Origin of the sequence: Micromonospora sp. NPDC093243 (assembly GCF_044753725.1) — a bacterium.
Taxonomy (GTDB): Bacteria; Actinomycetota; Actinomycetes; order Mycobacteriales; family Micromonosporaceae; genus Micromonospora.
Map to the genome: position 1 here is coordinate 301,429 of NZ_JBIVNT010000002.1, position 54,771 is coordinate 356,199.

56 protein-coding genes and 1 tRNA gene (1 of these 57 only partly in view) are annotated in these 54,771 nt (G+C 72.6%); 25 read left to right on the forward strand and 32 right to left on the reverse strand.

What is annotated here, in order from left to right:
- Positions 1–237: 237 nt before the first annotated feature.
- The gene (locus tag ACIP9D_RS06165; RefSeq protein WP_350868293.1) at positions 238–3,087 is read left to right on the forward strand and encodes a discoidin domain-containing protein; all 2,850 of its coding nucleotides are present in this window, start codon (positions 238–240) and stop codon (positions 3,085–3,087) included.
- Positions 3,088–3,211: 124 nt separating this feature from the next.
- Positions 3,212–7,501, forward strand: a complete 4,290-nt coding sequence (locus ACIP9D_RS06170; protein WP_350868291.1) for a discoidin domain-containing protein — start codon at positions 3,212–3,214, stop codon at positions 7,499–7,501.
- Positions 7,502–7,602: 101 nt separating this feature from the next.
- Here the strand turns inward: ACIP9D_RS06170 and ACIP9D_RS06175 are convergent, their stop codons facing one another.
- Positions 7,603–8,367, reverse strand: coding sequence for a crotonase/enoyl-CoA hydratase family protein (locus ACIP9D_RS06175; RefSeq protein ID WP_350868289.1), 765 nt, complete (start codon positions 8,365–8,367; stop codon positions 7,603–7,605).
- A gap of 287 nt (positions 8,368–8,654) precedes the next feature.
- On the opposite strand from ACIP9D_RS06175, the gene ACIP9D_RS06180 reads away from it, so the two are divergent.
- Positions 8,655–9,506, forward strand: a complete 852-nt coding sequence (locus tag ACIP9D_RS06180; RefSeq protein WP_350868287.1) for a Rieske 2Fe-2S domain-containing protein — start codon at positions 8,655–8,657, stop codon at positions 9,504–9,506.
- Positions 9,507–9,529: 23 nt separating this feature from the next.
- Here ACIP9D_RS06180 and ACIP9D_RS06185 read toward each other — a convergent pair whose 3' ends face one another.
- The 12 genes from ACIP9D_RS06185 to ACIP9D_RS06240 are packed head-to-tail and all read right to left on the reverse strand — an operon-like array spanning position 9,530 to position 18,726.
- Positions 9,530–10,762, reverse strand: a complete 1,233-nt coding sequence (locus ACIP9D_RS06185; RefSeq protein ID WP_400449426.1) for a LysM peptidoglycan-binding domain-containing protein — start codon at positions 10,760–10,762, stop codon at positions 9,530–9,532.
- Positions 10,763–10,776: 14 nt separating this feature from the next.
- Complete coding sequence (locus ACIP9D_RS06190; RefSeq protein ID WP_350868285.1) at positions 10,777–11,211, reverse strand: hypothetical protein; 435 nt, start codon at positions 11,209–11,211, stop codon at positions 10,777–10,779.
- Complete coding sequence (locus tag ACIP9D_RS06195) at positions 11,208–11,687, reverse strand: TadE/TadG family type IV pilus assembly protein (RefSeq protein ID WP_350868283.1); 480 nt, start codon at positions 11,685–11,687, stop codon at positions 11,208–11,210. The genes ACIP9D_RS06190 and ACIP9D_RS06195 overlap by 4 nt, the downstream gene beginning before the upstream one ends.
- A complete protein-coding gene (locus tag ACIP9D_RS06200; protein WP_350868282.1) occupies positions 11,672–12,148 on the reverse strand; it encodes a TadE family protein in 477 nt (158 codons plus the stop codon). The genes ACIP9D_RS06195 and ACIP9D_RS06200 overlap by 16 nt, the downstream gene beginning before the upstream one ends.
- A gap of 6 nt (positions 12,149–12,154) precedes the next feature.
- Positions 12,155–12,358: a hypothetical protein gene (locus ACIP9D_RS06205; protein WP_350868280.1), complete on the reverse strand. Its 204-nt coding sequence runs from the start codon at positions 12,356–12,358 to the stop codon at positions 12,155–12,157.
- A 26-nt stretch (positions 12,359–12,384) separates the two neighbouring features.
- Positions 12,385–13,254 carry a type II secretion system F family protein gene (locus ACIP9D_RS06210; RefSeq protein WP_350868818.1) on the reverse strand — a complete coding sequence of 290 codons (870 nt, stop codon included), beginning with the start codon at positions 13,252–13,254 and terminating at the stop codon, positions 12,385–12,387.
- A complete protein-coding gene (locus ACIP9D_RS06215) occupies positions 13,254–14,156 on the reverse strand; it encodes a type II secretion system F family protein (protein WP_350868278.1) in 903 nt (300 codons plus the stop codon). Before ACIP9D_RS06215 ends, ACIP9D_RS06210 begins: the two co-directional genes overlap by 1 nt.
- Positions 14,157–14,160: 4 nt before the next feature.
- Positions 14,161–15,702, reverse strand: coding sequence for an ATPase, T2SS/T4P/T4SS family (locus ACIP9D_RS06220; RefSeq protein ID WP_350868276.1), 1,542 nt, complete (start codon positions 15,700–15,702; stop codon positions 14,161–14,163).
- Positions 15,692–16,492 carry a ParA family protein gene (locus ACIP9D_RS06225; protein WP_350868274.1) on the reverse strand — a complete coding sequence of 267 codons (801 nt, stop codon included), beginning with the start codon at positions 16,490–16,492 and terminating at the stop codon, positions 15,692–15,694. Before ACIP9D_RS06225 ends, ACIP9D_RS06220 begins: the two co-directional genes overlap by 11 nt.
- A 2-nt stretch (positions 16,493–16,494) precedes the next feature.
- Positions 16,495–17,154 (reverse strand): SAF domain-containing protein, encoded by a 660-nt coding sequence (locus tag ACIP9D_RS06230; RefSeq protein WP_350868272.1) that lies wholly within the window; start codon positions 17,152–17,154, stop codon positions 16,495–16,497.
- 37 nt (positions 17,155–17,191) lie between these two features.
- A complete protein-coding gene (locus ACIP9D_RS06235) occupies positions 17,192–18,166 on the reverse strand; it encodes a hypothetical protein (RefSeq protein WP_400449429.1) in 975 nt (324 codons plus the stop codon).
- Positions 18,160–18,726 (reverse strand): hypothetical protein, encoded by a 567-nt coding sequence (locus ACIP9D_RS06240; RefSeq protein WP_350868270.1) that lies wholly within the window; start codon positions 18,724–18,726, stop codon positions 18,160–18,162. Before ACIP9D_RS06240 ends, ACIP9D_RS06235 begins: the two co-directional genes overlap by 7 nt.
- A gap of 591 nt (positions 18,727–19,317) precedes the next feature.
- On the opposite strand from ACIP9D_RS06240, the gene ACIP9D_RS06245 reads away from it, so the two are divergent.
- Positions 19,318–20,133: an A24 family peptidase gene (locus tag ACIP9D_RS06245; RefSeq protein WP_350868268.1), complete on the forward strand. Its 816-nt coding sequence runs from the start codon at positions 19,318–19,320 to the stop codon at positions 20,131–20,133.
- Positions 20,134–20,160: 27 nt separating this feature from the next.
- On the opposite strand, the gene ACIP9D_RS06250 is transcribed toward ACIP9D_RS06245, so the two are convergent.
- Complete coding sequence (locus ACIP9D_RS06250) at positions 20,161–20,808, reverse strand: phosphatase PAP2 family protein (protein ID WP_350868266.1); 648 nt, start codon at positions 20,806–20,808, stop codon at positions 20,161–20,163.
- A 156-nt stretch (positions 20,809–20,964) separates the two neighbouring features.
- Between ACIP9D_RS06250 and ACIP9D_RS06255 the strand changes: the two genes are divergently transcribed.
- Positions 20,965–23,361, forward strand: a complete 2,397-nt coding sequence (locus tag ACIP9D_RS06255; RefSeq protein ID WP_350868264.1) for a glycosyl hydrolase family 65 protein — start codon at positions 20,965–20,967, stop codon at positions 23,359–23,361.
- A gap of 3 nt (positions 23,362–23,364) precedes the next feature.
- Here the strand turns inward: ACIP9D_RS06255 and ACIP9D_RS06260 are convergent, their stop codons facing one another.
- Positions 23,365–23,829, reverse strand: a complete 465-nt coding sequence (locus ACIP9D_RS06260) for a hypothetical protein (protein WP_350868262.1) — start codon at positions 23,827–23,829, stop codon at positions 23,365–23,367.
- A 164-nt stretch (positions 23,830–23,993) separates the two neighbouring features.
- Here ACIP9D_RS06260 and ACIP9D_RS06265 point away from each other — a divergent pair, with 164 nt between their 5' ends.
- Positions 23,994–25,142, forward strand: a complete 1,149-nt coding sequence (locus ACIP9D_RS06265) for a low temperature requirement protein A (RefSeq protein WP_350868260.1) — start codon at positions 23,994–23,996, stop codon at positions 25,140–25,142.
- 40 nt (positions 25,143–25,182) lie between these two features.
- Here the strand turns inward: ACIP9D_RS06265 and ACIP9D_RS06270 are convergent, their stop codons facing one another.
- The 3 genes from ACIP9D_RS06270 to ACIP9D_RS06280 are packed head-to-tail and all read right to left on the reverse strand — an operon-like array spanning position 25,183 to position 26,778.
- Positions 25,183–25,761 carry a helix-turn-helix domain-containing protein gene (locus ACIP9D_RS06270; RefSeq protein WP_350868258.1) on the reverse strand — a complete coding sequence of 193 codons (579 nt, stop codon included), beginning with the start codon at positions 25,759–25,761 and terminating at the stop codon, positions 25,183–25,185.
- Positions 25,762–25,765: 4 nt separating this feature from the next.
- A complete protein-coding gene (locus ACIP9D_RS06275) occupies positions 25,766–26,362 on the reverse strand; it encodes a carboxymuconolactone decarboxylase family protein (protein ID WP_350868257.1) in 597 nt (198 codons plus the stop codon).
- A 44-nt stretch (positions 26,363–26,406) separates the two neighbouring features.
- The gene (locus ACIP9D_RS06280; protein ID WP_350868255.1) at positions 26,407–26,778 is read right to left on the reverse strand and encodes a hypothetical protein; all 372 of its coding nucleotides are present in this window, start codon (positions 26,776–26,778) and stop codon (positions 26,407–26,409) included.
- A 171-nt stretch (positions 26,779–26,949) separates the two neighbouring features.
- On the opposite strand from ACIP9D_RS06280, the gene ACIP9D_RS06285 reads away from it, so the two are divergent.
- Complete coding sequence (locus tag ACIP9D_RS06285; RefSeq protein WP_350868253.1) at positions 26,950–27,624, forward strand: SUMF1/EgtB/PvdO family nonheme iron enzyme; 675 nt, start codon at positions 26,950–26,952, stop codon at positions 27,622–27,624.
- 110 nt (positions 27,625–27,734) lie between these two features.
- Here ACIP9D_RS06285 and ACIP9D_RS06290 read toward each other — a convergent pair whose 3' ends face one another.
- The gene (locus tag ACIP9D_RS06290; RefSeq protein ID WP_350868251.1) at positions 27,735–28,571 is read right to left on the reverse strand and encodes a hypothetical protein; all 837 of its coding nucleotides are present in this window, start codon (positions 28,569–28,571) and stop codon (positions 27,735–27,737) included.
- 218 nt (positions 28,572–28,789) lie between these two features.
- Between ACIP9D_RS06290 and ACIP9D_RS06295 the strand changes: the two genes are divergently transcribed.
- From ACIP9D_RS06295 to ACIP9D_RS06325, 7 genes are all read left to right on the forward strand, one after another.
- Positions 28,790–29,119, forward strand: a complete 330-nt coding sequence (locus ACIP9D_RS06295) for a hypothetical protein (protein ID WP_350868249.1) — start codon at positions 28,790–28,792, stop codon at positions 29,117–29,119.
- A 180-nt stretch (positions 29,120–29,299) separates the two neighbouring features.
- Complete coding sequence (locus ACIP9D_RS06300; protein ID WP_350868247.1) at positions 29,300–30,496, forward strand: epoxide hydrolase family protein; 1,197 nt, start codon at positions 29,300–29,302, stop codon at positions 30,494–30,496.
- 493 nt (positions 30,497–30,989) lie between these two features.
- Positions 30,990–32,033: a hypothetical protein gene (locus ACIP9D_RS06305; RefSeq protein ID WP_350868245.1), complete on the forward strand. Its 1,044-nt coding sequence runs from the start codon at positions 30,990–30,992 to the stop codon at positions 32,031–32,033.
- 158 nt (positions 32,034–32,191) lie between these two features.
- Positions 32,192–32,917, forward strand: coding sequence for an ATP-binding cassette domain-containing protein (locus ACIP9D_RS06310; RefSeq protein ID WP_350868243.1), 726 nt, complete (start codon positions 32,192–32,194; stop codon positions 32,915–32,917).
- On the forward strand, positions 32,914–33,684 hold the full coding sequence (locus ACIP9D_RS06315) for an ABC transporter permease (RefSeq protein WP_350868241.1): 771 nt from the start codon (positions 32,914–32,916) through the stop codon (positions 33,682–33,684). The genes ACIP9D_RS06310 and ACIP9D_RS06315 overlap by 4 nt, the downstream gene beginning before the upstream one ends.
- A 17-nt stretch (positions 33,685–33,701) precedes the next feature.
- Positions 33,702–35,027: a sensor domain-containing protein gene (locus tag ACIP9D_RS06320; protein WP_350868239.1), complete on the forward strand. Its 1,326-nt coding sequence runs from the start codon at positions 33,702–33,704 to the stop codon at positions 35,025–35,027.
- A gap of 14 nt (positions 35,028–35,041) precedes the next feature.
- Positions 35,042–35,689: a response regulator transcription factor gene (locus ACIP9D_RS06325; RefSeq protein ID WP_350868237.1), complete on the forward strand. Its 648-nt coding sequence runs from the start codon at positions 35,042–35,044 to the stop codon at positions 35,687–35,689.
- 269 nt (positions 35,690–35,958) lie between these two features.
- Here the strand turns inward: ACIP9D_RS06325 and ACIP9D_RS06330 are convergent.
- Positions 35,959–36,030 (reverse strand) — tRNA-Lys (locus ACIP9D_RS06330).
- 96 nt (positions 36,031–36,126) lie between these two features.
- Here ACIP9D_RS06330 and ACIP9D_RS06335 point away from each other — a divergent pair.
- Both ACIP9D_RS06335 and ACIP9D_RS06340 read left to right on the forward strand, forming a co-directional pair.
- Entirely contained in the window at positions 36,127–36,429 is a 303-nt protein-coding gene (locus tag ACIP9D_RS06335) for a hypothetical protein (RefSeq protein ID WP_350868235.1), read from the forward strand.
- 124 nt (positions 36,430–36,553) lie between these two features.
- Positions 36,554–37,636 (forward strand): NAD-dependent epimerase/dehydratase family protein, encoded by a 1,083-nt coding sequence (locus tag ACIP9D_RS06340; RefSeq protein WP_350868233.1) that lies wholly within the window; start codon positions 36,554–36,556, stop codon positions 37,634–37,636.
- 115 nt (positions 37,637–37,751) lie between these two features.
- Here the strand turns inward: ACIP9D_RS06340 and ACIP9D_RS06345 are convergent, their stop codons facing one another.
- Genes ACIP9D_RS06345 through ACIP9D_RS06355 form a run of 3 tightly spaced genes read right to left on the reverse strand, consistent with a single transcriptional unit; the run spans position 37,752 to position 40,919 of the window.
- On the reverse strand, positions 37,752–38,945 hold the full coding sequence (locus ACIP9D_RS06345; RefSeq protein ID WP_350868231.1) for a hypothetical protein: 1,194 nt from the start codon (positions 38,943–38,945) through the stop codon (positions 37,752–37,754).
- Between the two features lie 53 nt (positions 38,946–38,998).
- Complete coding sequence (eis, locus tag ACIP9D_RS06350; protein ID WP_400449436.1) at positions 38,999–40,180, reverse strand: enhanced intracellular survival protein Eis; 1,182 nt, start codon at positions 40,178–40,180, stop codon at positions 38,999–39,001.
- Between the two features lie 16 nt (positions 40,181–40,196).
- Positions 40,197–40,919 (reverse strand): protein phosphatase 2C domain-containing protein, encoded by a 723-nt coding sequence (locus tag ACIP9D_RS06355; RefSeq protein ID WP_350868227.1) that lies wholly within the window; start codon positions 40,917–40,919, stop codon positions 40,197–40,199.
- 63 nt (positions 40,920–40,982) lie between these two features.
- Between ACIP9D_RS06355 and ACIP9D_RS06360 the strand changes: the two genes are divergently transcribed.
- The gene (locus ACIP9D_RS06360; RefSeq protein WP_350868226.1) at positions 40,983–42,041 is read left to right on the forward strand and encodes an AAA family ATPase; all 1,059 of its coding nucleotides are present in this window, start codon (positions 40,983–40,985) and stop codon (positions 42,039–42,041) included.
- Here ACIP9D_RS06360 and ACIP9D_RS06365 read toward each other — a convergent pair whose 3' ends face one another.
- On the reverse strand, positions 42,042–42,602 hold the full coding sequence (locus ACIP9D_RS06365) for a helix-turn-helix domain-containing protein (protein WP_350868224.1): 561 nt from the start codon (positions 42,600–42,602) through the stop codon (positions 42,042–42,044). It lies immediately after the preceding gene.
- 62 nt (positions 42,603–42,664) lie between these two features.
- Here ACIP9D_RS06365 and ACIP9D_RS06370 point away from each other — a divergent pair, with 62 nt between their 5' ends.
- On the forward strand, positions 42,665–43,948 hold the full coding sequence (locus ACIP9D_RS06370) for a benzoate/H(+) symporter BenE family transporter (RefSeq protein WP_350868222.1): 1,284 nt from the start codon (positions 42,665–42,667) through the stop codon (positions 43,946–43,948).
- Between the two features lie 99 nt (positions 43,949–44,047).
- On the opposite strand, the gene ACIP9D_RS06375 is transcribed toward ACIP9D_RS06370, so the two are convergent.
- From ACIP9D_RS06375 to ACIP9D_RS06400, 6 genes are all read right to left on the reverse strand, one after another.
- On the reverse strand, positions 44,048–44,320 hold the full coding sequence (locus ACIP9D_RS06375; protein WP_350868220.1) for a hypothetical protein: 273 nt from the start codon (positions 44,318–44,320) through the stop codon (positions 44,048–44,050).
- Positions 44,321–44,410: 90 nt separating this feature from the next.
- A complete protein-coding gene (locus tag ACIP9D_RS06380; RefSeq protein ID WP_350868219.1) occupies positions 44,411–44,533 on the reverse strand; it encodes a hypothetical protein in 123 nt (40 codons plus the stop codon).
- Positions 44,530–44,889, reverse strand: a complete 360-nt coding sequence (locus tag ACIP9D_RS06385) for a hypothetical protein (RefSeq protein ID WP_350868217.1) — start codon at positions 44,887–44,889, stop codon at positions 44,530–44,532. Before ACIP9D_RS06385 ends, ACIP9D_RS06380 begins: the two co-directional genes overlap by 4 nt.
- 59 nt (positions 44,890–44,948) lie before the next feature.
- Positions 44,949–45,200 carry a hypothetical protein gene (locus ACIP9D_RS06390; RefSeq protein ID WP_350868216.1) on the reverse strand — a complete coding sequence of 84 codons (252 nt, stop codon included), beginning with the start codon at positions 45,198–45,200 and terminating at the stop codon, positions 44,949–44,951.
- Positions 45,201–45,281: 81 nt separating this feature from the next.
- On the reverse strand, positions 45,282–45,755 hold the full coding sequence (gene mscL / locus ACIP9D_RS06395; protein WP_350868214.1) for a large conductance mechanosensitive channel protein MscL: 474 nt from the start codon (positions 45,753–45,755) through the stop codon (positions 45,282–45,284).
- Positions 45,756–45,794: 39 nt separating this feature from the next.
- A complete protein-coding gene (locus ACIP9D_RS06400; protein ID WP_350868213.1) occupies positions 45,795–46,478 on the reverse strand; it encodes an FCD domain-containing protein in 684 nt (227 codons plus the stop codon).
- A 50-nt stretch (positions 46,479–46,528) separates the two neighbouring features.
- Between ACIP9D_RS06400 and ACIP9D_RS06405 the strand changes: the two genes are divergently transcribed.
- A complete protein-coding gene (locus ACIP9D_RS06405; RefSeq protein WP_350868212.1) occupies positions 46,529–47,821 on the forward strand; it encodes an MFS transporter in 1,293 nt (430 codons plus the stop codon).
- Between the two features lie 10 nt (positions 47,822–47,831).
- Here ACIP9D_RS06405 and ACIP9D_RS06410 read toward each other — a convergent pair whose 3' ends face one another.
- On the reverse strand, positions 47,832–48,188 hold the full coding sequence (locus ACIP9D_RS06410; RefSeq protein WP_350868210.1) for an STAS domain-containing protein: 357 nt from the start codon (positions 48,186–48,188) through the stop codon (positions 47,832–47,834).
- A 164-nt stretch (positions 48,189–48,352) separates the two neighbouring features.
- Between ACIP9D_RS06410 and ACIP9D_RS06415 the strand changes: the two genes are divergently transcribed.
- The 6 genes from ACIP9D_RS06415 to ACIP9D_RS06440 are packed head-to-tail and all read left to right on the forward strand — an operon-like array spanning position 48,353 to position 53,950.
- A complete protein-coding gene (locus tag ACIP9D_RS06415; RefSeq protein ID WP_350868208.1) occupies positions 48,353–49,213 on the forward strand; it encodes an STAS domain-containing protein in 861 nt (286 codons plus the stop codon).
- The gene (locus ACIP9D_RS06420) at positions 49,213–49,629 is read left to right on the forward strand and encodes an STAS domain-containing protein (protein ID WP_350868206.1); all 417 of its coding nucleotides are present in this window, start codon (positions 49,213–49,215) and stop codon (positions 49,627–49,629) included. The genes ACIP9D_RS06415 and ACIP9D_RS06420 overlap by 1 nt, the downstream gene beginning before the upstream one ends.
- Positions 49,626–50,045 (forward strand): ATP-binding protein, encoded by a 420-nt coding sequence (locus tag ACIP9D_RS06425; RefSeq protein ID WP_350868205.1) that lies wholly within the window; start codon positions 49,626–49,628, stop codon positions 50,043–50,045. The genes ACIP9D_RS06420 and ACIP9D_RS06425 overlap by 4 nt, the downstream gene beginning before the upstream one ends.
- Entirely contained in the window at positions 50,042–51,055 is a 1,014-nt protein-coding gene (locus tag ACIP9D_RS06430) for a SpoIIE family protein phosphatase (RefSeq protein ID WP_350868203.1), read from the forward strand. The genes ACIP9D_RS06425 and ACIP9D_RS06430 overlap by 4 nt, the downstream gene beginning before the upstream one ends.
- Complete coding sequence (locus ACIP9D_RS06435; protein ID WP_350868201.1) at positions 51,052–52,413, forward strand: sensor histidine kinase; 1,362 nt, start codon at positions 51,052–51,054, stop codon at positions 52,411–52,413. The genes ACIP9D_RS06430 and ACIP9D_RS06435 overlap by 4 nt, the downstream gene beginning before the upstream one ends.
- 1 nt (position 52,414) lies before the next feature.
- Positions 52,415–53,950 carry a SpoIIE family protein phosphatase gene (locus ACIP9D_RS06440; protein WP_350868199.1) on the forward strand — a complete coding sequence of 512 codons (1,536 nt, stop codon included), beginning with the start codon at positions 52,415–52,417 and terminating at the stop codon, positions 53,948–53,950.
- Positions 53,951–54,090: 140 nt separating this feature from the next.
- On the opposite strand, the gene ACIP9D_RS06445 is transcribed toward ACIP9D_RS06440, so the two are convergent.
- Positions 54,091–54,771, reverse strand: the 3' portion of a protein-coding gene (locus ACIP9D_RS06445) for an AraC family transcriptional regulator (RefSeq protein WP_350868197.1). The gene runs 135 nt beyond the window's last position; 681 of the gene's 816 nt are visible here — the last part of the coding sequence; the start codon falls outside the window, past its right edge — the gene reads right to left on this strand; it ends in the stop codon at positions 54,091–54,093.

The window sequence follows — 54,771 nt, forward strand, 5'->3', positions numbered from 1 at the left end:
ATTGCCGGTGGGGCGCGCCCCGCCGGGGTGGGGCGTAACCCCCCCCCCCCCCCCGGGGGGGGCCCCCCCCCCGGCGGGCCCCCCCCCGGGGGGGGGGGGCCCCCCCCCCCCCCCCCCCCCCCCCCCGCCACCCCGCCGGCCCCCGCCGGCCCCGAGCCTGAGAGGAGGTGTCCACCCCAAGCGCAGCCGCAACGCACGGGGGGACCTGCACGACCCATGAAAGGGAGAGCGCCGCTCATGCCCGACCACACCACCGCCGCCCCGCACCCACCCCGAAGAGCCCGCACCCGCGCGGGCGTCGCCGCCCTCGCCGGCGCCGCGCTCGCCGCCACCTCGCTCACCGTCATCGCGTTGACCAGCACCGCCACCCCGGCCCAGGCGGCCGGGCTCTCCCCGTTCGACATCCCCGGCCGGGGTGCGACCGTCCCCTTCGTCGAGCACGAGGCGGAGGAGGTCGCGCACAACGGCACGAAGATCGGCCCGGACCGGTACTACGGCACGCTCCCGTCGGAGGCGTCCGGCCGGGAGGCCGTCACCCTCGACGCCGTCGGCGAGTACGTCGAGTTCACCCTGACCGCGCCCGCCAACGCGGTGACCTTCCGCTACAGCCTGCCGGACAACGCCGCCGGCACCGGCCGGGACGCCGCCATCGACCTGCGGGCCAACGGAACCCTGCTGAAGTCGGTCCCGGTCACCTCGAGGTACGGCTGGTACTACGGCGGCTACCCGTTCAACAACAACCCGGGCGACACCAACCCGCACCACTTCTACGACGAGACCCGGGCGCTGTTCGGCACCACCTACCCGGCCGGTACGAAGATCCGCTTGCAGGTCGCCTCGACCGCCCAGTCGCCCACCTTCACCATCGACCTGGCCGATTTCGAGCTGGTCGCGCCGATCGCCAAGCCGGCCGGTGTCCTCGACGTGGTCACCGACTTCGGCGCCGACCCGAGCGGCGGCACCGACTCGACCGCCAAGTTCCAGGCGGCGGTGGATGCCGGGAAGGCCCAGGGGAAGGCGGTCTGGATCCCGACCGGCACCTTCACCCTCTGGGACCACGTCGTGGTCGACGGAGTGACGCTGCGTGGCGCCGGCCCGTGGTACTCGGTGCTCGGCGGCCGGCACCCCACCGACCGCAAGCGCGCCGCCGGCATCTACGGCAAGTACGTCCCGGGTGGCGGCTACAGCGGCGGAATCCGGCCGCACGAGGCCGGCGGCCCGAGCCGCAACGTCACCCTGCGGGACTTCGCCATCATCGGCGACATCCGCGAGCGGGTGGACGAGGACCAGGTGAACGCGCTGGGCGGGGCGATGTCCAACTCGGTGGTGGACAACCTCTGGCTGGAGAACACCAAGGTCGGCGCCTGGATGGACGGCCCGATGGACAACTTCACCATCCGCAACAGCCGGATCCTGGACCAGACGGCCGACGGGGTGAACTTCCACTGGGGCGTCACCAACTCGACGGTGACCAACACCTTCGTCCGCAACACCGGCGACGACGCGCTGGCCATGTGGGCGCAGAGCGTGCCGAACGTCAACAACTCCTTCACGCACAACACCATCGGCGTGACCCTGCTGGCGAACCACCTGGTGAGTTACGGCGGCCGGGACATCAAGATCACCGACAACGTGACAGCCGACTCGCTGACCAACGGCGGCGGCATCCACGTCGCCAACCGCTACCCCGGAGTGCAGGGCGCCACGGGCGTCCAGGGCACCTGGACGATCGCCCGGAACACCCTGATCCGCAACGGCAACTCCGACTACAACTGGCGCTTCGGGGTCGGCGCGATCTGGTTCTCCGCGCTCAACGAGCCGTTCCAGAACCCGACCATCAACATCACCGACACCGACATCCTGGACAGCTCCTACGCGGCGCTGCACTGGATCGAGGGTCAGACCAACGGGATCAACCTCAACAACGTCCGCATCGACGGCGCGGGCACGTACGCCCTCCAGGTGCAGGCCCCCAGCCAGGTCTCGTTCACCAACGTGCGGGCCACCGGCATCGCCCAGTCCAACCCGATGCACAACTGCGTCGGCGGCGGCTTCCAGATCACGCAGGGCGTCGGCAACTCCGGCTGGTACACGCCCACGCCGTACTGCGGGCCGTGGCCGGAGCCGCAGTGGGGCGGCGGCCCGACCAACCCGCCGCCCACCACGCCACCGCCCACCACCCCGCCGCCGACCGGCGGCAACCTGGCCCAGGGGCGGCCGGTCACCGCGACCAGCGTCAACCAGAACTACGTCCCGGCCAACGCGGTGGACGGCAACGCCGCCAGCTACTGGGAGAGCGCGAACAACGCCTTCCCGCAGTCGCTCACCGTCGACCTGGGCGCGGCGCGCGCGGTCGGCCGGGTGGTGTTGAAGCTGCCGGCCGGCTGGGAACGGCGTACCCAGACGATCTCGGTGCTCGGCTCGACCGACGGATCGTCCTGGTCGACGCTCGCCGGCGCGGCCGGCCGGGTCTTCGACCCGGGCAGCGGCAACACGGTGTCGATCGCGCTGCCGGCCGGTGACCGCCGGTTCGTCCGGCTCACGCTCACCGGCAACACCGGCTGGCCGGCCGGCCAGCTCTCCGAGTTCGAGGTGTACGGCGACGGCGGCACCCCGCCACCGACCACGCCGCCCCCGACGACCCCGCCACCCACCACGCCGCCACCCACCGGCAACCTGGCGGCCGGGCGGCCGATCGCGGAGACCAGCCACGCCGACGTGTACGTCGCCGGCAACGCGGTGGACGGCAACCCGAACACCTACTGGGAGAGCACCAACAACGCCTTCCCCCAGTCGGTGACCGTCGACCTGGGCAGCAACCGGCCGGTGTCCCGGGTGGTGCTCAAGTTGCCGCCGGCCTCGGCCTGGCAGACCCGCACCCAGACGGTGACCGTGCTCGGCTCGACCGACGGCTCGACGTTCAGCACGTTGAAGGCCGCCGCCGGCTACACCTTCAACCCGGCGAGCGGCAACACCGTGTCGATCGCGTTGCCTGCCGGTGACCGCCGGTTCGTCCGGCTCACCGTCACCGGCAACAGCGGCTGGCCCGCCGGCCAGCTCTCCGAGTTCGAGGTCTACGCCACCTGAGACGTGTGCGGCGGGGCTCCGTACGCCGATCGGGGTCCCGCCGCACACCCGCTCCACCCGCACCGCCCCCGCACCACCGCACACGCCCTCTCCACGTCCCCCGGGAAGAAGGTGTACCCCCGCCATGTCCAGATTCCGTACCCGAATGATCGCGGTGCTCGCCGCGGTCGGCTTGGTCGTCACCGTGGCCCCGGCCCTACCGGCCGTCGCCGCCGGTGGGCCGAACCTCGCCGCCGGACGCAGCACCTCGGCCAGCAGCACCAACGGATCGTTCGTCACCGCCAACCTGACCGACGGCAACCAGGGCAGCTACTGGGAGAGCAGCGGCGCTCTCCCGCAGTGGGCCCAGGTCGACCTCGGCGCCAGCACCTCCATCGACCAGGTGATCCTCAAGCTGCCCAGCGCCTGGGAGGCGCGCACCCAGACCCTGTCCGTGCAGGGCAGCCTGGACGGCAGCGGCTTCAGCACCATCGTCGCCTCCGCGGGCCGGTCGTTCAGCCCGGGCGCCGGCAACGCCGTGACCATCAACTTCCCGGCCACCAGCACGCGCTTCGTCCGGATCGCGATCACCGCGAACACCGGCTGGAGCGCAGCCCAGCTCGCCGAGCTGGAGGTGTACGGCGCGGCCACCTCGTCGACCAACCTGGCCCTCGGCAAGGCGATGGCGGAGAGCAGCCACTCCGACGTCTACGGGGCCGGCAACGCCAACGACGGCAACGCCGCCAGCTACTGGGAGAGCGCCAACAACGCCTTCCCGCAGTGGATCCAGGCCGACCTGGCGGCCACGGTGAACGTCAACCGGCTGGTGCTCAAGTTGCCGGCCGGTTGGGGCGCCCGCAGCCAGACGCTGACCGTGCAGGGCAGCACCAACGGGTCGACGTTCAGCACCCTGGTCGCCTCGGCGTCGTACGGCTTCAACCCGGCCACCGGCAACACGGTCACCGTGACCGTGCCCACCGCGGCCACCCGGTACGTCCGGGTGCTCATCACCGCGAACAGCGGCTGGCCCGCCGGGCAGCTGTCGGAGCTGGAGATCTACGGCCCGGCCACCGGGGACACCCAGGCGCCGTCGGCGCCCGGCAACCTCGCCTTCACCGAGCCGGCGACCAACCAGATCCGGCTGACCTGGTCCGCGTCCACCGACAACGTCGGGGTGACCGGCTACGACGTGTACGCCAACGGCGTGCTGCGGACCAGCCTCGGCGGCTCCACCCTGACCTACACCGACACCCAGCCGGCCGGGTCGACCGTCTCGTACTACGTCCGGGCCAGGGACGCCGCCGGCAACCAGTCGGCGAACAGCAACACGGTGACCCGCACCGGCAACACCGGTGACACGGTGGCGCCGACCGCGCCGGGGAACCTCGCGTACACCCAGCCGGCCAGCGGCCAGGTCCGGCTGACCTGGTCCGCGTCCACCGACAACGTCGGGGTGACCGGCTACGACGTCTACGCCAACGGCGCGCTGCGCGGCAGCGTGAACGGCTCGACGCTCACCTACACCGACAACCAGCCGGACACCGCGACAGTCTCCTACTACGTCCGCGCCAAGGACGCCGCCGGGAACGTGTCGTCGAACAGCAACACGGTCACCCGCAACGGCAGCACGCCGCCGGGCGGCACCAACCTGGCGGTCGGCAAGCCGATCACCGCGTCGTCGGTGGTGCACGTCTTCAACGCGGTGAACGCCAACGACAACGACGTCGCCACCTACTGGGAGGGCGCGCCCGGGGCGTACCCGAGCACGCTGACCGTGGCGCTGGGCGCGAACGCGAGCATCAGCTCCCTGGTGGTGAAGCTCAACCCCGATCCGTCCTGGGGCCCCCGTACCCAGACCTTCCAGGTGCTCGGCCGGGAGCAGTCCGCGTCCGGGTTCAGCACGCTGGTCGGCTCGGCGACGTACTCGTTCAGCCCGGGCAGCAGCAACACGGTGACCATCCCGGTCTCGGCGACGGCCGCCGACGTCCGGCTGCAGTTCACCGCGAACTCCGGCTCCTCCAACGGGCAGGTGGCGGAGTTCCAGGTGATCGGGGTCGCGGCACCGAACCCGGACCTGACCGTCACGGGGCTCACCGCGTCGCCCGCCGCGCCGGTGGAGACCGACGCGATCACCCTCTCCGCCACGGTCCGCAACGCCGGCACCGCGGCCTCCGCCGCCACCGCCGTCGGCCTCTACCTGGGTACGACGAAGGTCGGCACGGCCAACGTGGGCGCCCTGGCCGCCGGCGCGTCGACCACCGTCTCGGCGAACATCGGCCCGCGCAACGCCGGCAGCTACCAGCTGATCGGCAAGGTCGACGAGGCGAACACCGTGATCGAGCAGAACGAGGCGAACAACACCTACACCAACCCGACCGCGCTGACCGTCAGCCCGGTGGCCAGCTCCGACCTGGTCGCCTCGGCGGTGACCTGGTCGCCCGGCACGCCGACCGCGGGCGCCACGGTCACCTTCTCGGTGACCATCCGCAACCAGGGCACCGTAGCCTCGGCGAGCGGCGCGCACGGCATCACGCTGACCGTGCTCAACGACTCGGGCAGCGTGGTCCGCACGTTGACCGGCTCGTACAGCGGCGCCATCGCGGCCGGGGCCACCGCCGGCCCGGTCAACCTCGGCACCTGGACCGCGGCGAACGGCCGGTACACGGTCCGGGTGGTGCTCGCCGACGACGCCAACGAGCTGCCGGTGAAGCGGCAGAACAACACCAGCGACCGGTCGCTCTTCGTCGGTCGTGGGGCGAACCTGCCGTACGACATGTACGAGGCCGAGGAGGGCTCGGTCGGCGGCGGGGCGCAGGTGCTCGCGCCGAACCGGGACATCGGCGACCTGGCCGGTGAGGCCTCCGGCCGGCGGGCGGTGACCCTCAACAGCAACGGCGCGTACGTCGAGTGGACCACCAAGGCAGCGGCGAACGCCCTGGTGACCCGCTTCTCCATCCCGGACGCCCCAGGCGGTGGCGGGATCAACTCGACGCTGAACATCTACGTCAACGGGGTGCTGCACAAGCCGATCAACCTCACCTCGAAGCACATCTGGCTCTACGGCGCGGAGGCCAGCCCGAGCGACTCGCCCAGCGCGGGCCCGCCGCGGCACCTCTACGACGAGGCGAACGTGCTGCTGAACTCGACCATCCCGGCGGGCAGCCGGATCCGGTTGCAGAAGGATCCGGCGAACAGCACCACGTACGCGATCGACTTCATCAACCTGGAGCAGGTCGCGCCGCGGGCCAACCCGGACCCGGCGCGGTACCGGGTGCCGACCGGGTTCAGCCACCAGGACGTGCAGAACGCCCTGGACGCGGTCCGGATGGACACCACCGGCAACCTGGTCGGGGTCTACCTGCCGGCCGGCACGTACGAGACCGCGCAGAAGTTCCAGGTCTACGGCAAGGCGGTCAAGGTGGTGGGCGCCGGCATCTGGTACACCCGGTTCCAGACGCCGACCTCGCAGCAGAACACCGACGCCGGCTTCCGGGTGGAGTCCTCGGCGAGCGGGTCCTCGTTCGAGCACCTCGCCTTCTTCGGCAACTACACCAACCGGATCGACGGGCCGGGGAAGGTCTGGGGTGAGCTGAAGGACGTCGACAACATGACCCTGGACAACGTCTGGGTCGAGCACACCGTCTGCGCGTACTGGGGGGTCAGCGTCAGCGGCCTCAAGATCACGAACAGCCGGTTCCGGAACACCTTCGCCGACGCGGTGAACATGACCAACGGCAGCACCAACAACCTGGTCGCCAACTCGGAGGGCCGGTCCAACGGGGACGACGCGTTCGCGCTCTTCTCCGCGACCGACCAGGGCGCGTCCACCGGCAACCACGGCAACGTCTTCGAGAACCTGAGCGCCACGCTGACCTGGCGAGCGGCCGGCATCGCGGTGTACGGCGGCTACGACAATGTGTTCCGCAACCTCTACATCGCGGACATGCTGACCTACTCCGGCATCACGATCAGTTCGCTGGACTTCGGCTACCCGTTCATCGGGTTCGGGGCCAGCCCACCCACCCGGTTCGAGAACATCTCCCTGATCCGGGCCGGTGGCCACTTCTGGGGCTCGCAGACCTTCCCGGCGATCTGGGTGTTCTCGGCGTCGAAGGAGTTCCGCGGCATCCGCGTCACGGACGTGGACATCGTGGATCCGACGTACTCCGGGATCATGTTCCAGACCAAGTACAACGGCAGCCAGCCGGAGAACCCGGTCACCGACACCGTCTTCACCAACGTCTCGATCTCCGGGGCGCGGCGCAGCGGTGACGCGTTCGACGCCAAGTCCGGCTTCGGCATCTGGGTCAACGAGATGCCGGAACCCGGTCAGGGCCCGGCGGTCGGCTCGGCCACCTTCAACAACCTGCGGCTGTCCGACAACTACCAGGACATCAAGAACACCACGTCGACCTTCACCATCGTCCGCAACTGACCACCTCGGATCCGGACGCCGTCGGGAGGACCCACCCTCCCGGCGGCGTCCGCCGTCGTCCGGCCGAGTGGATCCGGCCGGAGGGTGGCGCGGCGGACGGGTCAGGACGCCGGGGCGCCGTGCCGGCCGGCGCCGGCGGCGAACCGGGCCGCGCCGGCCGCCGCGTCCGTCGCCAGCGACTCCATTCCGTACGCCAGCTCGGTCGCCATCGCCGCCGGCTCGGGCAATCCACCGCCGGTCAGGACCGCGGCCCGGTCGTTGCGCAGGCAGGTCTGCGGATGCCGGGCGATCTCCGCGGCCAGCTCCTCGGCCGCCGCCCGGGCCGTCCCCGGCGCGACGAGCCGGTTGACCAACCCCATCGCGTACGCCTCCTCGGCCGGCACCGGCCGGCCGGTGAGGATCAGGTCCATCGCCCGGCTCTCGCCGATCAGCCGGGGCAGCCGGACGGTGCCGCCGTCGATCAGCGGAACTCCCCAGCGACGGCAGAACACTCCGAGCACCGAATCGGTCTCGGCGATCCGCAGGTCACACCAGAGCGCCAGCTCCAGGCCGCCGGCCACCGCGTAGCCGGAGACCGCCGCGAGCACCGGCTTGCCGAGGACCATCCGGGTCGGGCCCATCGGGCCGTCCCCGTCCGGCTCGACCCGGTTGCCGCTCGGCGTGCCGATCGCCTTGAGGTCGGCACCGGCGCAGAACGTCCCGCCGGCGCCCCAGAGCACGGCCACCGCCGCGTCCGGGTCGGCGTCGAAGGCGCGGAACGCGTCGGCGAGGGCCCGGGCGGTCGGCCCGTCGACCGCGTTGCGCGCCACCGGCCGATCCAGGATCACCGTGGTCACCGGTCCGTCGCGTTCGACCCGTACGCCCATCGGCACAGCATGCCCGCGGCCCCGCCGGCACGCCAGGGCCCCGGCCGCGCTCGCGCGGAAGATCCCTCGACTCACCTTGCTCTGCTCCCCATGCCCCCGCCCCTGCCCTCCCGCCCTGACGCCCGTGCTGGCCGCTGGCTGGCCGCAGCCGCCGGCCCGTCGCTCGCCGTGCCTGCCGGGCTGGCTGGGGTGTCGGGTTCCGGGGCTGCTGAGGCGTCGTCACGGCGCGCTGTGGATTCGTCACCGAAGGTCGGTTTGGCGGCGCGAATGCCGGGAAGTCGGTACTCGTGCGAGCACTCTTGACGAAGATCGAGCAGGCATCCGGCCTCGACCGGGTGGGTAACCGTTTGCAACGTGTCGTGCTGGCGACCCTGCGCCCGCAGCGGGTCAAGGACCTGCTGCACGGCGTGCCGCTGGGCCATCCGCTGCACCCGGCGATGGTGCAGGTGCCGGTGGGCGCCTGGATCAGCGCGGCGATCCTGGACCTGATGCCCGGGCAGCGCCGGGCCGCCACCACGCTGACCGCAGTGGGTACGGTGAGCGCCGTGCCGGCGGCGGTCGCCGGGCTCAACGACTGGGCGGCGCTCGCCCCCGACCAGCGGCGGGTGGGCCTGGTGCACGCCGCCGCCAACTCCGTCGGGCTGGCTTTCTACACGAGCTCGCTGGCGGCGCGCGTCAGCGGCCGGCACGGCCTCGGTCGGGCGCTGAGCATGGTGGGGCTCGGCGCGGTGAGCATGGGCGCCTACATCGGTGGACACCTGGCGTACAAGCAGGGTGCGCAGGTCAACCAGAGCATCTCCGAGCTGCACCTGATGAGCGAGGGGTGGCACGAGCTGGGTGACATGGCGGCGCTGCCGCAGCGCCAGCTGATCACCCGGGAGATCGACGACGTGTCGGTCATCCTCTACCGGCACGGCGAGGACGTCACCGTGATGCTGGAGCGCTGCCCGCACCAGAGCGGACCGCTCGGCCAGGGCCAGGTGCAGGAGATCAACGGGCATGACTGCGTAGTCTGCCCGTGGCACGGCAGCACCTTCCGGCTCAACGGCGGCGAGGTCGTGCACGGCCCGTCCGGCAACGACCAGCAGGTCCTGCCCACCCGGGTCCGCAACGGCGTACTCGAGGCCCGGATGCCCTGACGGCCGCGGGCGGGGACCAGCGGTCAGTCGCGTCGGTGCCGGCCGGTCGACGGCTCATCGGCGGCGCTCGCGTGGGCCCGGGCCTGGCTGGCCGCCGCCGCGCCACCCCGACCTCGCGTCACCCCGCCGCCGGCCGGGCCGCCGCGCACCGTCGTACTCCGCGTGGCGCCGCGTCCGGTCAGGCCGCCGCGCGCTGTCGTACCCGGCCGAACTCGGCCGGGGACACCGAGCCGCGCGCCGGCGGCGGCCGGCCGACGGCGCAGCCCGAGCACCGCGCCGATCTGCGCGCCCACGATGCTGGCCACGGCGAGCACGGCGGAGACCGCGAGCGGGCGATTCACCCGGTCCGGCTCGCCCACTCGGGCCGCGCCCACCGTCACGGCCGGGGCCTCGCCGCGGGGCGCCTCGGCCGCGGGCGGGGCCGGCGCCGCGGATGACGTCTCCTGGCCCGGGGTGGCCTGACTCGGCGCGGCGGGCGGTGCCGGCCGGGCCGGCGCGGGGCGGGCGACGAGGTGGCCGGTGGCGTGTGGTCGGGCACCCCGATCGGTGGCCTGTTCGGGAAGCTTCAGCAGCTGGCCGGGCCGGATCCGGTCTGGGTCGCCGAGCCGGTTCAGCCGGGCCAGCTCCCGGTAGTCGGCGAACTCGTCGAGGTAGCGCTCGGCGACCGCGCCCAGATAGTCGCCCTTCGCCACCCGGTAGACGGGAACCTCGGCGGACCGGGTGGCCCGGACCGGGGCGGGCACGGCCGCCGCGACCGACCCGGTGACCAGCGAGAGTGGCGGCGGGACCGCCGCCGTCGCCCCGGGGGACGACTGGGCGACCGCGGCCGACGCCGCCGGCGTGGCGTACGACGGGGCGCCGGCCACCGCGGCGGCGCTGGCGGCCGGCGACGCGGCGACGATCAACGCGACCGAGCCGACCAGGGCGGCGGCGGCGCGCTGCTGCCGGCTCATCCCGGGCAGTCGGGGCGCCGGCCGGCGCACCGCCTGGGCGCCCAGCTCGACCAGCACCGAGAAGGCGAAGGTGGCCCAGCCGAACCAGCCGGCCAACGCCAGCGCCCGCAGGAAGAGCTGCCCGTCGTCGCGGCTGGTCAACACTGCGCCGACCTCGGTGATGGTGGGTACGTGGTCGGGAAGCGGATTGCCGGCGAAGGCGAGCAGCGCGACCGGGGCGCCGACCAGCACCGCGCAGAGCACGACGAGCGCGCCGAACCCGGTGAGGACCCGTCCGGTCCGGCGAACGGCGGAGCGAACCATGGCTGCCTTCCTTCCTACGGCGCCCCGGTGAGGGCCCGAGCGGTCGCCTCACCGGTGACGCTGACGGTGTCGTCGAAACCGAAGAGCCCGAGCATCGACCGGCGGTAGGTGACGGTCACCCGGACGCTGATCAGCGTCTCCCCGCCGACCACCGGAAAGCTGACCGAGTGCCCGGCGGTGCCGGCGGCGGCGAGGTAGTCCGCCACGGCGGCACGGGCCTGCTGCTGGTCGATGCGCTTCGGCCCGCCGGCGATCGCGGTGGCCCGGTCGATGGCCTGCCCACCGGTACGGGCCGCCTCGGCGGCGAGGTTGTCGGCGCGCTGCAGGGTGCGCAGCTGGCCGGCCCCGTCGAAGGAGAGCCCGATGACAGCGAGCACCCCGACCATCGCCACCGCGAGGAAGATGCTCACCCGGCCCGCGTCCCGCTGCCGGGCGGCCACGGCGGTCATCCGCGGCTCCGGTAGCGGTCGAGGGGCGAGGTGAAACTCGCCGAGATCCGGTTGCCGTCCGGCATCCCGGGCAGCGCGGAGAGCCGCAGGTCCCGGTAGGAGACCGTGCAGCCGACCTGGACGGTGACCGCGGCCTCCTGCCCGACCGGGCTGCGGAAGGCCGCGGCGAAGCTGGTCGCCCGGCCGCGCACCGAGCCGCTGAAGGTGAGCGTCGGAGCGCCGTCGCAGGCAAGCCCGCGCCAGTCCAGCTGGCGGACGGCCGCCTGCCGGGCCGCCTCCCGGGCGGTGTCGGCGTTCCGGGAGATCGAGGCGGCCCGCGCCGCGTCGTGCGCGGCGGCGTCGATCGCCTCGGTCGCCACCGCCGTACGCCCGGTCACCCCGGCGAGCACCATCAGCGCGATGAACGCCGGGGCGAGCACCGCCACCTCGATGGAGACCGAGCCACGCCCGGCATCGCGACTCACGGCGTGGTCCACCGTTCCACCGTCCCGTGCGCGGTCTGTCGCACCGGGAAGCTCACCAGGGGTACGACCGAGAGCGACCTACCCTGCACCGTGCAGGTCACCTCGGTGGCGGTGGTCTGGCAGCTCGGCCCCGGCCGGTCCCAGCCGACCAGCCAGTCACCGGAGGCGGCGAGGAAGCGGTTGGCCCGTTGCGCGCCGGCCCCGTCCGGGGCCTGGTGCACCCGCTGCGCGTTCACCGCGCTCTGCGCGGCGTTCAGCGCGGTCGACCGGGCCACGAACCAGACGGCGACCTGGATGGAGCCGAAGAGCAGCAGCAGGATCAGCGGCATCACCACCGCCAGCTCGACCGGGTTCGCGCCCAGGTCCGTACCGCCCGCGCCGAGCCGCCGGCGCACCGCGGCGGTGAGGGGCGCGCGGCGGCGCCGGGCGGCGGATGCCGTCCGGCGCCCCCACCGGTGAGCGGTCCGGCGCATGGCGCCTTACTTCGGGTTGGTGTGGTTCGGGATGGCGTTCATCCAGTCCCTCGACTTGGTCAGGGCCAGGCCGGTGACGATCGTCGCCACGAAGACCAGACCGAAGATGATCACGGCGGTGGGCACCGGGCTGTCACCGCGCTCGCCGTGGCGGCGCAGCTCGGCCAGGCGCGCGGTCAGCGCGACGTGCAGGTAGGTGACGAGGGACATGACGTGCTCCTTCTCTTGAAGCGGGGTCACACACGGGCGATGAACGGATAGAGGACGAAGCCGAGCAGCACGAACACCAGCAGCGCACCCGGGATGTCCAGGCGACTGGTCACCCCCTCGGCACGGGCCAGGTTGTCGGTACGGATCTGGTCGCGCAGCGAGTCGGCGCGACTGCGCAGGGTCTCGTGCACCTGCGCGCCCTCGCTGCCGGAGGAGCGCATGATCGCCCCGACATCGCCCAGCTCGGGGATGCCGATCCGGTCGGCCAGCTCGCGCAGCTCGTCCCAGGGCGAGTGCATCTGCATCTGGGCGATGCGCAGCGCCTCGGAGATCCGGTCGAAGACCCAGCCGTCGCAGACCGCGGCGGCCCGCTCCAGCGACTGCACCGGACCGTGCGCGGCAGAGAGCTGCAACGCCACCAGGTCCAGGTAGGTGCAGACGGCCAGCCGGAACTCGTCGCGGGCGGCGGCGGCCTTGGTCAGCACCGACCGGTGTGCGAGCAGCGCGGCGAGCAGGGCCAGCCCGAGGCTGCCCACCACCGGCACCACCAGCGGCAGCGGGATGCCGAGCACGAAGCACGCGACGGTGAGCAGGGTCGGCGTGGCCAGCCCGATCAGCGCGGAGAGCAGCACCGACAGGGCGTACTGCTCAGGAGTCTGGTTGATCAGCGCGAGCTGCCGGTGCGGCGGGCGCAGCCACCGGGACAGCCCGGTGAGCCACTCCAGTCGGCGGCCGCCGGGCCCGGCGCTCGAGCTGGTACCGGCCGGCTGATGCAGTCGCCGCAGCGCCGGCCCGAGCGCCGGGGTCGCCGGCACCAGCTCGCGGAGCACCAGGAACACGCCGAACCCGACGGCCGCGCCGCTGCCCACCGCGATCCCGAGCTGCCAGTTGAGGATCACGCGATCACTTCCTGCGGGTCGGGGGCCGGCAGGAAGCGGGCCGGGCGCTGCGGCTGGCTCATCGAGCGCACCCAGGCCAGCAGGCCGATGAACGCCGCGCCGAGCGCCGCCATCACCAGCTGCCCGGTCGGCGTGCCGTACGGGCGGACGTACTCGGTGTTCAGCAGCCCGTAGACGAGCGTGGCCAGGGTCATCCCGGTGAGGAAGCGGACCGCGAACCGGGGTTGGGTGCGCTTGGCCTCGACCTCCCGACGGGTCGCGACCTCGGCGGCGGCGGCACCGGCGATCGAGCCGAGCACGTCGCCGAGCCGCTCACCCCGGTCGGTGAGGTGCAGGATCAACGCGGCCACCACCTGGTCGCAGACCGGGTCGCCGATCTCGTCGGCGAAGGCGAGCAGGGCGGTACGGGCCAGCCAACCGGCTTGGAGCCGGGCGGCGAGCAGCCGTACCTCCTCCTCGATCTCCTCCGGTGCGGTGCCGACCGTGCCGATGATCGACTGTTGCAGCCCCTGCCCGGTGGCGGAGACGTCCTTGAGCCGGCGGGTCCACTCGCCGACCGCCTCGATCCGGGCGATGGCCCGCTGCTCGGCCCGGCCGACGTTGAACAGCCAGGGCGTGCCGGGTACCGCCACCGCGACCAGCAGGCCGACCACCGGAAGGCCGGTGAGCAGGAAGGCCAGCGCACCCGTCGCCACCGCGCCGAGCAGCAGCGCCTGGTGCGCCCGCCGCTCCCGGGGGGTGCTGCCCGAGCCGTACCAGAGTCGACTCAGCCCGGGGCCGGCGCCCGGCTGCGGGCCGGGTGGCCGCCGGGTGCCGACCAGGGCGACGACCACCAGCATCAGGCCGGCCACGCAGGCGGCCCCGGAGACCACCGCGATCAGTTCGATGTTGTCGCGCATGCCGTCACCGCCGACCCAGTCGGGTCTGCCGGGACCGCCGCCAGGCACCGGTGCCGGCCTCGATCCACCGGGTCAGCAGCCGGGCGTCGTAGCCGACGCGGAGCAGTTGGTCGCGTACCCGTTCCGGCAGGTGCCGGGGGACCGCCCGGCCGTCCGGCCCCGGGGCGAAGACGGCGGTGGTGGTGATCCGGCCGTGCTCACCGGCCCCGATCACCTCCTCGACGTGCGAGACGAACCGGTGCTTGCGCCCGCCGATCGCGGTCTCGTCCTCGATCGTCACGTAGACGATCAGGTCCAGCGCGTTGCCGGCCATCCGGCGCGCCTGGTCGACGGTCATCTCCCGGCCGTGCGCCAGCGCCAGCTCGACGATCCGCTCGCTCACCCCGGCCGGGGTACGGGCGTGGATGGTGCACATGGAGCCCCGGCTGGTGGTCATCGCCTGGAGCATCGGGACGATCTCCCGGGACCGGACCTCGCCGACGATGATCCGCAGCACGCCCATCCGCAGCGAGACCGGGATCAGGTCGGCGATGGTCACCTCACCGGCCGGCCTGCCGTCCAGCCCGCGCTCGCCGTGCCCCTCCCGGGCCTCGAAGCTCATCACCGCCCGGTGCCGCAGCCGGCGGCGGGCCGGCAACAGCTCCCGGCTCTCCTCCAGCAGCACGTACGGCTCGTCCGGCGGGATCTCGTTCATCAGCGCCCGGATGACGGTGGTCTTCCCGGCCCCGGCGAGGCCGGCGACCATGATGTTCAGCCCGGCGCGCATCGACGCGCGGAGGAAGTCGCGCAGCAGCGGGTCGATCATCTCGTCCAGGTCGGCCCGGGAACCGGCGATGTCGTCCAGGCTGACGTCCAGCGTGTTGTGCTTGCGGATCACCGCGTACGGGCGGTGGCTGACCAGGAACACCGCGGCCAGCCGGCTGCCGTCGGGCAGTTGCAGGTCCAGGGTGGGCTTGGAGGTGGAGAGCGACCGCTCGGTGGCCCCGGCCCGGCGGGCCGCTGCCTGGAGGATCTCCACCAGTTCGGCGTCGCTGTCGGCGATCGGCTCGGCCCAGTCGACGCCGCCGCCGTGCCGGGTGATGCGCACCTGGTCGCAGCCGAGGATGTGGACCTCTTCGATGGTGTCGTCGACCAGCAGGGTCTGCAACCGGCCGAGGCCGATCAGCTCCGCGGTCACCTGGTCGAGCAGCAGCCGCTCCTCGCCGGCGGGCATCGGCGTGCCGGCCCGGCGGACGGAGTCGGCGTACTCGGCGACCACCGTCACGGCGAGCCGGGCGCGCTCGGTGTCCTCCTCGTCGACGGTGAACTCCCGGCCGCGCTGCCACAGCGTGAGCCGTTCGGTAAGTTCCCGGCGCAGCTCGCGGACCACCTGGAAGTCGACCCGGGGTCGGGGCGGCGACTCCGGTGGCGTCGCGGTGGCTGGCGTCGCGGCGGCGGTGGGCGGCGGGTGGTGCCGGCCGTTGGGCGGCGTCAGCGGCGGCGCGGTGGAGGTGGCGGCACCGGGCGGCTGCCGGCGCGGATCGCCGGAGAGCGGCTCAAATCGCATCCGGCACCCCCTGCTGGACGGGCCAGGCGAGCCGCGCCCGGCGCCGGTCCAGCAGCGCGCCGACCGGCACCTCCAGCCCGGCCGCCGCGCGCATCAGCGGTCGTCCGGCCCGCACCGTCCCGCCGAGGGCGAGCACTTTGGCGGTACGCGGGTCGTCCGGCAGCCGCGCGATCACCGGCAGCCGCAGCGCCCGGCTGATCTCGCTGCGACCGTGTCCACCGCCGACCAGCAGCAGCCGCAGAGTGCCCGGCGGCACCCGGTGCTCGGCGAAGTCCCGCTCGATCGCCGTCACCGTCGCCCGGGCGGCGGACAGGTCGGGCAGCTCGGAGCGGGTCACCACCAGCACCACCGAGGCGGCGCGCAGCAGCGGCCAGGGCGGGTTCGCCACGTGCAGTCGACCGCAGTCGACCAGCACGTCGTACGGGGGAGCGCCCCGGTCGAGACCGGTGAAGAAGTCGGCGAAGCGTTGCCAGAGGGGGGTGACGCTGCCGGACTGGGTCGGGTCGACCACCCCGGGCAGCAGCAGCCGCTCGCGGTGTGGCGCGTCCAGGTCCACCAGCTGTGACCAGAACGCGGTGTCCAGGTTGCCGTCGCGCAGCTCGCCGACCGCGAGTTCGCCGATGCCGCGCGGCCCGTCGAGCGCGCCACCCAGGTAGCCGGCGAGGATCGAGCCTCCGGCGGGGTCGCACTCGGCGAGTACCAGCCGCCGGTGCCAGGTCAGCGCGGCGGCCAGCGCCGAGGTGGTGACGCCCGGGGAGCCCTTCGCCGACACCAGCGCGATGATCGCCATGCTCAGGCCGCCTCAATCAGCACGACGGCGATCCGCTCCTGCGCGTTCAACGCCACCACCGCCGGCACGTCGCGGACGGCGAGCGCCAGGTAGACCACCACCTCGCCGTCGTTCTCCGAGGTGCTGGTGTCGATGACGGTCGCCTCGAACCGGGTGCCGGCCGTGGCGCTCGGTCCGGCGTTGTCGTCGGGGGTGCTGACCAGCAGGACCTTGTCGCCGGGGTGCAGTTCCCGGGCGGGCACCTCGGCGAGGTCCAGGCCCAGCGCCACCTGCTGCTGCCCGGGGCCGAGCAGCGGATCGTCCGTCAGCTGGGTCATGGTCAGCAGGGTGCCTGGGGTCAGCGACACCGCGGCCCGCTTGCCGACGACCTCGTCGAGCCGGTCGGCCGCTACCGGGGAGAGTCCCTGCCCGCCGGCCACCTGCACCGGCACCAGGTCGTCGGCGCTGAGCTGTCGACCGACCTCCACCGGCCGGGCCACCGCCAGGTAGCTGCCGGTGGCCCGGACCGAGGTGACCGCGAAGGCGGCGCCGAGCCCGCCGAGGGCGATCAGCAGCACCGCCAGGCCGAGCAGGCCGGGGCGCATCCGGCGTTGCCGGACCACCTTCGGCGGGCTCACCGGCGCCTCCACCGGTCCGGTTCCGTTGCGTGTCGCCAGGCTCATCGGGCCACCGCCGTCCAGATCTGCTCGTTCGTCGCGTTCATCGCGTCACCACCTGGAGTTCGTTGATCTGGATCGGCACGGTGCCGGTGGACCGGGTCACCGGGATGACCCCGCTCTGGCCGCCCCCGCGCCAGGTCACCGTCCAGTACGTGGTGGCGTCCACCGCGTACCTGCCGGCCTTGGCGTAACCGCGGTGGTAGCCGCAGGTCGGGGAACGTTTGCCGGCGTGCGGGCCGGACACCTTGTACTCGGTGCCGGGGCCGGTGCAGGTGACGTGCTGGCCGTCGTCCATGTCCCAGACGATCCGGTCGAACCGGGCCTCGATCGTCACGGTGAGCCCGCGTTCGGTCTCCGACTCGCGGATCACCGGGCCGAAGTACTGCCGGCCCTTGCTGCCCCACATCCAGACCGGCAGCCCGACCAGGCCGGGGCCGGTGCTGCGGCGCGGGGCCACCGCGACCCGGGGCGGCGAGATGGTGATCCGGGCCAGCGCCCGACGGGCCAGCTCCTCCGGGTCGGGCGGGGCGCCGTAACCGGGCGGGGGACCGTCGAGCAGCTCGGTGCGCTGATCGCCGAGGTCGCCGCCGTTGCAGGTGAGCAGGTACCACTGCTTGCCCTCGGGGGTGTCGGCCCGCTGCGGCTCCTCCAGCTTGTAGTAGCAGCCGTCGCTGTTGTTGAACCAGCCGAGCACGCTGTCGTAGCAGCGCACGGTGCGGCCGGCCCAGGAACACTTGCCGGTGCCGCCGCCGGAGTCGCCGCCCCCGCCGTTGTCGCCACCCCCGCCGTTGTCCCCGCCACCGCCCGGCGTGCCGGGTTCGTCGTCCCACACGCTGCAGTCGTGCTGCCCGGGTGGGCACTCGCCGCCCGGGTCGGCCCGGCGGGCGGCGGCCGGCGCGGTGCCGGCCGCGACCAGCAGCAGCGCCACCCCGAGCACCAGCCCGAGCCGTGCCCGGCGGGGTGCCCCGGTCCGGGGTGGACGGACCGGGACACCCCTTCCTCCCCAGGTCAGCACGGCTGGTCCTGGTGAGCCGCGCCCGCGTTGATCAGCCAGCGGCCGTCGGGGTAGCGGGTCGCGGTGGCGGTGGCCAGGTACCGTTTCGCGCCGCTGCCGGGCACCACCCGCTGGTCCTTGGCGTAGACCAGCCGGTATCCGGTCGCGTCGAGGCAGTCCTGGATCTCCACGGTGGCCGGCACCGAGTCGAGGCTGACGGCGGTCACCGTCGGGTCGGACTTCAGCGTCCCGGTACGCATCGCGCCGTGCTCCTTCGCCTCGCGAATTGCCATTCGGACCCGGGTCAACAGCGGATCCGCGAGGAACCGGGACAGTTCCGGCGCGTGCGGATCACTGCGTCGGCCCGCCGTACGGGATGCGGCGAGATAGCCGGAATACGCGTTCAGCGCGGCCTTTCCCGCAGCCTGTTCGTCGGCGTTTCGATCCGTCGCGTGTTCGGCTGCCGGGTGGGCCGGCGGCTGGACGACCGCCTCCCGACCGGTGCCGCACGCCGGCGCCGATGTCAGCGCCGCGACCGTCAACAGGCAGATTGCCGTTCGGCTGTGCTGCCGTCCTTGCACCGCCGTGCCTCCTCGGTGGCGACCCGGCGGCCACCGCGTCGTCGGCCGCCGGGCATGCGGAAGCGCGCCCGAATGGTCACATCCGGAGCAGTGGATTCGCTGCCGCATTTACGTTTACGGATCTTTCACAAATGCAAAGTTTCGGTGTCGTCCTATCGGCTCGGTGAGGCTTGCGTCACACCCAAGGGGCGAGCATAGGCTGACGTTCGCCGATGCAACAGAGGCAATTCATTCGAACACTCTCCGTGATGACAGGTGGTGGTGAGGGGTGACGGCGGTCGAGTCCGACCGGGAGGTGCGCCAGCGGTACGCGACGAACTCCGGCGCTCCGCGCGGTTCGACCTCGGCCGGGCGGTGCGACCGCCCGGAGCGGGACTCCGCGCGACCCGCTCGCGGCATCTGGCCCGATCCGTCCCCTGGCGCCGTGCCCCGGCCAACCGCCCTGCCGGCCGGCGCGGCACGGCGTCCGGCGGCGCCGGAGTGGGCGCCGCGCGAGGTCGCTTTCCGCGCCATCCGCTACACCCTAGCGATCGTTCAGTTACGATCCGTGTTCGTCTTCGGCCGCTCCGGCTGCCCGTCCGGACGGCCGTCATGGCGCTGACCGGCCCGTCGACGACCCCGTCCGGTGCCGGCCCGGCACCGAAATCGGCACCGTCCGAGGCGGTCGAGCCACCCACCCTCGGCCGGTCGGCGGGGGTGCTGGCCACGCTGGCGCTGACCCCGCTGCTGCGACTGGCGGTGCTGCGGCACGCCGTGCCGCCGGGAGTCGCACCCGCGGCCGGCTGCGCCGCCTGCGGCACGCCGGTCGGCCTGCGGCGCCCATGGCCGGCGCTCGGTCCGACGGCCCGCTGCGCGCGGTGCCGCTACCGGGTCGGGCCGCCGGGGGCCACCGTCGAGCTGGCCGTGCTGGCGGCCGGGGCGGTACTGCTACTACTCGGTCCGCCCGCCGCCGAACTGGCCGCGGTCGCCTGGTGGCTCGGCTGGGCGGTGCCGCTCTGCTTCGTCGACCTGGCCGTGCACCGGCTGCCGGACCGGCTCACCTACCCGGCGGTGGCCGGGGCCTGGGCGCTGCTCGGGCTGGCCGCGCTGACCGGCGGCGGAGCGGGGCCCTGGCTGCGGGCCACGCTGGGCGGGGCCGGGCTGGCGGTCTTCTTCGCCGCCACCACCCTGCTGCTCGGCCGGCGGGGTTTCGGGCTGGGCGACGCCAAGCTGGCGCTCGGCGTCGGCGTGCTGCTCGGCTGGTACGGCTGGCCGGTCCTGGTGGCCGGGCTGCTGCTCGCCCTCGGTCTGGCCGCGCTGGTCAGCCTCGGCCTGCTGGTGGCCGGGCGGGCAAGCTGGTCCAGCCATCTCCCGTTCGGCCCGTTCCTGGTGCTCGGCACGGTCGGCGCCCTGCTGCTGGCCAACTGACCACGCCCGCCGCGCCGTCGTGCCGGCTCAGCGGCGGCCGGCCCCGCCCACCGGGTCGGTGACCGGCCCCTCGGCCTGGCGCGACCGGCGGCGCAGCAGCTCGGCGGCCGGGCGGGCCAGCAACGGCGTCACCAGCAGGACAACCAGGGCGCCGAGCAGCACGCCGGCGACCACGTCGTGCGGATAGTGCACGCCGACGAAGGTGCGGGAGAACGCGGCCAGGGCGGCGATGGGCGCCGCGACCAACCCGAACCGGCGGGACAGCAGCAGGGTGGCGACCGCCAGGGCGCCGGCGATGGTGGAGTGGTTGCTCGGGAACGACCAGTCGCCCGGCGGCGGGCAGCTGCCGGCGATGATCGCCCTGGTGGCCGCCCGACACGGCCGGTCCTCGTCCACCACCGTCTTGAGCCATTCGCTGCACCCGTACGCCAGGACCACCGGAATCGGCGCGACCAGGGCGAGCGCCCGGTCCCGCGGACCGCCACCGAGCCGGGTGAAGGCCGCCACCAGCAGCAGCACGCCGAGCAGCAGGACCGACACCTCGGTGAAGTGCCCGGCGAACCACTGCACCGGTTGCGGGCTGTCGGCGGCCGTGTCGACGATGTCCTGGTACCAGTCGACGCTGATCTCCGGTACGTCGGTCGTGCCGGCCTGCACCATGACTCGCCTCACCATCCGTTCATTCTGTGTTCACCTTGGGTAAAGGTACCGATTCACGAGATGTCACCGCAGTGTGCTTAGGCCAGCACCCCTCCCTGACCTTCGTCCTCAGCGGTCTCACAGCCGGGTCTGCCACGATCCGAGGGCGTCGTCGGAACCACAGGAGGCTGCGTGCACACCACCGCCACGGCCGGGCCGGCTGGGAGCAGGTCGTCGGAGGGTGACGAGAGCTGGCGGATCCGCCGCACGGCGACCGACCTGGACCGGCTCGGCGAGACAGAATCGATCTTCGCGCTGAGCAACGGCTGGATCGGCTGGCGGGGGACCCTCGACGAAGGCGCGCCCTACGGGATGCCGGGCAGTTACCTCAACGGCTTTCACGAGCGGCGCGAACTCGGCTACCCGGAGGACGGCTACGCCTTCCCGGAGTTCAGCGACACCGTGATCAGCGCGCCGAACGCCACGCTGATCCGACTCTGGGTCGACGGCGAGCCACTGGACGTCCGCACCGGGACCCTGCGCACCCACGAACGGGTGCTGGACCTGCGGTCCGGGGTGCTGCGCCGGGAGACCGAGTGGATCTCACCGGGCGGGCGCGGCGTACGGATCCGCAGCACCCGGCTGGTCTCCCTGCCCCGGCGGCGGATCGCGGCCATCCGCTACGAGGTGGAGCCGCTGGACGCGAGCGTCGAGCTGCGGGTCTGCTCGGACCTGCTGGCCAACGAGCGGGTGCCGGAGCGCTCCGACGATCCGCGAGCCGCCTCGGTCGTCACCGATGCGCTGACCGCCGAGACGCGCCGCTCGCACGGGCTGGACGGGGTGCTGGTGCACCGCACCGAGCGGAGCGCGCAGCGGGTCGCGGTGGCGGTCGCGCACCTGGTCGAAGCGCCCGAGCACGTCTCCGCCGACAGCGACTGCACCCCGGACCGGATGCGGCTGACCCTGACCGGCCCGCTGCGCCCGGGGGAACGGCTCCGGTTGACCAAGTTCGCCGCGTACGAGTGCGCGCCGGCGCGGGGGACGCCGCCCGGCGAGCTGGCCGACCTGGTCGTCGCCGAGGCGGACGCCGCTCGGGCGGACGGCTTCGACGCGCTGCTCGCGGCGCAGCGGGCCGCGCTGGACGGCGCCTGGCGGACCGCCGACGTGGAGCTGGACGGAGACCCGGAACTTCAGCAGGCGATCCGGTTCGCGCTCTTCCACCTGGTCCAGGCGGGCCGGCCGGACGGCGACCGGACCATCCCGGCCAAGGGGCTCACCGGCAACGGCTACGACGGTCACGTGCTCTGGGACACCGAGAGCTACGTGCTGCCGGTGCTCACCTACCTGGCCCCGGCGGTGGCCCGCTCCGCCCTGCGCTGGCGACACGCGCACCTGCCGGAGGCCCGCGAACGGGCCACGAAGCTGCGGCTGGCCGGCGCGACCTTCCCGTGGCGGACCATCGGCGGTCGCGAGTGCTCCGGCTACTGGCCGGCCAGCACCGCCGGGCTGCACCTCAACGCCGACATCGCCGACGCCGTCCTGCGCTACGTCGCGGCCACCGGCGACCGGGAGTTCCTCGCCGAGGCGGGCGTGGACCTGCTGGTGGAGACGGCTCGGCTCTGGCACCGCTTCGGCCACTGGTCGGACACCGGCGCCTTCCACCTGCACGGGGTGACCGGCCCCGACGAGTACGCCGCCCTGGTCAACGACAACGTCTTCACCAACATGATGGCCCGGCGCAACCTGCGCGGCGCGGCGGACGTCGTCGAGCGCCACCCCGAGCAGGCCGAAGGCCTCGGCGTCGACCCGGCCGAGGTGGCCGGCTGGCGGGCCGCGGCCGATGCGATGTTCGTCCCCTACGACCGCAAGCGTGGGGTGCACCAGCAGTCGGCCGGCTTCACCGAGCAGCCGGAGTGGGACTTCGCCGGCACCGGCGAGGAGGAGTACCCGCTCCTGCTGCACTTCCCCTACCTGGAGCTCTACCGCAAGCAGGTGGTCAAGCAGGCCGACCTGGTGCTGGCCATGCTGCGCTGCCCCGGCGAGTTCACCGCCGACGAGAAGACCCGCAACGTCGCGTACTACGAGGCCCGCACCGTCCGTGACTCGTCCCTGTCGGCCGCGCCGCAGGCGGTGCTCGCCGCCGAGGTCGGCCACCTCGATCTGGCGTACGACCTGTTCGCCGAGTCGGTCCGCCAGGACCTCGCCGACCTCGGCGACAAGACCGCGGACGGGCTGCACCTGGCGTCGCTGGCCGGGTCGTGGCTGGCGCTCGTGCAGGGCTTCGGCGGGCTGCGCGACGACCGGGGCGCGCTCTCCTTCGATCCCCGGCTGCCGCGGCGCATCCACCGGCTCGCGTTCCACCTGCGGTGGCACGGCCACCGGCTGCGGGTCACGCTGACCCCGGACGAGGCCCGCTACGAGCTGCCCGACGGCGGGCCGGAGGCCACGGTCGAGCTGTGGCACCACGGCGAGCAGGTGCGGGTGGCCGGCGGGGCGCCGGTCAGCCGGGCGATGCCCCCGGTGCCCGACCCCGGCCCCGAGCCGCCCTCCCCGCCGGGCCGGCGGCCGGCCCGCCGCACCGCGGGCTGAGACTCAGCCCGTCTCGAGCCCGCCGGACATCCGCTCGCGGACCTTCTCCAGCTCCTCGAAGGCGTACGCCCAGTTGTGGCACTTGAAGCTGCGCAGCCCGTCGATGGCGGTGTGGCAGTCGCCGCAGCGGACCCCGGGGATGGCGTCCGGCACCTCGGTGTTGACGTACTTGCGGTCGCCGAGGATCACCATGGCGATCATCGTGCGGTCGTGCACACCGGAGAGCGCCGACGAGACGATGTCGTACCAGGTTACCCGACGGCCGCACTTGGGGCAGTCCGGCTCGTCGCCGCTGACCCAGAGCGGGGCGCCGATGCTGCGGGGCGGAAGGCCGAGCAGCTTCTCCAGCCGCCGCACGTCCGCCTCCGGGGTGGTCCAGCGGTGCCGGCCGGGCAGCGAGGCCGGTGAGTCGTAGACGGTGCGGAACAGGTCCGAGTCGACCTGCACGGTCTCCCGCTGACTGGTCATCGGCGTCCCCCTCGGCGATCGGTGCCCCCACCGTGTCCGCCGGCGGCGGGGGGTGCAGCCGGATCAACGACACGACGGGCCGCCTGGTCGTTCTCCGGTTCCACCGTCGCCCACCCTCCGGCACGTGGTACGACATCCGCAGGGCGCCACCGGAGGGAGTGCCGATGGCGAGCGCGCCGGAACGGCTGCTGCGGCACCGTGAAGATCCGGTGAGCGCCTCCTTCCTGGAACTCTTCTTCGACCTGGCGTTCGTCCTCGCGCTCAGTCAACTGGCCAACATGATGCTGGCCGATCTGGACGTCGGCGGTGCGCTGCGGACCGCGCTGCTGTTGGCCGCGCTCTGGTGGGTCTGGGTGTCGACCACCTGGTTCACCGACTGGTTCGCGCCGAGCGCCGCGGTCGTGCGGTTCATCCTGGTCGCCGCCGCGCTGGGCAGCCTGCTGATGGGCGCGGCCCTGCCGCAGGCGCTGGGTGACCGGGCGCTGCTCTTCGCGGGTGCCTTCGTCGCGCTCAACGTCGGCCGCAACGTGCTCACGAGCCTTCTGCTGCGGGGCCACCCGCGGCGTCCGCGCAGCCTGCGGATCCTGTTCTGGTTCTGCGCCAGCGGGGTGCTGTGGCTGGCCGGCGCGCTGGTGCCGGTGGCGCGGGTCCCGCTCTGGCTGACCGCCATGGCGACGGACTATGTCGGGCCGAGCATCGGATGGCCCACGCCGGGGCTCGGCCGGGCCCGCCGGGACGAGTTGCGGCTGACCGGCGGGCACCTGTCCGAGCGGTTCCAGCAGATCTTCATCATCTCGCTCGGCGAGTTGATCCTGGTCGCCGGCGTGGCGTACGCCGCGACCGACATCGGCCCGGCGCAGACCGCCGCCTTCCTGCTGGTCTTCACCATGGCCGTGCTGACCGGGCTGCTCTACATCACGCCGGCCGGCGGACATCTGGGCCAGGCCCTCGAGCGGGCCGACCCGTCCCGGCTCGGCCCGGCCTCCGCCTACCTGCACCTGGTGATGGTCGGCGGAGTGGTGGCCACCGCCGTCGGGGCGAAGCTGGCCATCGCCCACCCGACCCAGCCGGGCGCGGTGGCGGTGGTCGTCGCCGGTCCGGCTCTGTTCCTGGCCGGCCGGCTGCTGCTCTCCGCCGCCATCAACCGGCGGTTCTCCTGGCCTCGGCTGGCCGCGCTGCCGGCGCTGCTCGTGGTGGGCCTGCTGACGGCGGGACTGCCCCTGCTGGTGGCGACCGCGGCCACCGCCGCGATCCTGCTCGTCGCGGCCGTGCTGGAGCGGACCGGGGTTTTCGCGCCCCGCGAGCGCGGGTGAGTGGTGCAGCCCCCCGTGTTCCACCCGGGGGTCGTCCGGTTCAGGGGCGGAGCGCGTTGAGGACCAGCTGCGCGTAGCGACGCCACACGGCCGGGTCGCGCTGGTCAAGCACGATCAGTTGCCGGACCGGGCCGCAGAGGATGACCCGGATGTCCAGCTCGTCGGCGTCGGGCCGGATCCCGCCGGAGGGCTTGGCCGCCTCCACCAACTGCCCGATCAGGCCCAGGATCCGGACGGCGGGCACCAGCTTGCCGTCGAAGAAAGCGTCCGCGAGCACCCGATCCCGCGCGAGGCGCTCGAACAGGTCGGGTACGTAGGCCCGCAGCTCCTGGTCGGCGTCGGGGCCGTCGAGCGCGGCGAGCGTACGCCGCTCCAGCTCCTGGAACTGCTGTCGCGCGACGGCGATCACCAGGTCGTCCTTGCTGGGGTAGCTGCGGTAGACCGTGGCCCGGCCGACGCCGGCCCGCTCCGCCACCTGCGGCACCGTCACCTGGAGGCCCTGCTCGGTGAAGAGTTCCCGGGCGGCCGCGATGACCCGTTCCTGGTTGCGGCGAGCGTCCAGCCGTCGATGGGAACCGTCCGGCCCGGCCGGGGTCTCGAGGTCGTCGGGCAGGGCCACGGTCTCAGTTTGCCGGATCGCCGGGGCGCGCGGCCGAACCGGCCTGCCCGCCGTCGGCGTCGCCGGCCATCGTCTGCTCGTCGCCGTACACCTTGGTCAGCTCGACGTTCAACACTGTGCACACCCGGGCGAACGACCAGTAGTAGCCGATCACCTGGAGCACCTCGACGATCTCGCGCTCACTGACGACCTGCCGCAGCTGGTCGAAGAGGTCGTCGGGGACGCGCGGTCGCCGCACCACTTCGGCGGTGAACCGGATGAGCGCCCGGTCGTACGGCGACAGCTCCGGACTGGCGACCTGCCGGCTGCTGATGATCTCCCGGGTGCGCTGGTCGACCCCGGCAGCCTCGGACATCGGCCGGTGCTGCGCGGCGACGAACTCGCACTCGGCCCACTCGGCCACGGTCAGGATGACGAGTTCCCGCGAGCGCGCGGGCAGCTCCAGCGAGGTGAACTGCGCCTTCGCGAGCTGGATGAAGAGCGCAACGGTGCCGACCGAGTGGGTCAGCATCTTGACCAGCGGGTCGGGCGGCAGAGCGGAGAGGAAGTCACGGACGTCGTCCGGGACGTTCTTCGGATCGGGGTCGGCGAGGCGGGGCATGATCTTCTCCTCGATCGGGTTCGTGGGCGTCGTCTCGATCGCGCTCAGCGCGCGTCATCCGGGAGGAGGTCGAACCCGGTCTCGCTGAGGTGCTGGAATCGGCCGTCCGGGGCGAACGACCCGAAGATCGCGATCTCTCGTCGGGCCGTGGCGCCGTCCACCATCGTGATCTCGAAGACGTGCCGCTCGGCGTAGCGGGAGCCGTCGCGCAGTTCGTCGAGCACGGTCACCGTGCCGCGGGCGATCTGGGTCCGGGTGCGGGCCACCATCTCGGCGAACTCGGCGCGATCGAGCGTCTTGCCGTCGCTGCGGTGGGTGTAGTCGGGCGCGTAGAACCTCTCCAGCGCCTCGTGCAGGTCGAGCGTCGGCTCGAAGACCAGCTCGCGGAGAGCGTCGCTGATGCTCACCTGGTACATGGCTCGGAACTCCTCGGACGGGGGTCGGCACGGATCCGGACCCATGAGTCCGGTTGGCGTCGAACGTACCGGACTCGGGAGTCCGGATCCACCGGATGGTGGCCGTCGTCACCAGGCGGCGCTGCCGTGCGCCGCCGTTCCGCAGGTGGGCGCGACTACGATCGGCCAGCCATGGACGAGAGCCCGGAGCACGAGATGATCGCCGTACCGGCGGGGCGGGCGACCCTCTCCGACCGGCGTACGCAGCGGCAGTGGTCGGTGTCGCTCGCGCCCTACCAGCTCTCGGCGTTCCCGGTCACCCAGGCCCAGTACGCGCAGGTCACCGGCGAGCGGCCGAGCAGCCACCAGGGCGATCGACTGCCCGTCGAGAGCGTCTCCTGGTGGGACGCGATCCGCTACTGCAACGCCCTGTCCCGACACGAGGGTCTGGCACCCGCGTACCGGCTCGACGCGGACGGCGAAGAGGTCGAGTGGGACGCCACCGGCGACGGCTATCGGCTGCCGACCGAAGCCGAGTGGGAGTACGCCTGCCGGGCCGGCACCACCGGTCCGCGCTACGGGCCGCTCGACGAGATCGCCTGGTACCGCGGCAACTCACAGGAGCGGATCCACGAGGTGGGCGGCAAGCGCCCCAACCCGTGGGGCCTGCACGACATGCTCGGCAACGTCTGGGACTGGTGCTGGGACATCTACGACGCCGAGGTCTACGGCAGCTACCGGGTGCTCCGGGGCGGCGGCTGGTTCGACGAGCACTGGAGCTGCCGGGCCTCGGTGCGGCGCCGCAGCCACCCGAGCTTCCAGGTCGACGATGTGGGCTTCCGCGTCGCCCGCTCGATTCGCCGCTGAGCACGTCCCTCGCCCGCTTCCCGCTCATGGGGCGAGTCGGGGAACGTCTTCCTGAGACGGCACTGCCCGGCCGGCGAACAGTCGCCGACCGGGCAGTGTTCCGGCCCTGGTCAGTTCTGGGTGGCCAGGTCCTTCAGGCCCTCCAGCATCTCGGCGAAGTCAGCGGTCTCCGCCGGCGGCGGCGTCTCGATGCTCACCGCCTTGCCGTAGTCGGTGTAGTCGACCACCATGTCGCCCATCTTGCCCATGACCATGCCCGCCCGGCGGGGCCGGTACTGCTCGTCGACCCACAGGTCGATCTTGATCTCCTTGACGCCTTCCTTGGCGAACTGCTTCTCGACGCCCGACCGCAGCTCGGGGTCGAGCTGAGCGAAGTGGGTCGCGACGGGGGTGGTGACGGTGTAGTGGACGGTGGCCGCCCCGTTCACCGTCTCCTGGCCGACGACCGTCACGCCCTCGGAGGCGAGCAGCGTCTTGACCTGCTTGGTCGGGTCGACGTCCTCGAACTGCTTGGTGAGGTCCATGCCCGCCTGCTCGCCGACGGTGCTCAGGTCCATCTTCATCCAGCGCTTGCCGCCGGTGCTGGCGCGGTCCTCCGCCGGAATCTCGACGTAGACCACGGCGCCGATCATCCGCACGGTGGTCGGAGCGCCGTCCGGGCCCGCCGTCGTCATCTCGGCCTTGACCGGGTCGCCCAGATCCAGGACGCCCTGCATCGAGATCTGCTCGCCGCCCGCCTTGCCCTTCATCGTCAGGGTCACCGAATCGGTCTTGTCGGTGGCGTCGACCGTCTTCTGCAACGACCCCTTGAGATCACTGGCGAGCAGCTCCAGCACGCTGGGCTGCTCCGGCGCGTCCGACGAGCCGGGCTTCGAGCCGCAGGCGGACACCGCGAGTGCGGTGAGCGCCGAGACCGCCACGATCGTGGTCTTCTTCCAAAGTGACACGTAACAGCTTCTTTCCCCCGAAGGATTCTGGGGATCTCCCCAAGTAGACCGACGACAAGCTATCCCAAGCGGTCAATCCCCGGGCGACACCTCACCACCGTCCCGGTGAGCAGGCCGCTCGCCGTCGCCGCCGTGCCGCGAAAGTGTCCCAACGGGCTCCTAGCCTGCCCGCCGTATCTGAGTCGCTGCGCGAGGCGGATCTCCATCATCATGATCAGATGGCTCAGGACGAGTTGCCTCTCGCCGACACCCTCGCGCTCGGACAGTTGGCCTACCTCCGCCAGCGTTCGCTCGGCAGTAGGCGCTACCGGGCTGTGGGCCAGGTGTGGCTCGGCGTCACACCTCGCTACCTGCACTGGAGTCGGCCCTCCGTCTTCGACTCCCACCTCGACTCCGTACGACGCAGCCTGGTGGCCTACGAGCGGCTGGCGAAGCGGCGCGATCAGGGCGTTGCCGAGGCCTGGCAGGAAGTTCTCGTCGCCGTGGACGAGCTGCTCGCCGAGGGCCGGCAGCGCGCCGGCCACCGGATCCGGCCACGACGAATCTGACCGGTACGGAGTTTCTCCGTTGCTCGCGGGCTGACCTTGACCCTGGCCGCACAGCGGCAGCCCAATCCGGGCCATTACCAACATTTCTGATCGAACCGCTGAGCCGTCATGTGACCATGAGCGGCGAGCGGCCGACCCGCAATCGCCCCGGCACCGGTCGACCAGCCCAGGAGGTGGAGCATGTCCAACGGCAACGCAATCCGTCCCTTCCGGCTCGACACGCCGGAAGAAGCGATCGCCGACCTGCATCGCCGGATCGCGGCCACCCGCTGGCCCAGCCGCGAGCTGGTCAATGACCGCTCCCAGGGCGTACAGCTGGCGACGGTCCAGGAACTGGCCCGCTACTGGACGACCGGTCACGACTGGCGCGCGTGCGAGGCGAAGCTGAACGCCCTGCCGCAGTACACGACGGACATCGACGGCGTCGAAATCCACTTCATCCACGTGCAGTCGCAGCACGAGAACGCCCTGCCGCTGATCATGACGCACGGCTGGCCGGGCTCGGTCGTCGAGCTGCTCGGGGTCATCGGCCCGCTCACCGACCCGACCGCACACGGCGGACGGGCCGAGGACGCCTTCCACCTCGTCCTGCCGTCACTGCCCGGCTACGGCTTCTCAAGCGTGCCGACCGAGCTCGGCTGGGAGAACGGCCGCATCGCGAGCGCGTGGGCGGAGCTGATGAATCGCCTCGGCTACTCGCGCTATGTCGCCCAGGGTGGTGATGTGGGTGCCGCCGTCACGGACGCGATGGGCCGCCAGGCACCCGACGGGCTGCTCGGCATCCACGTCAACCTGCTCGCCGGGGCGATCGGCATCAAGGACAAGCTGCCGGCGAAGTCCGAGCAGGAGCGCGCGGCGCTCGACGCGCTCAACACTTTCACCACGGACGGCTTCGGCTACTTCCTGGAGCAGACCACCCGGCCACAGACGATCGGCTACTCCCTGATCGACTCACCCATCGGGCTGGCGGCCTGGATGTTCGACCACGACACCGACAGCTACTACAAGATTGCCCGCGCGATCGTCGACGGCCAGCCCACGGGTGGTCTCACCCGGGACAGCATCGTCGACAACGTCACGCTCTACTGGCTGACCGGCACCGGCACCTCGTCCGCCCGGTGGTACTGGGAATTCGGCCGGTTCCTGGCCGCCGCCGGTGCGTCCGGCCAGGCCCCTCCGCCGGTCTCGGTTCCGGTCGGCTTCACGACGTTCCCCGGCGAGCTCTTTCCTGCTCCGCGCAGCTGGGTCGAGTCGGTCTACCCCGGCCTCGCGTACTACAACGAGGCCGAGCGCGGCGGCCACTTCGCCGCCTGGGAGGAGCCCGACCTGTTCGCGGCCGAGATGCGGGCCGTGTTCCAGCCACTGCGGACATCCTGAGCCCGTCAGGTCGCGCGCTCGGTAGCGCGCCGTCCTCGATCGCCTGATCGATCAGGTTCGTGGTGGTGACAGCTTCGCGCTGGTCATCCGAGCTGAGGCGGGAATCGGCGAGACGGCTCTGCTGGAGTACCCGATCGCGCGCGGCGGTCAGTCGGGTTTCTGACTGCCAACCGCTCGGATCCGGGCTCGGCGGCCGATCGTGTTCGGGATTGTCCTAGATCTCCGTGGAGCTCGGTTCTCCAAGGTCCCGACGACTTCCGGCTCGCCGCTACGATGCAGCCTCCGAGGCACGTCGCACCAGCGGAGGGCGCGCATGCTTGGGTCCAATAGAACGGTAAGAACAAAGGCGACCATCTGGCGCTACAGATTGTGGCGATACAGGTTGACCACCGTGGGCACCGTTCTAGCCTCGTTCGGATTGGCGACATCTCTGGTGGACCCGCCCCGGCCCGTCAGTGTTGTTGCGGGTCTCGCGGGCGCTACTCTCTCCCTTATGGAGACCGGGGCAAACCGCCGGCGTTCGAAGGAAGTGCGATTCCAACTGCGGAAGGGCGACACCTACCGGGATGTGATTGGTCATTCGGCGGACCTCGGGCCAGTTGTGGAGAGCGCCCGGGACGTTGGGATTTTGCTGTCACGCGAGAACGCCGAACTGCGCAAGCGCCCCATCCGAGCTATTATCCAGACCCCCGATTACAGGTTGCCACGTGACTTGCGGACCTGGTCGCTTGACTACTTAACCTACCGTGCGAGAACGGCAAAGATCTATAACGACAGTGCGCTCTGCCTGGTGTCGGACCTCTTGAGCGACGATGTTGTCAAGCTGAGAGCCGGTCGCTATTTCGACTTCATGTGCAGCAACCTGCTCGCCCCGTCCGACATCTGGGAGGTGGGGCGGAAGAGTCCTGCCCTTCGTGGTCGGGACCTCATCCTCGACCCAGACGGCCGACTCGTATCTTTCAAGCGCAGTCGCCTAGCGAACCTCATCGGCGTATCGACCCTGGCCTTCACCACCGACGGCCAGCTGCTCCTTGTCGCGCAGACGGACGACAACATCGGCAGTCCTGGCTTGCTCGCCCCATCCGGTTCTGGGGCACTCGAACCTAAGGACGTGCCCGAAAATACGGAGGACTGCACTATCCAGGAGATCATGATCCGCGGAGCCGAGCGCGAGTTGCGGGAAGAGTGCCATCTGACGGAGCGCGACATAAAAAGCAGCTCTCTCGTTGGGCACGGTCGCTGGATCAGCCGAGGGGCGATGCCTGAGTTCTGCGCTGTAACCCTCCTCGGCCTCACAGGTGATCAAGTGCTCGATCGGTCACCGCGGCGGGTAGAAAGATCTTACGTCCACGAATTTATGCCAGTCAGTCTCGCGCCCCTGCGGCTCTGGGATCCCAGTCGACCGCTCGACATGCTGCCTGAGCATCGACAGGCGGTTTCCTGGCCCTTGGCACTTGGGCTCGCCTGCCTGGCAGAGTGCATCAACGACGAATCGTGGTCCTTGCGCGAGGACTTGTTGACGCGATTGGAGGGATAGTTCCGCGGATGCGGAACTAGGTGTCCAATCCTGGAGGCTGTTCGTCAACAGCCCCGCCGCCAAGGTCCCGCCAGCGCAGTGGGGGGCGGAAAACCTCCAGGCGGAGTCGGATGGTTTCCGGCTTCCGACCGCCGACGGCGCTGCCTAGCGTCGATTGCATGATCGAGCTACGTGAGCTGACGAAACGCTACGGCGACCAAGTGGCCGTCGACGGGCTGAGCGTCCGGGTGCAGCCGGGGGTGGTGACCGGCTTCCTCGGCCCGAACGGTTCCGGCAAGTCGACGACGATGCGGATGATCCTCGGCCTGGATGCCCCGGACCATGGCGAGGCACTGATCGGCGGCGTCCGGTACCCGGACGTGGACTGGCCGCTGAAGACGGTCGGTGCGCTTCTCGACGCCGGGGCGTTCCATCCTGGCCGCAGCGCCCGTGCGCACCTGGCCGCGCTGGCCGCGAGCAACGACATCCCCGGTTCCCGGGTCAAGCAGGTGCTGCGCATCGTCGGTCTGTCCGACGCGGCGACGCGGCGTGCCGGTACGTACTCGCTCGGCATGCGCCAGCGGCTCGGCGTCGCTGTGGCCCTGCTCGGCGACCCGGGCGTCCTCCTGCTCGACGAGCCGGTCAACGGACTGGATCCGGAGGGCATTCGCTGGATCCGAGACCTGCTGCGCGGACTCGCCGCCGAAGGTCGGACGGTGTTCGTGTCCAGCCACCTGATCGCCGAGATGGCGCTGACCGCCGACCGGCTGGTGGTGATCGGCCGCGGCCGGCTGCTGGCCGAGACGACCGTCGCCGAACTCGCCGCCGGCGAAGACAGCCTGGAGGACGCGTTCTTCCGGCTCACCTCACAGGCCACCGATTATCGCGGAGTGGGAGCGTCATGAACGGGTACGGATTCCGGCACGCGGCCCGGATGGAGCGGATCAAGCTGAGCAGCGTCCGGTCGACGTGGTGGCTGGCGATCGCCGCGGTGGTCTCGATGGCCGCGGCCGGGGCCGGGGTGGGACTCGGGTACCGATCGCACACCCCGGTCGCCACCGCCGCCCAGATCCTGAACAACAGCCTCGGCGGCGCCATCGTGGCCCAGCTGCTCCTCGGAGCGCTCGGCGTCCTGGTGGTGACCGGCGAATACGGCACCGGGATGATCCGCTCGACGTTCGCCGCCGTTCCGCGGCGCCGGATCGTCCTGGCCGCGAAGGTCGCCGTGTGCGGCGGCGCGGCTCTCACCGTCGGCCTGGTCGCGAGCTTCGCCGGCTATCTGGGCGGGCAGCTCGCGATCCGCGGCACCGCCATCCCGGCCGCATCCCTCGGAGACCCGGCGATCCTGCGCGCGGTCGTGCTGACCGGCGTGTATCTGGGCGTCACCGCCCTGATCGGGGTCGGCATCGGGACGATCGTGCGGCACTCGGGCGCCGCCATCGGCACGCTGTTCGGTCTGATGTTCGTACCGATGATCGTGGCCGGCCTGTTCGGCGAGAGCGGAATCCAGGTCGGCCGCTTCGTCCCGCTGTTGATGCTGCTCAACTCGATCGCGGTGACCTCGCCGGTACCCGGGCTGTTCTCCAGCTGGATCAGCGCGCTGCTGATGTGCGGGTACGCGGCGGTAGCGATTCTGTGCGGCGCCGTGCTGCTCCGCCACCGCGACGCGTGACCAGCGACAATGGACTGGTGACCGCGCTGCGCGCTCCGTTCACCACACTGGCCCTGCGCCAGGCGGTGTTCTGCGTCGTCGGCGTGGTCAGCGCGGCCGCGATCCTGAGCGTGCCGGCGATCGGGCCGGCCCTGGGCGTCCTCTTCCTCTGGGCGACCGGAGCCCTGTCCGACCAGCCGGCACCTGCCGTCGCACCGGTGTTCCTTTTCCTGGTTCCGCTCACCGTCGCGCTCCTGGTCGTGCTGGCCGCCCCGATCGGGCGCGCGATGGGACCCGTGCATCGCTCGCTCGCCGACCGGCTGCTCGACACGCATGTGGACGCCCCGCCGCCCCGGCCGTCGAAGCGGCTCAGCGCCGTGGTCGCCGACGGGCCGGGCTGGCGCGCCGTCGGGTACGGCCTGCTCAAGGTGCCACTGGCCATCCCCGAGGGCTACGGCGCGTTCTGCTACGTATTCGGCCTGGTCAACCTCAGCTACCCGGTGTGGTGGCCGCTGTTTCGCAACCATCCGCCCGGAACGCGCCTCGGACCGGTGTGGGCGCTGACGCCGTTCGGCACCATCGGTACGCGGACGTTCGCCGGGACGTTCCTCATCGCCGCGGCCGGCCTCGCCATGCTGCTGGTCGCTCCGTGGTTGATGCGGGCTGGTACGGCGCTGGACCTTGCCGCGATGCGACGGCTGCTCGGTCCGCGTCGGCTCGCCGAGCGGGTACGCGAACTGCAGGTCACCCGGGCCCGCGCGATCGACGACGCGGCCGCGATGATGCGCAGGCTGGAACGGGACCTGCACGACGGCGCGCAGATCCGCCTGGCCACGCTGGCGATGAACCTGGGCATGGCGACTGAGAAGCTCGGTGCCGACGGCCCGCCACCCGACCTCGCACAGGCCCGCGAACTGGTCGCGCTCGCCCACCGTGGAGCGAAGGATGCCCTCGCCGATTTGCGCGACCTGGTGCGCGGGATTCACCCGCCCGTCCTCGACAATGGTCTCGGCGACGCGCTGGCGACGCTCGCGACGAGCAGCGCCATCCCGGTCGCGGTGGACGTCGAGCTGCCCGACCGCCCAGCGCCCGCGATCGAGACCATCGCCTACTTCTGCGCCTCCGAGCTGCTCGCGAACGCGGCCAAACACAGCCGGGCGACCCGTATCGGGCTCGGCGTCGTCCGATCCGGCGAGCGCCTGATGGTGACCGTGAAGGACGACGGCATCGGCGGGGCGAACCCGGAGGGTCCCGGCCTGTCCGGCCTGGCCCGCCGCATCGCCGTCGTGGACGGCCGGATGCGCGTACACAGTCCGGCCGGCGGTCCGACCCGGGTCGAGATCGAGCTGCCCACACAGGTGTGAACGGAGGCGACGACATGCGGATGGTGATCGCGGAGGATGCCGCGATGATGCGCGAAGGGCTGGTCCGGCTGCTCACCGACCGCGGCTTCGAGGTGTGCGCGGCGGTGGCGGACGCAGATGCGTTGCGGTCCGCGATTGCCGCCCACGTACCGGATGTAGCGATCATCGACATCCGGATGCCGCCGACGCACACCGACGAGGGACTGCGCGCCGCGATCGACATCCGACGCGACCATCCCGACGTCGATGTGCTGGTGTTTTCCCAGTACGTGGAGACCCGCTACGCGACCCGCCTGCTCGCCGACCGGCCGACCGGCATCGGATACCTGCTCAAGGACCGCGTCGCCGACGTCGCCGATTTCGTGGACGCGCTGACCCGGGTGGCATCCGGTGGCACCGCACTGGATCCGGAGGTGGTCGGCCACCTGATGCGGGCCGGGCAGGGCACGGCCGGGGTGGCGTCGCTGACCCCCCGGGAGCGGGAGGTGCTTTCGCTGATGGCCGAGGGACGATCCAACGCCGGGATCGCGGCGGCTCTTGTCATCACCGCCGGAGTCGTGGAGAAACACGTGGCGAGCATCTTCGCGAAACTCGGTCTGCCGTCCTCGGACAGCGACAACCGTAGGGTCCTGGCCGTCCTCCGCCACGTCAGCGGCGGCTGATGTCTGGGCCGCTTGTCCGCGAGTAAGGCAATCGTGCAGCGCGCCTCGGCGGCGCTGCCGCGCCCGGCGGCCGCCCACGGCCCGTGGAGTCACCTTTGGCCTTCGGACCATCTCGGTGAACAAGCTGAGCAGCCGCGAGTTGCGAACGAGTGCCTTCCGCACCTTCGCCGTCTGATTACCGCTGCTCTGGGGCCCCGGACTCAGGAGGCTACCCAGCCCCCAATCGCGGCAAAGCGACCTGATTGTGAGGTCGCTGACCTGCGTGTGAGTGGGCCGCCAGGGACTCGAACCCTGAACCTATGGATTAAAAGTCCACAGCTCTGCCATTGAGCTAGCGGCCCGCGCGCTCAGGTTACCGGACAGCGGTGACCGGCGAGTCGATCAAGGCCGTCGGCGGGTCGAGGCTTGGGTGGGCCGGCGCCGGGTATCGGACCGGTATGCGGTCGAGTGGCAAGCCGGCGGTGGCGGCGTCCGGCGAGGAGATCGGCCCGGACGGGGTACGCGAGCCGGGCGGCGAGGTGCATGCCTGGCTGCCGAGGCAGAACCAGACGGTCTGCGGGTTGCCGCTGAGCCGGAGCCGGCTGCGTCGGTTCCCGCACGTGCGGTTCGACTACGCGTCCACCGACGTGCTGACCGGGGCGGACCCGGTCGGCCGGATCTGCCCGCGGTGCCTGGCCGCCACGGATGGCCGTCGGCGGGACGAGAAACACCCCTGGGTCCGCCACGCGCCCCGCCCCTGAGCTTCCCCGCCCGCCGTGAGCGTGTCGATTCACCCCGCCTGATCACCGAGAACTCGACGTCGCACCGGCTGCCCGTGGGCGTCCGGCACGGTTGGCGGGCGGCTGGGCGGGTACCGGGTGCGGCATGCGGATCGTGGTGGTGGGGGCGAGCGGCAACGCGGGGACGGCCCTGTTGCGCCGGCTGCGCCGGGAGCGGGGGGTGGAGCTGGCCGGGGTGGCCCGTCGGCTGCCCGGCCCGGACGCGGGTGAGCCGTACGACCAGGTGGAGTGGCACTCCTGCGACGTGGGCCTGCCGGGCGCGGCGGAGCAGCTCGCCGAGGTCTTCGCGGGCGCGCACGCGGTGGTGCACCTGGCCTGGCAGATCCAGCCCAGCCACAACCAGCGGGTGCTGCACCGGACCAACATCGGCGGCAGCCAGGCGGTGATCGACGCGGTGGTCCGGGCCCGGGTGCCGGCCCTGGTGTACGCCTCGTCGGTCGGCGTCTACGCGCCCGGCCCGAAGGACCACCCGGTCAGCGAGCGCTGGCCGGCGACGGGCGTGCCCGAATCGTCGTACAGCCGGGACAAGGCGGAGGTGGAGGCGCTGCTCGACCGGGCGGAGCGCGAGCACCCGGAGCTGCGGGTGGTGCGGATGCGGCCCGGCCTCAACTTCCAGCGCGACGCGGGCACCGAGATCAGCCGCTACTTCCTCGGCCCGTTCGTGCCGGTGCAGCTGCTCAGGTACAACCGGATCCCGCTGGTGCCGACGCACCGCCGGCTGCGGATGCAGGCCGTGCACACCGACGACGTCGCCGAGGCGTACGCCCGGGCGGTGCTGGGTGATGCGCGCGGCGCCTTCAACCTGGCCGCGGACCCGGTGCTGACCCCGGAGCTGGTGGCCCGGCACTTCCACGGCTGGACGGTGCCGGTGGCCGCCCCGCTGCTGCGCGGCGCGGCGGCCCTGACCTGGCACGCCCGGCTGCAACCGGTCGACGCGGGCTGGGTGCAGCTGGCGCTGGACGCGCCGCTGATGTCGAGCGACCGGGCGGAGGCCGAGCTGGGCTGGGAGCCGGCGATCGACGCGCTCACCGCGCTGCGGCAGCTCTTCCTCGGCATGGCCGAGCGCGGCCACACGGCCAGCCCGCCGATGTCCGCCGCCGCCACCCTCCCCGGCCGCCTGGGCGCCCTGCTCAAGGCCCGCCCCGCCGGCCAGGGCAACCCCTACTGACCCCAACCCACCGACGCCCGCCCCCGGTGCGCGTTGATCATGAAGTTGTTGTCACGACACGCCGACACCGCGCGCAATAACTTCATGATCAACCTCAACCGAGATCCAACCGGGGTCAGCTGAGTTTGGAGCCGGGGGTGCTGGGGTTGCGGGCGCCCAGGAAGAAGATGCCGGGGTAGCCGCGGGTCTCGAACTTGCCGCTCGGATTGCGGCGCAGGGTGGAGTCCTCGATCGTCATCGTCCCGGTGCGGTCGTTGCTGACGAAGAAGATCGCACCGCCGCCCTCGTTGGCCTCGTTCTTCTCGATCACCGTGCCGGCGATCCGGACGGTGAACCGGTTGCCGTCGCAGTAGATCGCCCCGCCGCTGCCGCCGCCGGGCGTGCCGGCCTTCGCCGGGTTGGCGCCGTTGCCGATCGCCTCGTTGCCGGTGAAGAGGCTGTTCAGCACGGTCCACGAAACCCCGATGCTGCTCAGCGCCCCGCCGTTGGCGCAGGAGCCGCGGTCGAAGGTGCTGTTCACCACGTACACCGGCTTGTTCTCGTACTGGCTGAGCACCCGCAGCGCGGCGCCGCCCAGGTCGGGCCCGGTCCGGTCGCAGCGGTTGCGGACGAAGCGCGAGTTGACCACCTTGACCCGCCCGCCCCGGACGAAGATCGCCCCGCCGCCGCCACCCTCGGCCTTCTCACCTGTGGAGTTGCCCTCGGTGAAGGTGAGGTTCTGCACGGTGAGCTGCGGGTGGTCCTGGTTCTGGCAGTGCGAGGTGGTCCAGCCCTGGGCCCCGTCGCAGGTGTTCATGTAGAGGATCCGGCGCTGGCCCTGCCCGCTGAGGGTGACCTTGCCGCCGCCGTCGAGCACCACCTTCGGCCCGTTGGCGTTGCGTACCTTGGCGGTGGCGGTCATCTTGATGGTCACCGGGTCCGGCCCGCAGTTGAAGGTGATGATGCCGCCGGCCGCGACCGCCTTCACCACGGCGGCCGACGTGCAGCTCGCCGGCGTGCCCGTGCCGACCCTGCGGCTCGGCCGGGAGGTGTCCACCGCCCGTCCCTCGGCGGGCACCGCCGCGTCGCCGGCCGGGTTGCCGGCCCGGAACGTGGTCGCGGGCTTCCGCGACGGGCTGGGGCTCGCACCCGGGCCACCGAGACCCGTCCGGTTCACTCCGGCGGCGGGCTGGTCGCCGGTGGGCAGGTCGGCGGTCGCCGAGGGCGCGGCGGCCGGCGGGCCGGCGTCGCGATCGGACGAGCCGCAGCCCGGCAGGGTGGCGGCGGCGACCCCGAGGGCGAGCAGGACGGTGACGGTCTTCAGGCGCACTCCACGATGCTAGGACCGGCGCGGCGCCGGACCCGCCACGCCGGGCCGGGGGATCAGAAGTCGGCGAAGAGGTACGGCACCTGGCGCGGAAAGATCCGGCGCAGCTCGGCAGCCGCGTCCACCGGCACCTCACCGAGCCCCCGCAGCGGCACCTCGGCCGGGTCGAGCACCCCGTACGCCAGGGCGGAGAGCCCGGCGGCGGTGAGCGTGGCGTCCGGCACCGGACCGCCGGCGGCCGTCCCGCTGAGCAGCTCCAGCGAGCCGGTGCTGCCGTCCATGAGGTAGGTGCCGGCGAGCCAGCGGTCCCCGGTCAGCTCGACCCGCACCCGTCCCGGGCCGGCGGGCAGCCCGGCCAGCGCGTCCATCGAGAGCAGCCGGGCCATCGGGGCCGAGGAGTCCGGCCGGGCCACCCGCGCCTCGACGTGCACGGCCAGGTCGGTGAGCCAGAGCTCGGGCAGCTCGTCGGCGGCGACCTGGACCCTGATCCGTTCCACCTGGTCGACGTGCCGGGCGAAGAACTGCAGCAGCAGCGCCCGGGCGAGCGGGTCGTCGGCGAGCAGGTCGTCAGCGGCCAGCTCGCCGGCGTGGTCGTCGATCCGGTACGTCACCGCGCCGGTCACCACGCCGTCGACCCGGGCGGTGAGCAGCCAGCGTTCGTCCCGATCGCGCAGCCCGACGTCCCGGTAGTCGGGGAAGACCGCGAAGCCGTGCCGCTCGCGCAGGCAGCGCTCGGTGAACTCGCGCCAGGCCGGGTAGCCGGCGCCGATCCGCTCCCAGCCCACCTCGCCGGGCAGGTCGGCGCGGAGCAGCGCGCCGAGGTCGGCCGGGGAGAACGTGGCGGTACGCGGCTTGGGCAGCCCGACGTAGCCGAACTTCGCGTAGAAGCTGGGCCGGAACGGGTAGAGCGCGGTCAGCGGGTGCCCCTCGTCGCGCATCTCGTCGAGGAGCTGGTGCAGCAGCGTCCGGACGTGCCCCTGCCGGCGGGCCAACGGGTGGCTGGCCACCCCGGCGACGCCGGCCATCGGCAGCACGGCGCCGCGCAGGTTCTGCCGCATCGGGATGGCCGAGGCGGCGGCCAGCGTGGTGCCGTCCTCCTCGACGATCAGCGTCCGGTTGCCCTCGTTGTAGGGCAGGTAGCGGGGGAACTCGGCGGTCCGGGCCGCGGTGAGCGGCGACGGCTCGAAGGCGTACGCGGAGAGCGGGAAGCTGGTGGTCAGGCGCTCCTCGGAACTCACCCGGCGGACGGCCACGTCAGGACACCAGGGTGACGTCGGCGACCACCACGGTCACGTTGTCCGGCGCGCCGGCCTGGTGGGCGAGCTTGACCAGCTGCTCACCGCAGAGCTGCCGGTCGCCGTACGCGCCGAGGGCGACCGCGATCGCCTCGTCCTCGACGTAGTCGGAGAGGCCGTCGCTGCAGAGCAGCAGCCGGTCGCCGGCCAGCACGGTGAGCGTGCCGATGGCCGGTGGGGCGTCCGCGCCCTGCACCGCCCGGGTCACCAGGGACCGTTGCGGATGGTGGCGCGCCTGGTCGGGGGTGAGCGCCCCCTGGTCGACCAGTGCCTGGACGAACGTGTCGTCCCGGGTGAGCTGGGTCAGCTTGTTGTCCCGCAGCAGGTAGCCGCGGGAGTCGCCGACCTGCGCGAGCACCAGCGTCTCACCGGCGAGCAGCGCCGCGGTGAGCGTCGTACCCATGCCCTCGCGGGCGGGGTCGACGGTGATGGCGGCGTGGATGCGCCGGTTGGCGGTGCTCACCGCGGCGCGCAGCGCCTCCTCGGCCTCGGCCGGGTCGGTCGGCGGGGTCAGCTCGTCCAGGATCCGGATGACGATCTCGCTCGCCACCTCGCCCGCGGGCAGGCCGCCCATGCCGTCGGCGACGGCGACCAGCCGGTCACCGGCGAGGGCGGAGTCCTCGTTGTTGGTCCGGACGAGACCGATGTCGTTGAGGATGGCCGAGCGGAGGATCAGCGTCATAGGGTCAAGCTTGCCAAGAACACCCCACCGCCGTCTCTACGCACTACTACGTAGGGTTGAGGAATGATGCCGGTGTCCATGGTCGGCCGAGCCGGTGAGCTGGCTGAGCTCGACCGGGCCTGGTCGATCCTGACCGCCGACCGGCGGCCGGCGCCGACCGTCGCGGTGATCACCGGAGAAGCCGGGGTGGGCAAGAGTCTGCTGGTCGCGGCGGCCCTGGACGGCTTCGCCCCGCGCCCGGCGGTGGTCCTCTCCGGCACCGCCCGGGTGCACAGCCCCGCTCCCTACGACTGGCTGGCGGCGGTGCTCAGTGGGCGGGACACCAGCGGGTTGGATCTGCCGCCGGACGCGTTGGCCTGGCTGGCCCAGCAGCCGACCGCGCCTCGCGAGCGCTACGCCCCGGGCACCCTGCTGCGCCTCGCCGTGCGTACCGTCCGCCTGCTCGTCGGCGCCGGCCCGGCCGTGCTGGTCGTGGAGGACCTGCACTCGCTCGACCCGGCGAGCCTGAACCTGATCGGCGAGCTGGCCACCGCCGCCGACCTGCCCGCGCTGCTGATGGTGGCGACCCGGCCCGCGGCGGAATCGGTGGCGCCGGACCTTGCGGTCCGCGCGCTGTCCCGGCTCTGCGGGGTACGCGGCGCGGTCCGCCAGCACCTCGGGCCGCTGCGCCCAGCCGAGGTCGCCGAGGTGCTGAGCCAGGTGTACGCCCGGTCGCGCCCGTCCGGGCGGCTGGTGGCCACGGTCTGGCAGCGTACCGGCGGCAACCCGTACGCCTTGACCGAGCTGCTCGCCGCGCACGCCGGTCAGTCCCCGGACGCCCTGCTCCGGCCGGCCCCGGCGCAACAGCCACCGGCGCCGCGCCCACCGGTGCACCGCCGGCCCGCGTCCCGCCCGGCCGCGCCGGACGAGGCCGAGCTGACCGGCCGGGAGGTCGAGGTGCTCGGCTGCCTGGTCGCCGGGATGTCCAACAAGCAGGCCGCGAAGGCGCTCGGCATCTCGGTGCGGACGGTCACCGTGCACGTGTCCAACCTGCTGCGCAAGACCGGGTCGGCGTCCCGTACCGAGGTCGCGCTCTGGGCCGTGCAGCACCGGCTCCAGGTGCCGACGCCGGTCGACGGCTGATCAGGCGCGCGGGTAGCGCAGCAGCAGGCTGGCGGCGACCTCCTCGTCGCCCACCGCCGTGTAGCTGTGCGGCACGTCCGAGGTCCAGCGCAGGTGCCCGCCGGCGGCCGCGGTGAGCGGCGCGTCCACCGGCCCGGCCCGGAGCAGTCCGGTGAAGACCGTGACGTGCTCGGTGACGCCGGGCTGGTGCGCGGGGGAGAGCTGCCCCGGGCCGGGCGCCACCCGCATCCGGTACAGCTCGTAGGTCGCGTCGGTGTCGGTGAAGACCTCGAGCAGGGTGGCGTGCACCGCCGCCCCCTGCACGGTCGGCGTCGCGGCGGGCTCGGCGAGTACGGCGGTGAGCGGCACGCCGAGCTGCGCGGTGACCGCGTAGAGCGTCTCCAGCGTCGGGTTGCGGGTGCCGTTCTCCAGGCCGGAGAGGGTCGCCTTGCCCACCCCGGCCAGCCGGGCCAGCGCGGAGAGCGAGATCCCCCGCTCCTCGCGCAGGCTGCGGACCCGCCCGCCGATCACCGTCGGGTCGGCGTCGAGGGCACGGCGGTGGGCTGGTGGCGGCTGGGGCACCCCGCTATGGTGCTACAGACCATCGTTCCGTAAACGGAACACTGTGGCGGAGGGGTGGACACATGGCCGGAAGGACCCAGCCGGTGCTGGCCGGGGTGGTGACCGCGCTGGTCGGCTTCGCCAGCTCGTTCACCGTCGTGCTGGCCGGCCTGCGGGCCGCCGGGGCCAGCGCCGAGCAGGCCGCTTCGGGGCTGCTGGCGCTCTGCGTGGCGTCCGGGCTCGCCGCCGCCTGGCTGGGCCTGCGGTACCGGCTGCCGATGAGCGTCGCCTGGTCCACGCCGGGCGCGGCGCTGCTGGTCGCGACCGGGCCGATGCCGGGCGGCTGGCCGGTCGCCGTCGGCGCGTTTCTCGTCTCCGGCCTGCTGATCGTGGCGGCCGGGCTGGTGCCGCCGCTCGGCCGGGCGGTGGCGGCCATCCCCAAGCCGGTGGCCGGCGCGATGCTCGCGGGCGTCCTGCTGCCGCTCTGCACCGCACCGGTGCGTGCCCTGGTCGAGGTGCCCCGCCTGGCCGGTCCGGTGGTCGTCGCCTGGCTGCTGCTGCACCGCTACGCGCGCCGCTGGGCGGTGCCCGGCGCGCTGGTGGTCGCGGTGTTGGCCATCGCGTCGAGTTCCACCGGCGGCCGACTGGGCGCGGTCGGGCTCCGGCCGGTGGTCGAGCTGACCCCGCCGGCCTGGAGCGTGTCCGCCCTGGTCGGCCTCGCGCTGCCGCTCTTCCTGGTCACCATAGCCGCGCAGAACGTGCCGGGCACGGCGGTCCTGGTCGGTTACGGCTACCGGCCGCCGTTCAACGCCGCGCTGCGGGCCACCGGCGTGGTCAGCGTGTTGGCCGCCCCGGCCGGCGGGCACGCGGTGAACCTGGCGGCGATCACCGCCGCGCTGGCCGCCGGCCCAGACGCCCACCCCGATCCGGACCGGCGCTGGATCGCCTCGGTCACGGCCGGCGCCGGGCTGGCCCTGCTCGGGCTGGGTGCCGGCGCGGCCACCGCGCTGGTGGCGGTCGCGCCGCCGGTACTGATCGAGGCGGTCGCCGGGCTGGCCCTGCTCGGCGCGCTGGCCACCGCGCTCGCCTCGGCGCTGGCCGAGCCGGCGGGGCGCGAGGCCGCCGTGGTGACCTTCGTGGTCACCGCGTCCGGGGTCACCCTGGTCGGCATCGGCGGCGCATTCTGGGGGCTGGTCGCCGGCTGCCTGATGCTCCTGCTCTTCCGCCGCCGCCCCGCCGCCCCGCAGCCGGACCCTGCCGTCCCGCGGCCGGACCCCGTTGCCCCGGAGCCGGACGAGGACCCGCGTTCGGAGCCCGAGACGGTGGCGGGGTCATCGCTTTCCGATCTGCGCACCCGGTCGAGCTGACGGCCGTACACACCGCGAGACGGCGGGCCGGCAGGGTTGGCTGGTCGCTGTCGAACTGCTCCATATTTGGGACGCGGGCCTATCGGGCCGGTGGGCGGGTCAGCTGGCCGCAGCCTCGACAGCGACCGCCATGAGTCGATGGCGTACCCCGGTGACGTTGGTTTCCACCGCGCGGCGCAGGGCCTGGGCGTTCTCGAGCGTGTCGAGGACGACCAGCGCGTGCTCGACCGTCGGGTCGTCCTCGTCCGCTCCCCACGAGCCGCGGACGAACCCCGGGCTCTGCCGGACCACCTGGGCCATGTGCTCGAACCGGGCCCGCCGCTCCGCCGGCTCGCCGGCCTCGCCCTGCTGCTCGCCGATCAGCATGTACATCGATCCACCATAGACACGAGCCCCGCCGTGCGCGCCGCGCGGGGCCGCGGTGGCCCAGATATGGAGCAGTTCGACAGGAACGCCGACAGGTCAGTGGGCGCGGTGTCCGGTGCCGTCGGCGGCGGTGGGTAGCGGGCCGGGCACGGCGTTGACGAGGGTGGACGCGACCACCGGCACCACCGACCGCCGGACCCTCGCCGACGGGTCGGTCACTCCTCGGCCGGCAGCTCCGTCACCGGCACGTCGAGGCGGACCCGGCCGTCGGTGACGGTGGCGATCCGCTCCGCGGGCACGTAGACCGCGCCCGTGCCGGTCGGTTCGGTGGTGACCTTCAGGTAGCCGCCGTGCAGCAGCCGGGCCGCCAGGTCGGCCGGCACGTCCGGCTCCTCGACCGCGGTCGACTCGATCAGCTCGTCGAGGCTGCTGCCCGGGTCGGCGGTCGGCGCCTGCACGGTCACCGCGTTCGGGTCGGCTCGCTGGACGAGGTCGACGGTGCCGACCTCGGTGCCGGCGGCATCGACCACCGGCATGCCGGTGGTGACCCGGGAGATGGTGGTCTGCTGGTTCATCCTGCGGCGGTTCCCGGGGCGGCGCGCCGCTAAACGCCGCCCCGTGCGGGCCGCGCAGCTCAGACGGTCGGTTGGGTCCAGCCGCCCGGCGGCCGGGGGGAGAGTTCACGCCAGGTGTCAGTGCCTTCGAGCAACGCCCGGACCGTCTCCTCGGCCTCGTCCGCACTGCCGTGCTCGTAGAAGCGGGAGATGCCCTCGGCGCCGCCGGCCCGCTGCTCGACGTGCCACCGGTCGCCGTCCACCCGAAGGAAGACGTCCCGCCGTGCCAGCCGCCCCCACTTCCCGTTCCACCAGTGCTTTCGCTGCTCCATGGGCGGACTCTATCGAACACACGTACGAGAAAGTGCGGCCCCTGCGGGAATCCCGCAGGGGCCGATGTGCTGGTGCCGGGTTCAGCGCTGGGTGGGCGGTTCGTGCCGTCGGCCGAGCACGTCGTCGAGCGCGCCGCGCTGCTGCACCGGCGTCTGGTGGCCGGCCGCGACCAGGGCGTCCCGGATCTCGGTGAGCAGCTTGACCTCCTCGCTCGGCGCCGCGGGCGGCGGCTCCTCGCCCCGCCGACGCCGCTCGGCCAGCCGGTTCATCGGGTAGACGACCAGGAAGTACAGCGCCGCCGCGGTGAGCAGGAAGGTGATCACCGCGTTGACGAAGGCGATCCAGTCGAACGGGATGCCGCGGAACTTGGGTGCGGTGCCGGCGAGACCCTTGTCGCTGCCGGTGATCAGCAGCACGAAGACCCGGATCAGCGGGTCCAGGAACGACTTGGTGAGCTGGGTGACCACGCCGGTGAACGCCGCACCGATGACGACACCGACCGCCAGGTCGACCACGTTGCCGCGCATGATGAAGTCTTTGAAGCCCTTGAGCATCCGTACTCCCGTGCTGTCCGGTTTTCCGTCCGGGACAACCTATGCCCCCGGAGCGGGCTCCAGAAAAGCGCCGGCCTCGCGGGCCGCCAGCTCGGGATCGCCGGCCCGGATCGCGTCCACCAGCCGGGAATGGTCGACGTGGCGCTCAGGCACCAGGGCGTCACCCATCGCCTGGGCGACGGTGCTGCGCAGGGCCGTGCCGACCGAGGCGTAGAGCTCGGCGAGCATGTCGTTGTGCGCGGCGGCCACCACCGCGGTGTGCAGCGCGGCGTCGGCCTCGACGAACTCGTCGACCCGGCCGCCGTCCCAGGCCGCCTCGCGGGCGGCCAGCGCGCCGTCGAGCGCGGCCAGGTCCTCGGGCGTACGCCGGCGCGCGGCCAGCCGGGCGGCCTCCACCTCGAAGGCGCGCCGCACCTCGATCACCTCGGCCATCCGGTCGTCGGTGAGCCGGCGGGCCACCACCGGCGCCAGCTCGTCGGTCGACACCACGTATGTCCCCGAGCCCTGCCGGCACTCCAGGACCCCCGCGTGCACCAGCGCGCGGACCGCCTCGCGGACGGTGTTGCGCCCCACCCCGAGCGCCGCGACCAGCTGCGGCTCGGTCGGGATCCGGCCGCCGATCGGCCACTCGCCGCCCAGGATCCGCTCCCTGAGCTGGGCGGTCGTCTGACGTACCCGGTGGCCGCGCGGCGGCACCGGCACGGAATCGAACGACGGTGGCACTGGTTACATCACCGGCCCGTAATTCATCCCATGATTGTAGGTTCATCAGCATGACCCCGCCACCGACCGCGACCGCGGACCAGACCCGCGCCCCCGCTGACGCCTCGCCAGCCGGCTCGGGTTCGGTGCCGACCCGGCCGGCCAACACGGCCGGCCCCCTGGCCGGCGGCGCCCTGGTGCTGGTCGGGATGGTGCTCGTGGCGCTCAACCTGCGCGTCGCGATCACCAGCCTCGGCGCCCTGCTCGACGAGGTTCGCGACGGTCTCGGGCTCTCCGGCGCGATGGCCGGGGTCATCACCACGCTGCCCACCCTCGCCTTCGCCGTCTTCGGCGCGCTCACCCCGCGGCTGATCCGCCGGTACCCCCCGGCCCGGGTGCTGCTGGTGGCGATGTTCGTGCTCGCCGCCGGTCAGCTGGTCCGGGTGGGCACCGACTCCGCAGCGGTCTTCCTCGCCGGCAGCGCCCTGGCGCTCGGCGGGATCGCGGTGGCGAACGTGCTGCTGCCGATGCTGGTGAAGCAGTACTTCCCGAACCGGATCGGTCTGATCACCGGGGTCTACTCGATGACGCTCACGGTCGGCGCCGCGACGGCCGCCGCCGCGGCGGTGCCGGTCGCGCATGTGCTCGGCTCGTGGCAGGCCGGGCTCGCCGTCTGGGCCGGGCTGGCCGCGGTGGCCGTACTCCCGTGGGTGCCCCTGGCGCTGCGGACGCGCGCGGCCCGACGGGCCGCCACCCCGACGGAGGCGGTGGCCACCCAGCGGCGGATCCGCCCCGGGCGGACCCGGCTCGGCTGGGCGATGGCGGTCTACTTCGGGACGCAGTCGCTCGGCGCGTACGCGATCATGGGCTGGTTGGCCCAGATCTTCCGGGACGCCGGCTACCGGCCGCAGGACGCCGGTCTGCTGCTCGCACTGGGGACCGCGCTGGGTGTGCCGATCGCGTTGGTGATGCCGACCCTCGCCGGCCGGCTGCGCTCGCTACGTCCGCTGATGCTGACGCTCTCCGCCGCGATGGCGCTCGCGTACCTCGGGATGGCGCTGGCGCCGCACGGCGGCGCGCTGCTCTGGGTGGTGCTGCTGGCGATCGGGCAGAGCACCTTCCCGCTGATCCTGGCCGTCATCGGGCTGCGGGCCCGGACGGCCGAGGGGACGGTCGCGCTCTCCGCGTTCACCCAGAGCACCGGGTATCTCATCGGCGGGCTCGGCCCCCTGCTGGTCGGCATCCTCTACGAGGCGACCGCCGGCTGGACCGTGCCGATCGGCTTCCTGCTGGCCGCGCTCGCGGTGCAGACGTGCCTGGGCATGGTGGTGGCTCGTCCCCGGCACATCGAGGACGAGGGCTGAGCGGAACAGCTCAGGAAGAGGCGGGCGTCGGATCGCCGGCGACGGCCTGCTCGACCGTCGGGTAGGTGTGCAGCACCTCGACCAGGCCGCTGACCTCGAGGATGCGCAGCACCCCGCGCTGTGGGGCGGCCAGCCGGACGACGCCGCCCGCCTCGTCGGAGCTGTTCTTGGCACGCACGAAGACGGACAGCCCGGTGGAGTCGCAGAAGGAGACCTCGGCCAGGTCGAACACCAGGCGACTGCGGCCCTTGTCGAGCAGGTCCGTGATCTGGTCCTGAAGCTGCGGTGCGGTCGCCATGTCCAGTTCGCCCGCGACCGACACGACGACCACATCGCCGCGCTGTTCCGTGTGCACCGTCAAGGACATTCGCCAGACCTCCTGTTATCGGTGGAACGGTATCCCACGACGGGGGTCTGACGCAGAACGGGAGCCGGGATCTGGTGGCCATCGTCATTCCGTTGCTCTGGGGCAACTAGTCCACCAGCACCCGGTGATAGAGTCCGGCCGGTCCAGGTCAAGGGGGTTTGGCAATGGCGTTGAACGCCGAGGAAAGTGGTCGGCTCGCCGCACTGCTGGGTGAGCACGCCGAGCGGGTCACCCAGCGCTGGGCGGAGATCGTCGCGGCGTCGCTGCGCGGCCGGCTGAGCCAGGCCGAGCTGCGCCGGCAGCTGCAGGAGCTGCACCGCGCCATGATCGTCGCCGGCGAGCAGGGGACCATCGACCTGGAGGCCGACCGGGCCGCCGAGCTGCGTGCCGTGCTCGCCGAGCTGTCCCGGGGCCGGGCCCGGCAGGGCTTCTCCGCCACCGAGACGGCGATCAGCGTGTTCGCGCTCAAGGACGTGCTGCTGGAGCTGCTGGAGGCCGAGGAAAGCGCCACCGCGCTCCGCGACTACGTCGCGTTCTCCACGCTGGTCGACCAGATGGGCCTCTTCACCTTCGAGACCTTCGTCCGGACCCGCGAGGGTCTGATCGCCGATCAGGCCGAGCAGCTGCTGGAACTCTCCACCCCGGTGGTCAAGCTCTGGGAGGGCGTCGTCGCCGTGCCGCTGGTCGGCACGCTCGACTCGGCGCGGGCCCAGGTGGTGATGGAACGGCTGCTGCAGACCCTGGTCGACACCAGCTCCCCGTACGCGATCATCGACATCACCGGCGTACCGGCGGTGGACACCCAGGTCGCCCAGCACATCCTGAAGACCGTGGTGGCCGCCCGGCTGATGGGTGCGGACTGCATCATCTCCGGCATCCGGCCACAGATCGCCCAGACCATCGTGGCGCTCGGCATCGAGTTCGGCGACATCGCCACCAAGGCGAGCCTCGCCGACGCGCTGCGGCACGTGCTCCGGCTCTCCGGCATCGAGACCGCACGCCGCCAGTCACGTCGGGAAGTCTGATGGAGCGGGTGCCGATCCTCAAGATCGGCGACATCCTCCTGGTCTCCATCCAGGTCGACATGTCCGACCAGACCGCGGTCCAGCTCCAGGAGGATCTCGCCGAACGGATCGTGGCGACCGGTTGCCACGGCGTGATCATCGACATCACGGCGTTGGACATCGTCGACTCCTTCGTCGGCCGGATGCTCTCCACCATCGCCTCGATCTCCAAGGTGCTCGACGCCGAGACCGTGGTGGTCGGGATGCGCCCGGCGGTCGCCATCACGCTGGTCGAGCTGGGGCTGTCGCTCAACGGCATCCGGACGGCGCTCAACGTGGAACGGGGCATGGACCTGATCGCGGCCGCGCACGCCGACGAGCAGGAACAGGCCGCGCTCGACGACGAGATGGACATCGAGACGACGGCCACGCCATGACCGCGGGCATCGACCTGGGCCACCCGCAGGCGCAGGCGATCCAGAGCGATGAGGACGTGGTCCGCGTCCGGCAGCTGGTCCGGACGGTGGCGGTGGCCGTGAAGCTCTCGCTGGTCGACCAGACGAAACTGGTCACCGCGGCCAGCGAGCTGGCCCGCAACACCCTGGTCTACGGCGGCGGGGGCAGCGTCGAGGTGGCGACCGTGGACAACGGCCGGCGCCGCGGCGTACGCATCGTCTTCGCCGACTCCGGGCCCGGCATCGCCGACCTCGACCTCGCGCTGACCGACGGCTACACCACCGGCGGCGGCCTCGGCCTCGGGTTGAGCGGCGCGCGCCGGCTCGTCGACGAGTTCGACATCCAGACCGGAGTCGGGGCAGGCACCCGGATCACGGTCACCAAGTGGTCTCGATGACCGAGGACGACATCACCGACCGCGGGGTCTGGTTCCGGGTGGAGGCGGGCGGCGCGGGCGGCGCCGTCCGGCGGACCGCCGAGCGTCTCGGCCGCCAGCTGGAGCTGGGCGAGGCGCGCACCGCCGATCTCGCCATCGTCGCCGCCGAACTGACCAGCAACCTGGTCAAGCACGCCGACGAGGGGACACTGCTGCTGCGCCCGGTACGACGCGAGCGGGAGGCCGGCGTCGAGCTGGTCGCCATCGACTCGGGGCCCGGCATGGCCGATCTCACCGTCTCGTCGCGCGACGGGCACTCCACCGTCGGCACCCTCGGCATCGGCCTCGGCGCGATCGTCCGGCAGGCCAGCTGGTTCGACGGCTACTCCCTGCCGGCCCGGGGCACCGTCCTCGCCGTGCAGGTCTGGCCGCCCGGCGCGGACGCCCCGCACTGGGCCGCCGGGCTGACCCGGCCGATCACCGGTGAGACGGTCAGCGGCGACGGGTTCGCCGTCCGGGTGGCCGAGGGGCGCCGGCAGGTGCTGGTCAGCGACGGCCTGGGGCACGGCCCGCTGGCCTCCGCCGCCAGCGACGCGGCCATCGCCGCCTTCCACGGCGCGCCGGCCGGCCCACCGGCGGTGGTGGTTCAGCACCTGCACCGGTCGATGTCGCACACCCGCGGGGCCGCGCTGGCGGTGGCCGAGCTGGACGCACCGGCCGGTGTGCTGCACTACGCCGGGCTGGGCAACATCTCGGCACAGGTGGTCACCGCGGGCGGCCGGCGGCGAGGGCTGGTTTCCCTGCCGGGCATCGCCGGGCACCAGCGGCCGGTGGTACGGGAGTACGACTACCCCCTCGAGCCGGACGACCTGCTGGTGATGCACAGTGACGGGGTGGTGGACCGGTGGCAGCTGGACGACTACCCGGGGCTGGCCGAGCGCTCGCCGCTGGTGGTCGCGGCGACGCTGCTGCGTGACGCCGGCACCCGGCGCGACGACGCCTGCGTGCTGGCCGCGAGGGCGACGGCATGACCGGTCAGCTCGACCGCCCGCCGCTGCTCCAGATGGCGCTGCGAGTCGAGCACGACATCTTCGTGGTCCGCCAGCGCGGCCGGGAGGTGGCCGCCGCGGTCGGGCTGGAGCACCAGGACCAGGTCCGGATCGCCACCGCGCTGAGCGAGGTGGCCCGGGATCTGCTGCGCGGGGTCGGCGGCGCGGAGGTCAGCTTCCACGTCGACGACGGCCCGGACGGCCGGTGTCACCTGCGGGTGGACCTGCTTCCGGTCGGCCCGCTGCCCGGTGACCGGTACGAGCCGCAGTCCGCCGCGGTGGCGCGGCTGGTGCACAGCCTGGGCACGATCCGGCTCGGGCGGGATACGGTCGTGAGGATGTCCCGACGTGTCCCGGTCGCCGCGCAGGCGCTGACCCCGGAGCGGCTTGCCGAGCTTCGTGCGGAGCTCGGCCGGAGCGTTCCGGGCAGCGCCCTGGACGAGTTGGCTGCACAGAACGAACAGCTGATCGCGGCCCTCGACGAGGTGCGCAGCCAGCGCGACGAGCTGGCCGTGCTGAACGAGGAGCTCCAGGAGACCAACCGCGGGGTGATGGCCCTCTACGGGCAGCTCTCCGAGGAGTTGGAGGAGACCAACCGCGGCGTGGTGGCCCTCTACGCCGAGCTGGACGAGAAGTCGGCCCAGCTGCGGGCGGCGAGCGAGTCCAAGAGCCGGTTCCTGGCGAACGTCAGCCACGAGCTGCGGGCCCCGGTGACCGCGATCATCGGGCTGGGCCGGTTGCTCGCCGACTCGTCGTCCGACCCGCTCACCACCGAGCAGGCCCAGCAGGTCGGTCTGATCCGGTCCTCTGCGGCCGACCTGCTCACCCTCGTCAACGAGCTGCTCGACCTGGCCAAGGCCGAGTCGGGCCGGATCGAGCCGAACTGGGCGCAGGTCGATCTTCGGCCGATCTTCGGGCAGCTTCGCGGCACGCTGCGCGCGCTGGCCACCCGCGCGGAGATGGAGCTGGTGGTGGAGGAGCCGCCGAGCCCCGCCACGCTGCGCACCGACGAGGTGCTGCTCGGCCAGGTGCTGCGCAACCTGCTGCACAACGGGCTGAAGTTCACCGACCGGGGCGAGGTCCGGCTCCGGGCGGAGCTGCGCGGCGAGCAGTGGTCGCTGAGCGTCTCGGACACCGGCCCCGGCATCGCCCCGGAGCTGCACGAACGGATCTTCGAGGAGTTCTATCAGGTGCCGGGGGCGACCCGGGTCGGCGGCACCGGCCTCGGCCTGCCGTACGCCCGGCGGCTGGTCACCCTGCTCGGTGGCACCCTGGAGCTCGCCAGCGAGCCGGGCCGGGGCAGCACCTTCACCGTCACCCTGCCCGTGGGCGGAGCCTGACGTGGAGGCCCAGTCGACGGTGCTGGTGGTCGACGACAGCCGTACCAAGCGCTACCTGCTGGTCAGCTGGCTGACCCGGGCCGGGTTCCGGGTGTTGGAGGCCGAGAACGGCGCCGAGGCGCTGGCCCGGGTCGACATCGACCCGATCGACCTGGTGGTGCTCGACGTCCGGCTGCCCGACCTGAGCGGCTACGAGGTCTGCGAACGGATCAAGGAAGCGCACCCGGCGATGCCGGTGATCCACGTGTCCGCGCACGCGGTGGACGTGGCGGACCGTGCCCAGGGCCTCACCCGAGGCGCGGACGCGTACCTCGCCGAGCCGATCGAGCCGGAGGAGCTGGTCGCCACCGCGCACGCGGTGCTCCGCTACTACCAGGCCCGGCAGCGGGCCGAGCTGCTCGCCGAACGGCTGCTCGGGCTCGCCGACACCACCGTCGCGGTACACACCGCGCCGAATTTCACCTGGTTGTTGCAGGAGGCCGCGGCCGGCGCGGCGCAGATCTTCAAGAGCCCGGCCGCGGTGGTGGCGGAGACGTTCGACGGTGACTGCCTCGCCGGGATCGCGGCGGGCCCCGGCTCCGAGGCGACCATCGTGCCGTGGGTCGTCGACGACACGGGGGTGCCGATCGGCGCGACGGTCCGGGTCACCGACCCGGCCGAGTGGGGGCTGGTCGACTGGCCGGCGGACGACACGGTGACGGTGGCCGCCGCCCGGCTGCGCACCGACCGCGCTCCGCTCTACGTCGTGGTGCCCACCAGCACGCAGACCGCCCGGACGCCGGTGCTGGTGCAGCTGGCCCAGGCGGTGGCGGCGGCGGTGGAGGCGCAGCGCTCCTTCGACGAGGAGCACCGGATCGCGGTCACCCTCCAGCGCAGCCTGCTGCCCCGTCGGATCCCCGAGATCAACGGTCTGGACCTGGCGGTGCGCTACGAACCGGCCAGCGCGCAGACCGAGGTGGGTGGCGACTTCTACGAGCTGGTGATGCTCGACGGGCACCTGCTGCTGGCCATCGGCGATGTGGCCGGGCACTCGCTGCACGCGGCGACGGTGATGGCCGAGCTGCGGCACGCCGTCCGGGCGTACGCGGTGGAGGGGCACCAGCCGGGGGAGATCCTGCACCGGGTCAACGAGCTGATGCGCACCCTGCTCCCGAACGAGCTGGCCACCATCTGCGTGCTGCTGCTGCACCCGCCCACCGGGCGGATCCGCCTGGCCAGCGCCGGGCACCTGCCGCCGTTGCTCAGTTTGGACGGCAAGGTCGAGTTCGTGCAGCACTCGGCGCCGCTGCTCGGTGTGCGTGCCGCGCGTCCGGAGGACCTGGAGTTCGTGCTGCCGGCCGGGGCGACGCTGGTCTTCTACACCGATGGCCTGATCGAGCGGCGGGACGCGACGATCGACGACGGGCTGTCCGCGCTGGCCACCGTCGCCGCGCAGGTCGACGACGACCTGGACCGCTTCTGCGAGCGGCTGCTGGTCGAACTCGCCCCGCCCGAGATCCACGACGACGTCGCGGTGGTCGCCCTGCGCCGTCGCTGAGTCGCGGCGACGCCGGTTCGCCGGTGCGCACGCGGGCGGTCGCCTGCGAACAGCATCCGGGCGGATGGGCCGGAGAGAACGACGAGATCACGTTCCGTGGTGCTGGCCGACCGGGGTCGATGCCGCCGCCGGGTGACCGGTCAGGCGAGCGAGCGGGCGTACGCGGCGGGCGAGGTGCCGGTGGCGGCGGTGAACTCGCGGACCAGGTGGGCCTGGTCGCTGTAGCCGAGGTCGGCGGCGAGTCGGGCCCAGTCCGGTTGCGGCCCGTCGGCGGCCTGCTCGATCGCCTCCTGCAACCGGTAGCGGCGGATCACCCACTTCGGACCGACGCCGACCCGGTCGAGGAAGAGGCGTTGCAGCCGGCGGGTGGAGAGCCCGTGCCGGCGGGCCAACTCGTCGACCCGCAGCACCGTCCGGTCGGTACGGATCTCCTCGACCAGCCGGATCACCTCGTCGGTCACCGGGTCGGCCTTGGGTGCCCAGCCGGTGAGCAGGTCGTCGAGCGCCTGGCAGCGCTCGGCGTCCGTACCGTCGCAGATGCCGCCGGTGTGGTCGGCGGCCGGCGGCCAGGACGCGGCGAGGTCGGTGAGGGGCCGGTGCCGACCGGTCAGCTCGGCCACCGGGTGGCGCCAGAAGGGGCGGAAGCCGCCCGGCCGGAACTGCACGCCGCAGACCCGGCCGCGCCCGGTCAGGGAGACCGAGAAGAGAGCCAGCCCGACACCGGCCACCTCGCCGAATTCCGGGGCCTCGCCGTCGCGACGGAACACCACGTTCACCGCCGGGTGCGGCACGACGCGCTGCTCGAACGGCTCGGTCAGATC

Bases quoted from the DNA above. Each gene is read 5' to 3' on its own strand.
- ACIP9D_RS06165 (WP_350868293.1), top strand. From the start codon at position 238: ATGCCCGACCACACCACCGCCGCCCCGCACCCACCCCGAAGAGCCCGC.
- ACIP9D_RS06170 (WP_350868291.1), top strand. From the start codon at position 3,212: ATGTCCAGATTCCGTACCCGAATGATCGCGGTGCTCGCCGCGGTCGGC.
- ACIP9D_RS06175 (WP_350868289.1), bottom strand. From the start codon at position 8,367: ATGGGCGTACGGGTCGAACGCGACGGACCGGTGACCACGGTGATCCTG.
- ACIP9D_RS06185 (WP_400449426.1), bottom strand. From the start codon at position 10,762: ATGGTTCGCTCCGCCGTTCGCCGGACCGGACGGGTCCTCACCGGGTTC.
- ACIP9D_RS06190 (WP_350868285.1), bottom strand. From the start codon at position 11,211: ATGACCGCCGTGGCCGCCCGGCAGCGGGACGCGGGCCGGGTGAGCATC.
- ACIP9D_RS06200 (WP_350868282.1), bottom strand. From the start codon at position 12,148: ATGCGCCGGACCGCTCACCGGTGGGGGCGCCGGACGGCATCCGCCGCC.
- ACIP9D_RS06205 (WP_350868280.1), bottom strand. From the start codon at position 12,358: ATGTCCCTCGTCACCTACCTGCACGTCGCGCTGACCGCGCGCCTGGCC.
- ACIP9D_RS06215 (WP_350868278.1), bottom strand. From the start codon at position 14,156: ATGCGCGACAACATCGAACTGATCGCGGTGGTCTCCGGGGCCGCCTGC.
- ACIP9D_RS06220 (WP_350868276.1), bottom strand. From the start codon at position 15,702: ATGCGATTTGAGCCGCTCTCCGGCGATCCGCGCCGGCAGCCGCCCGGT.
- ACIP9D_RS06225 (WP_350868274.1), bottom strand. From the start codon at position 16,492: ATGGCGATCATCGCGCTGGTGTCGGCGAAGGGCTCCCCGGGCGTCACC.
- ACIP9D_RS06230 (WP_350868272.1), bottom strand. From the start codon at position 17,154: ATGAGCCTGGCGACACGCAACGGAACCGGACCGGTGGAGGCGCCGGTG.
- ACIP9D_RS06245 (WP_350868268.1), top strand. From the start codon at position 19,318: ATGGCGCTGACCGGCCCGTCGACGACCCCGTCCGGTGCCGGCCCGGCA.
- ACIP9D_RS06250 (WP_350868266.1), bottom strand. From the start codon at position 20,808: ATGGTGAGGCGAGTCATGGTGCAGGCCGGCACGACCGACGTACCGGAG.
- ACIP9D_RS06260 (WP_350868262.1), bottom strand. From the start codon at position 23,829: ATGACCAGTCAGCGGGAGACCGTGCAGGTCGACTCGGACCTGTTCCGC.
- ACIP9D_RS06265 (WP_350868260.1), top strand. From the start codon at position 23,994: ATGGCGAGCGCGCCGGAACGGCTGCTGCGGCACCGTGAAGATCCGGTG.
- ACIP9D_RS06275 (WP_350868257.1), bottom strand. From the start codon at position 26,362: ATGCCCCGCCTCGCCGACCCCGATCCGAAGAACGTCCCGGACGACGTC.
- ACIP9D_RS06280 (WP_350868255.1), bottom strand. From the start codon at position 26,778: ATGTACCAGGTGAGCATCAGCGACGCTCTCCGCGAGCTGGTCTTCGAG.
- ACIP9D_RS06285 (WP_350868253.1), top strand. From the start codon at position 26,950: ATGGACGAGAGCCCGGAGCACGAGATGATCGCCGTACCGGCGGGGCGG.
- ACIP9D_RS06295 (WP_350868249.1), top strand. From the start codon at position 28,790: ATGGCTCAGGACGAGTTGCCTCTCGCCGACACCCTCGCGCTCGGACAG.
- ACIP9D_RS06300 (WP_350868247.1), top strand. From the start codon at position 29,300: ATGTCCAACGGCAACGCAATCCGTCCCTTCCGGCTCGACACGCCGGAA.
- ACIP9D_RS06305 (WP_350868245.1), top strand. From the start codon at position 30,990: ATGGAGACCGGGGCAAACCGCCGGCGTTCGAAGGAAGTGCGATTCCAA.
- ACIP9D_RS06310 (WP_350868243.1), top strand. From the start codon at position 32,192: ATGATCGAGCTACGTGAGCTGACGAAACGCTACGGCGACCAAGTGGCC.
- ACIP9D_RS06315 (WP_350868241.1), top strand. From the start codon at position 32,914: ATGAACGGGTACGGATTCCGGCACGCGGCCCGGATGGAGCGGATCAAG.
- ACIP9D_RS06325 (WP_350868237.1), top strand. From the start codon at position 35,042: ATGCGGATGGTGATCGCGGAGGATGCCGCGATGATGCGCGAAGGGCTG.
- ACIP9D_RS06335 (WP_350868235.1), top strand. From the start codon at position 36,127: ATGCGGTCGAGTGGCAAGCCGGCGGTGGCGGCGTCCGGCGAGGAGATC.
- ACIP9D_RS06340 (WP_350868233.1), top strand. From the start codon at position 36,554: ATGCGGATCGTGGTGGTGGGGGCGAGCGGCAACGCGGGGACGGCCCTG.
- ACIP9D_RS06355 (WP_350868227.1), bottom strand. From the start codon at position 40,919: ATGACGCTGATCCTCCGCTCGGCCATCCTCAACGACATCGGTCTCGTC.
- ACIP9D_RS06360 (WP_350868226.1), top strand. From the start codon at position 40,983: ATGATGCCGGTGTCCATGGTCGGCCGAGCCGGTGAGCTGGCTGAGCTC.
- ACIP9D_RS06370 (WP_350868222.1), top strand. From the start codon at position 42,665: ATGGCCGGAAGGACCCAGCCGGTGCTGGCCGGGGTGGTGACCGCGCTG.
- ACIP9D_RS06375 (WP_350868220.1), bottom strand. From the start codon at position 44,320: ATGTACATGCTGATCGGCGAGCAGCAGGGCGAGGCCGGCGAGCCGGCG.
- ACIP9D_RS06385 (WP_350868217.1), bottom strand. From the start codon at position 44,889: ATGAACCAGCAGACCACCATCTCCCGGGTCACCACCGGCATGCCGGTG.
- ACIP9D_RS06390 (WP_350868216.1), bottom strand. From the start codon at position 45,200: ATGGAGCAGCGAAAGCACTGGTGGAACGGGAAGTGGGGGCGGCTGGCA.
- mscL (WP_350868214.1), bottom strand. From the start codon at position 45,755: ATGCTCAAGGGCTTCAAAGACTTCATCATGCGCGGCAACGTGGTCGAC.
- ACIP9D_RS06405 (WP_350868212.1), top strand. From the start codon at position 46,529: ATGACCCCGCCACCGACCGCGACCGCGGACCAGACCCGCGCCCCCGCT.
- ACIP9D_RS06410 (WP_350868210.1), bottom strand. From the start codon at position 48,188: ATGTCCTTGACGGTGCACACGGAACAGCGCGGCGATGTGGTCGTCGTG.
- ACIP9D_RS06415 (WP_350868208.1), top strand. From the start codon at position 48,353: ATGGCGTTGAACGCCGAGGAAAGTGGTCGGCTCGCCGCACTGCTGGGT.
- ACIP9D_RS06420 (WP_350868206.1), top strand. From the start codon at position 49,213: ATGGAGCGGGTGCCGATCCTCAAGATCGGCGACATCCTCCTGGTCTCC.
- ACIP9D_RS06425 (WP_350868205.1), top strand. From the start codon at position 49,626: ATGACCGCGGGCATCGACCTGGGCCACCCGCAGGCGCAGGCGATCCAG.
- ACIP9D_RS06430 (WP_350868203.1), top strand. From the start codon at position 50,042: ATGACCGAGGACGACATCACCGACCGCGGGGTCTGGTTCCGGGTGGAG.
- ACIP9D_RS06435 (WP_350868201.1), top strand. From the start codon at position 51,052: ATGACCGGTCAGCTCGACCGCCCGCCGCTGCTCCAGATGGCGCTGCGA.